Origin of the sequence: Polynucleobacter sp. AP-RePozz3-80-G7 (assembly GCF_018882145.1) — a bacterium.
Taxonomy (GTDB): Bacteria; Pseudomonadota; Gammaproteobacteria; order Burkholderiales; family Burkholderiaceae; genus Polynucleobacter.
Genome location: NZ_JACVPC010000004.1, coordinates 1 through 57,671, shown reverse-complemented (window position 1 = coordinate 57,671; position 57,671 = coordinate 1). Strand labels below are relative to the sequence as shown.

Here is a 57,671-nt window from a genome sequence, read left to right as displayed (position 1 = left end):
TTAGCTGCAGTCTTTTTCCTCTGGCATAACGGCCTGCATCTCTCCATCGAATTTACTGGTGGAACGGTGATGGAAGTCAGCTATCCACAAACTGCACCCTTGGACTCTATTCGTACCAAGGTTGAGAAGTTGGGCTATGCAGATACTCAAATTCAGAACTTTGGTAGCTCACGCGATGTCATGATTCGCCTACCATTACAAAAAGATGCTGAAGGCAAATTGATTTCTTCTGCTGATCAGAGCACGGCAGTAATGCAAGCGCTTGAACCAGCAACGACTGGCGTGAAATTGCAGCGCGTTGAGTTTGTTGGCCCACAGGTGGGTCAAGAGTTGGCTATTGACGGCTTAAAAGCACTCATCTTTGTAATCATTGGCATCGTGGTGTATCTATCCTTCCGTTTTGAGTGGAAGTTTGCGCTTGCCGGCATCATTGCAAACTTGCATGACGTTGTCATCATCTTGGGTTTCTTTGCCTTCTTCCAGTGGGAGTTCTCCCTCTCAGTATTGGCAGCCGTTCTTGCGGTTCTTGGCTATTCAGTAAACGAATCCGTCGTGATCTTTGACCGTATTCGCGAGAACTTCCGCAAATATCGCAAGATGAATACCCGTGAAATCATTGATAACGCGATTACGAGCACCATTAGCCGTACTGTTATTACCCACGGCAGTACTGAGATGATGGTCCTGGCAATGCTGGTCTTTGGAGGCCCAACACTCTTCTACTTTGCATTAGCACTGACCATTGGTATTTTGTTTGGTATCTACTCTTCAGTCTTCGTGGCTGCAGCATTAGCCATGTGGCTCGGTGTTACACGTGAAGATTTGGTGAAGGGCGATAAAAAGCCAGATGATGATGCCCGCAAAGATGATCCGAACTACGGAGCGCGGGTCTAACTCAGTCTTTTTAGTTCAGCGACAGTTTTGTTGATCAAGGGCAGCTAAAATTCTGTTAGTTGCACCTTGGTGTTCAGTTGAATAAGCCTGAGCAGCGGCACCCATCTGTGCCAATTCATGAGTATTTAGAAGCAATTCTTTCAATGCATCCATTAAGGCTATTGGCTCTGTTAAAAGCAATTCACCATGAATGCGTTTAGCAGCGCCACTATCAATCGCATCTAAGGCAGCTTGTTGAAAGTTATAGGTATGCTCGCCCAAGAGAACAGGGCAGCCGGCTGCACAAGCCTCAATCAAGTTTTGACCTCCAAAGGGCAGCAAGCTTCCACCCATAAGTACTAAGTCAGAGGCGCTGTAATACATCGGCATCTCGCCCATGGAGTCGCCCAGAACAACATCCAATCCGGCACACTCACTCGGAATCCCGGCCCACTCGCTACGACGGCGAAACTTGAAACTAGCATTGTTAATTTGATCTGCTACCTCTGCGAAGCGCTCGGGATGGCGCGGGACCAAACAAAGTAATGGAGGAGTTTCAAATGCATTACTTAAGAGCAAATCTTTCCAAGCCTTCAGAATGATGGCCTCTTCTCCATCGCGCGTGCTGGCTGCACACACCATCAAGCGATTTCCTGCATGTAGCTCCCTCTGCCATTCTTTACCCTCAGCAAGCAGTTTTGGATCGAGTGGAACATCAAATTTCAGATTGCCAGTAATAACGACATTTTTAACACCTAGGCTACGGTAACGCCCAGCATCAAACTCAGTCTGTGCCAGGATTCCTGTAAAGGCCTGAAATAATGCGCGCCCCGCTTCACCAAATCGATTAACACGTCGGGCACTTCTCTCGGAAAGGCGAGCATTCACTAGAAATAGGGGTAAGCCAATTTCTTTGCAACGAAAGACCGCAGTTGGCCACGCCTCGGTTTCCATGAAAAGGCCCAGCTTTGGTTTAAAGGTCTGCAAGAAATGCTCCACAGCCCAACATATGTCATAAGGCAAATAGACTTGTCGAATTTGCCTAGCAGCAATCTCTTTAACAAATAACTGCTTGCCAGTACGGCGGCCATTCAAAGTCATGTGGGTGAGCAAAATAGATTCGCCCTTAGCTAAATAAGCCTCAATCAATGGTTGAGCCGCACGCGTCTCGCCTACCGATACCGCATGAATCCAAATAGAGCCTTGAGAAATAGGTTTGCTGTAGCCAAAGCCCAATCGCTCAGGAATGTGATGAAGGTAGGGGAAGGCGTGACGTGCACGCCAAGCTAGACGAATGAACGCTAAAGGCAATAAGAGATGCCATAGCAATTGATAAGCAGCAAACCAGATCCGGGGACGTGCCCCGTATTCTGAATTGGGAGTCAAACTCACTTTTTGAGACGTTCGGTCAACTCGACCGCCTTACCTAAGTAAGAAGATGGTGTCATCTCCAACAAACGTGCTTTTGCATCCTCAGGAATCTTCAAACCACGAATAAAGGTTTGCAGGTCTGCTTGATTAATCCCTTTGCCGCGAGTCAATTCTTTTAACTGCTCATAGGGATTCTCAATGCCGTAACGACGCATCACCGTTTGCACTGGCTCAGCCAACACTTCCCAGCATGCGTCTAAGTCAGCAGCAATGGCAGCGTGATTTACCTCTAACTTACCAAGGCCGCGCAAGGCGCTGTCATAAGCAAGTACGCTGTGGCCAAAAGCAGGGCCTAGATTGCGCAAAACAGTGGAGTCAGTCAAGTCGCGTTGCCAACGAGAGATTGGTAATTTTTCAGCAAGGTGACGCAGCAACGCATTGGCCACGCCCAAGTTACCTTCGGAGTTTTCAAAATCAATCGGGTTGACTTTATGCGGCATCGTCGATGAACCGATCTCGCCTGCTTTAGTGCGCTGCTTAAAGTAACCAACGGAGATGTAGGCCCAGAAGTCGCGATCCATATCCAAAAGAATCGTATTAGCGCGAGCAATCGCATCAAAGAGCTGAGCCATACCGTCGTGTGGCTCAATTTGAATGGTGTAAGGATTGAACGTTAAACCTAGACGCTTTTCAACCACACTCTTGGAAAAATTTTCCCAATCAAAATCAGGATAGGCTGACATGTGAGCATTGTAATTACCCACTGCGCCATTCATCTTGCCCAGCAAAGGAGCGGCGGCGATAGACTCGATCGCACGTTCTAAACGCTTGGCAATATTGGCAATCTCTTTACCCAAAGTGCTTGGTGAAGCTGGCTGGCCATGAGTGCGAGAGAGCAATGGCACTTTAGCGTTCTCAATCGCGAGATCAGTCAACACTGAAAGTACTTTTCTGAGTTGGGGCAAGAGCACCTCATCGCGGGCACCACGCAACATTAAACCGTGAGAGGTATTGTTGATGTCTTCCGATGTGCAGGCAAAGTGAATAAACTCACTTGCTTTCAATAAATCTGGTCGTCCAGCAACTTTTTCTTTCAAGAAGTATTCAACTGCCTTTACGTCGTGGTTCGTTACTGCTTCGATATCTTTGATGCGCTGAGCATCTGCATCAGAAAAGTTTTCTGGGAGCGAAAGGAGAAAGGCTTCGTCAGCAGCATTAATTTTTGGGACATCAGGCAAGCCTGCAGCAGCCAAAGCCAAGAGCCAATGAATTTCCACAAAAACACGTTGGCGCATAAAAGCGGCTTCGGAAAGCCAGGGACGCAAGGCATCCAGTTTTCCGGCATAACGGCCATCTAGGGGGGAAAGGGCATTAAGGGTTGAAAGCGGCTGACTCACGAATATTGCCTTTGCATTGAATATGTCAATAAAAGCTGATTTTAATGCGTTCTGGAGTACAGCAAAGCCCAAATAGGATGGCTATACTTGAGCCCATGAAACTTATCGGATCCCTAACCAGCCCCTATGTACGTAAAGTACGCATTGTTTTTAACGAGAAAAAGGTCGATGTTGACCTCGAATTAGAGAATGTTTGGGCTGCAGACACCAAAATAGCCCTTAACAACCCCCTAGGGAAGGTTCCTTGCCTTATGGCTGACGATGGCGAGGCCATTTATGACTCCCGCGTCATTGCCGAATATGCCGACGGCCTCAGTCCAGTAAGCAAGCTTATTCCTACTGATAACCGTGAACGTGCTGCCGTGAAAACCTGGGAAGCACTAGCAGATGGAATTGTCGACGCGAGTATTTTGGCTCGTCTAGAACTTACATGGCGCCCAACTGAACAACAAAGCCAGGCATGGGTTGATCGTCAGATGAGCAAAATTGATGTGGGGCTGCGTCACATGTCCGAGCAACTGGGTGGAAATGCCTGGTGTCATGGCAATCAACTTACATTGGCAGATATCGCCGTAGGTTGCGCAATCGGATATTTATTATTTCGCTTTCCGGAAGTGAAATGGCAAACCCAGTATCCAAATTTAGATCGCCTGTATCAAAAATTATTACAGCGACCTTCCTTTATTGAAACTGAACCACCGGCCGCCTAATTCACTTACCGCTTAATTAAAAAATGCCAATCAAAACTGATTGGCATTTTTGTATCCGCTGCTTGCTGATTAAAATTATGAAGAAATAATTCCACCACCTAAACAAACGTCTCCGTCATAAAGAACAGCGGATTGTCCAGGTGTAACAGCCCACTGCGCTTCTGGAAAACTCAAGTCAAAACTCAGCGCTTCATTACCAGAACTCAATATACAAGCAGAATCTGCTTGCCGATAACGAGTCTTAGCAGAATAACTTCCAGGTGTTGGTACCACACCAGAAACCCAACTGGCATCCATGGCAGCAAGCTGATTAGCCAATAGCCACGGGTGTTCGTGGCCTTGGGCCACATACAAAGTGTTATTAGGAACGTCCTTGCGCGCCACATACCAAGCGTCACCATTGCCGTCTTGACTGCCACCCAAACCAATGCCCTTGCGCTGACCTAAGGTAAAGAAGGCTAAGCCCATATGCTCACCAACCGTCTTACCTTCGGGAGTTTTAATCGGGCCAGGTACGCGCGGTAAATAACGATTTAAGAATTCTCTAAAAGGACGTTCACCAATAAAGCAAATACCGGTGGAGTCTTTCTTTTTAGCGTTGTGCAAACCAATTTGCTCTGCAATTTTTCTGACTTCCGTTTTGGGAATTTCTCCAAGCGGGAACATCACTTTTGCTAATTGTTGCTGCGTTAAACGATGCAAGAAATAACTTTGATCTTTACTGGCATCGACAGCTTTTAACAACTGCACCCTGCCACCTTCATGCCGCACGCGCGCATAGTGGCCAGTAGCAATCGCATCCGCACCCAAACTCATGGCGTGATCTAAAAAAGCCTTGAACTTAATTTCGGCGTTACATAAAACATCGGGATTGGGTGTTCGCCCTGCGGCGTACTCACGCAAGAAATCAGCAAATACACGCTCACGGTATTCGGCAGCAAAATTGACTGCTTCGACGTCTATTCCGATCATATCGGCGACCGAGACCACATCGAGCCAGTCTTGACGAGCAGAACAGTACTCATCGTTATCGTCATCTTCCCAATTTTTCATAAAAAGGCCAATAACTTCAAAGCCTTGCTCTTTTAGCATCCAGGCAGCAACTGACGAATCTACCCCTCCAGACATGCCAATAACGACTTTCTTGGGCTGTGAGGGCGGGATTGAGGAAGAATTGAGCGGGATCATCAAAAAATGCGAGAATTCAATATAAGCTTACAGACCATATTGTAGAAGTCTTAGCCTGATTACACAGAATTTCGGGCAAAAACCAAGCAAAAGGACTTAGGGGTGAGTAAATAGGCGCAACAAGCCCTATTTAACTAAAATAGATTTTTTATAAATTTTTGCTTTTGGAGACATGCCATGCGCATAGGAGTGCCACTGGAAACAAGGCCCGGGGAAACTCGAGTAGCCGCCACACCAGAAACCGTTAAAAAATTAATTGGTCAAGGTCATACCGTCGTGATTCAAAAAGACGCCGGGGTAAAAGCCAGTCAACCTGACTCTGCATTCGAGGCTGTCGGCGCAACCATTGGCAGCGCTGCAGATGCATTCGGTGCTGAGATTGTGCTCAAAGTACGTGCGCCTGAGGCGGCTGAACTCAAGCACATTAAATCCGGTGCCGTGCTCTTAGGCATGCTCGATCCGTTTGATAACGACATGATTGCAGCCATGGCTGCGCAAGGCGTTACTGCATTCTCTTTAGAGGCTGCACCACGCACAACGCGCGCACAAAGCATGGACGTTTTATCTTCACAGGCAAATATTGCTGGTTATAAAGCAGTATTGGTTGCCGCAAATGAATACCAACGCTTCATGCCAATGCTGATGACTGCTGCAGGAACTGTTAAAGCAGCTCGCATACTAATCTTGGGCGCTGGTGTTGCAGGCTTACAAGCAATCGCTACAGCAAAACGTCTTGGCGCTGTGATTGAAGCATCTGATGTTCGTCCAGCCGCTAAAGAACAAATTGAATCATTGGGCGCCAAGTTTGTTGACGTTCCTTACGAAACTGATGAAGAGCGTGAGATTGCAAAAGGCGTTGGTGGCTATGCCCGCCCAATGCCTGAGGCCTGGATGAAGCGTCAAGCGGCCTTGGTTGCAGAGCGTGCGCAACAAGCTGACATCGTGATCACAACCGCATTGATTCCTGGACGTAAACCTCCAGTCCTATTACATAGCGACACTGTTGCCAATATGAAGCCAGGCTCGATCGTGATTGATTTGGCCGCTGGCAAAGGTGATAACGGTTCAGGTAACTGCCCGTTAACGCAAGCAGACAAAGTAATTGATGTAAATGGCGTGAAAATTGTTGGCTACACCAACTTAGCTAGCATGGTTGCCGCAGATGCTTCTGCACTGTACTCACGTAACTTGCTCGATTTCATGAAACTCATTGTGGATAAAGAAGCCAATTTAGTTATCCCAAGTGATGATGACATCGTTACTGCTTGCTTAATGTGTCGTGATGGCCAAGCCGTCCGCAAAAACTAATAGTAAAAAATACTAAGGAAATACTATGGATCTCGCTGCCTTTCAAAGCATCCTCACCGTTCAAAACATTACCGTGTTTGTATTGGCCATCTTTGTTGGCTATCACGTCGTTTGGAATGTTACGCCAGCATTGCATACGCCTTTAATGGCGGTGACCAATGCCATCTCCGGCATCATCATTGTTGGCGCATTGCTCCAAACTGAAGTTATCGGAGGCGATGAAATCACCCTCACCAGCATTATTGGTGCAGTAGCGGTATTCCTCGCGTCTATCAATATTTTTGGTGGCTTTATGGTCACCCGTCGCATGCTTGAAATGTTCAAGAAAAAAGCTCCCAAAGCTGATGCGGCTGGAACCAAATAAACCTAGAACAAGACCTATATAGAGACCAAAACTATGTCAAACATAACCGCTATTTCTTATCTCATTTCATCGGTGTTGTTCATCCTCGCTTTGCGTGGCTTGTCTTCACCAACCACTTCACGTCAAGGCAACACCTTCGGCATGATTGGTATGTTGTTAGCAGTCATCACCACTTTCTTCATTCCTGATTTCAAACCAGTCATCTCTTTGATCGGCGTTGCCATTGTTGGTGGCGCGATTATTGGAACCATTGCCGCTAAGCGCGTGCAAATGACTAAGATGCCTGAGTTGGTTGCTTTGATGCACTCCTTCGTAGGTTTGTCAGCTGTGTTAATTGCGATCGCTGCTGTATTTAATCCAGCGCATGACCATACTGGTGCACAGAAGATTGAGCTCTTCATCGGCGCATTCATTGGTGCTATTACCTTCACTGCATCCGTGATTGCATTCGGCAAGCTATCTGGCAAGGTCAGTGGTAAGCCAGTGACTTTTGCTGGTCAACATTTGCTGAACTTGATTTTGGCTATTTCGATGGTTGGTGCCGGCGTTGCTTATTACATGGGTGACAGCCACGCAGCCTTCTTGGCAATGTGTGCCATTGCCTTGATATTGGGCGTAACCTTAATCATCCCTATCGGCGGTGCTGATATGCCGGTGGTTGTATCCATGCTGAACAGCTATTCAGGTTGGGCAGCGGCCGGTATTGGCTTCACCTTAAACAACCCAGTATTGATTATTGCGGGTGCTTGCGTAGGCTCATCTGGTGCGATTCTGTCTTACATCATGTGTAAGGCGATGAACCGCTCCATCCTGGCTGTATTGCTTGGCGGCTTTGGTGCTGAAGCTGCTGCAGGCGGTGGCGATGATGGCGGCCCTAAGAACTACAAAACAGGATCGCCTGAAGATGCGGCTTTCCTCATGGAAAATGCTGACACTGTGATCATTGTTCCAGGTTATGGCTTGGCAGTGGCTCGCGCTCAACATGCATTGAAAGAATTGACTGAAAAGTTGACTCATCATGGTGTGACAGTGAAGTATGCGATTCACCCAGTAGCAGGTCGTATGCCTGGTCATATGAATGTACTCTTGGCCGAAGCTGAAGTTCCATACGACCAAGTATTTGAGATGGAAGATATCAATAGCGACTTTGGTCAGGCTGATGTTGTATTGGTGCTTGGTGCAAATGACGTGGTAAACCCTGCTGCACGTACGCCAGGTAGCCCAATTTTTGGTATGCCAATCTTGGAAGCATTTAAAGCTAAAACCATCATCGTGAACAAACGTTCGATGGCGGCTGGATATGCCGGCCTAGATAATGAACTCTTCTACATGGATAAAACCATGATGGTCTTCGGTGATGCGAAGAAGGTAGTTGAAGAGATGGTTAAGGCTGTTGAGTAAGTCAACCCTTCAGGTCATTAAATAATTAACCGCCTTCGGGCGGTTTTTTATTACACTAAACAAACTTATCAATATAGCCACACCACCTTACGAGAGCTTGGTATGAATTATTTTCTTGGGAATCACCTCGGCATTGTTAAATATGCGCCCCTCATATTTTTTTCATCCATCCTGACATTCTTATTGATAGGTTGGCTATATGGCAGATATCGGGCTCGCACTTCCGAACATGTTATTGTCCGCGATTCATTGGCAACAGCAATTTTTGGGCTTTCAGCGCTAGTGCTTGGCTTTACTTTCTCAAATGCTGCCGATCACTTTGATACTCGAATGCGTGTCATACGTGATCAGGCAAATAGTGCGAAGCAAGTTTACCAATCTAGCAGTTACCTAAACCCTAAAGATCAGGCTATTGTTAAAGATACATTACAGCAAATGATTACCTTGAGAATTTCTGTATACGAAGACATCAAAACATTTGATGATCTCGACGGCAAGCTCGATGCCATGGGAAAACTATTAAACAAGTTAAATAAAGAAATTAATGAGTCAATACCTCGCGCACCAGCTAGTACCAAGGATTTAGCCAATACCGTTTTAAGACCCCAGCTCACTCACCTTTTAGACATTTACCAAGAGGGGATACTCAATGCAAAACACCATCCCCCTGCAATTATTGAACGCTTTTTATTTGCTCTACTCTCAATAGGGGCCTTGCTAAGCGGCTACTCGATGGCAGTTAAGAAAGAGGAGGACTGGTTCCTGACGGCCCTGTACTTAGGTTTGATGGGATTTGCACTGTACGTGATTTTTTCTTTGGAATTTCCACATCAACTACAGAGCTCGGAATACATTAATGCCGACTTTTTGAGACTTCAAAAGGCTTGGCAGTAACATCACAACACTACCTTCTCTGGTAGCTATTGGATAAATTGTCCTGCAGTACATAGGCAATGCCATTGGCTACCAAAGAAAGCTCTTGATCGAGTACTCGGCTGCGGTAAGTCCAACCAGCAGGTAATTTCAACTGCTCGCCCAATACTGGAAGATCTTTCATATTGAGAGCAGGATTAACGATTTGTGAATAAGATTGCATCACATACACGTCACCTCCAGGGGAGGTGAGTTCATATACAGCGCTACCAACTCTATAAATGAAATTAGTAGTACGAGAAATTTCATTGGGGGTGTATTGTTTGCTACCCATCAATTGCTTGAGCAAGCTCAACTGGATAGTTGCCCGTAAATTCATCTCTATACCATCAAAGGATTCTTTGACGTCATTGACAGTGCTGCCTGCCGCCTGTATTTCATCCATCGTCCAATAACGAGGACCATTTAACAGGACAAAGGACGCATCAAATTTTTTAGAAATAGAGTCTTTAGTTAACTCTTTCCACTGGGCTTCAGGGCAAAGATTAAGTCCTTGCGTATTAAATACCTTTACTTCCAAATTGAGCCAAGCTCGCTTGCCCACCAGAACTTCGCAATAACGCTGATTACGGAGATTTGAGACACTTTTCTGAAATACCAGCTGAGAGTCAGCGGATTGAGCAATTACACCCCCACAAAGAAGGATAGAACTCAGAAAGAGTGAGCCCATTGAAATGAGGAGACTTGCTTGAGTGCGACCGGTCATCTTGAAGCCCGTTCCAGTGGTAATGTTGGGTAAAGCTTACTCCTATAAAGAAAAAGCGCCTGGTCTTTTGAACCAGGCGCTCTTATTTCTACAGCCAGAAAGCTGTGGAAAGTAACAGCTATTACATCATGCCGCCCATTCCACCCATTCCACCCATTCCACCCATATCAGGCATACCACCAGCAGATTCATCTTTTGGTGCTTCGGAGATTGCGCAATCAGTTGTCAACAACAAGCCAGCAACAGAAGCAGCATTTACTAATGCAGTTTTTGTTACCTTAGTTGGGTCGATAACACCTTGTGCAACGAGGTCGCCGTATTCACCAGTAGCTGCGTTGTAGCCGTTATTGCCTGTACTTGCTTGTACTGCATTAACAACCACACCAGCATCTTCACCAGCATTGCTAACGATCGTACGCAATGGCTCTTGCATAGCGCGTAATACGATGCTGATACCAGCGTCTTGATCAGCGTTATCGCCTTTCAAGCCCTTAATACCTTGCATTGCACGAATCAACGCTACGCCACCGCCAGGAACAATGCCTTCTTCAACTGCTGCACGAGTTGCGTGCAATGCGTCGTCAACACGAGCCTTCTTCTCTTTCATTTCCACTTCAGTAGCAGCACCAACACGAATCACCGCAACACCGCCAGCCAATTTGGCTACGCGCTCTTGCAATTTCTCTTTGTCGTAGTCGCTAGTTGCTTCTTCGATCTGAACACGAATATTCTTCACACGAGCTTCAATCGCTTTAGCATCGCCAGCGCCATCGATGATGATGGTGTTCTCTTTGCCTACTTCGATACGCTTTGCTTGACCTAAGTGCTCAAGAGTTGTTTTTTCGAGTGTAAGGCCGATTTCTTCAGCGATTACTGTGCCGCCAGTCAAAATCGCGATGTCTTCCAACATGGCTTTACGACGGTCACCGAAACCAGGAGCCTTAACAGCGCAAGTCTTGATGATGCCGCGGATGTTGTTCACCACCAAAGTTGCCAAGGCCTCGCCTTCAACATCTTCTGCAATGATCAACAATGGACGGCCAGACTTTGCTACTTGCTCGAGTACTGGGAGCAAATCACGGATGTTAGCGATCTTCTTGTCAAACAAGAGTACGTATGGGCTTTCCAATACGGCAACTTGTTTTTCTGGTTGATTGATGAAGTATGGAGAGAGGTAACCGCGGTCAAACTGCATACCTTCAACTACTTCAAGCTCGTCTTCTAATGACTTGCCATCTTCAACAGTGATAACGCCTTCTTTACCTACTTTTTCCATGGCTTCTGCAATGCGCTGACCAATGCTGTGGTCGCTGTTTGCAGAAATAGAGCCTACTTGAGCGATTTCTTTAGTAGTGGTGCAAGGCTTGCTGATTTTTGCGAGTTCTTGAATAGCAGCTGCAACAGCCTTATCAATACCACGCTTCAGGTCCATTGGGTTATGGCCCGAAACAACATACTTCATGCCTTCGCGAACGATAGACTGCGCCAATACAGTAGCGGTAGTTGTACCGTCACCAGCGATGTCAGCAGTTTTGGAAGCAACTTCCTTAACCATCTGCGCGCCCATGTTCTGGAGCTTGTCTTTGAGTTCGATTTCTTTTGCTACGGATACACCATCTTTAGTGATCGTTGGTCCACCGAATGAACGCTCGATTACTACATTGCGACCTTTTGGTCCCAAAGTTGTTTTCACTGCATTAGCAAGAATGTTGACGCCTTCGACCATCTTGGTGCGGGCGTTATCTCCAAATACAACGTCTTTTGCTGCCATGATTAAATTCCTCTCTTAAATACCGAAATTACTTCTGTACAACAGCCATGATGTCGTCTTCACGCATCACGATGAGTTCTTCGCTGTCAACTTTTACTGTTTGACCTGCATATTTGCCAAACAACACGCGATCGCCTACTTTGACGTCAGGTGCGTTTAATTTGCCGCTGTCATCGCGCTTGCCCGGTCCTACTGCCAAAACTTCACCTTGATCAGGCTTTTCTGCAGCAGCGTCAGGAATAATGATTCCGGAAGCAGTTTTTGATTCTTGATCTAAACGCTTGATGATTACGCGATCATGTAAGGGACGCAAATTCATCTCTTCTCCTATGTTAGTAAGTGTTAACTATTTAAATAAACTATATAAATCAATGCTTTGTAATCTCTCACACGCAAACTAAGGCTAATTTATCTAAAAACCAGCTGTTTTAGCACTCGCGTGTAGGGAGTGCTGATTATATAGGTCTCATTCCTGGGATTTCAAGGGCGGATCACCATAAATTCTTTAAGGATTTTGACGATATTCACCAATCTTGAAACTTTCGTCATTTATCTTGAAAACTTATAGCGCTACAACTCATTGAAAAAATTAATAAATTTCCAGAATTACTCGTAAATGAGTAAAAGCGATAGGTTTCTATGCTGGAAAAAGAGTTTATTCATCAAAAAATAAACGGTAATTTCGAAAATAAACTTGTCTAAATTTCACAAAATTTACGCTTAATTTTCTGAGAAATTCGCGATTCAGGGTTAGGAAAGATTTATGCCGCCCCCTTTTAGAACTTTTATCTCATATCTTGAAAATTACGTTATTTGAATTTGGTCAGGGCTGGGAATTTCTAAATTTAGCCAAAGAGAGTATCAAGTCACCAAAGTTATATATGAGGCGATCTAACTCCCATCCCGTAAGGCCACATTCTTTTGCAAAACGAATGAGATTTTCCTCAAGGGCTCTAGATTTAATATCAAAGCCGAGTTTCTTTGCAAAATTTTTTACTCTTGAATCCAAGGCGATAGCATTCACAAAATCAGGGTCGCAAATATTCATCCATATATCGTTGGAATATTTTTCACCAACACCATTGAATTGCCTAATCCAAAGTTGCTTTTCTGATTTCCCCTTTAGACTCAACATAATTTTTGTTGCCTTCCTTGGACCTCCAAGCGATTTTACTTTTACGTAATTTTCAGAAAGATAATGGGCTTTTTGCGCCCGCATGCGTGGAACCCCAGCTTCATACAATTCTTTTAAGATGGCTTTCTCTCTCGCCCTCCTTGTTTTTGGTAATAAATCAAATCTAAGCGCTTTGTCATATCGACTCATAAATGACTCTGCATTTAAAGAGGAGCCTGAAGTGGCGGTAACGCTACATAGACTGCGCCATAGAAGATCTAAATTTTTAGATTGGCAAATTGATTTTTTTCTTATTAACAAGAGCTCATCATGCAGGTTAATCGTCATTCCCTGCGCTATAAATTTTTGGATTTTTGTCTTCATAGTTTGACTATAAGCTCATACCCCATCGAGCCAAGAAAGTCATAATCCCTAAAAACGCTCAACAATCTTCCCTCAAATTGCCCCAGTTTAGGAATTTCTTTTTAAGAACCGCAATATCTCATAAGACCTACAATTAAGAAGGCCTCAAGAAATATCCACACTCGTCGTAGAGCTCTCTCAAATAAGATCCGAGAGCTTCTCTAATGCTTTCCTCACTTGCATCGCATTGACTACCCAAAATAACCATAATAGTTTTATCAATTTCCCTGGCTGGGCAGAAATGCTCTCTCACCCAAGTAACCCCATATTTATCAATTAACTTAAGTAGCAATATCTCAACGCAAATAAACCTATTTTTAAGGAGCTCAATATTTGAAGTTTTAGGAATTTTTGACAAAGCCCGTAGGGCTCTTTTATCACCGGTTAGAACACATGCTTCTGAGTGCTGCGCAACAGTAGAAAATATAATTGCTTCGCCTGCGTCAATTCCAACCACATCAGATAACTCCTGAAAAATATCCATTTCAGAATTGAAATCTAAATTCATCTTATCAATCACAGAGCTAGCCAATTTGGCCGCTTCAACCGTCTTAAATATTTTTCCATCCGGCGCACTTTGAGCTTTTAGTGCCCGATATTTAAGACTAGATAGAGTTGCGGCCTCCGCCCATTCAAACCCCAATAATTCTGGTAAAGAATCTAATACATCCCAGTGAGCACATTTACATAGCGCATCAACATCAAAGAAAATATGCATGATGGCTTGAATGCCTAAGACTCTAGGGGAGAATATCCCGTGATTCTGAAAATCAAGTCCTGAACATCATTTGATAAATCATCAAATGCAATTCCAGATGCCATAGATCTAATGATTTCCTTTTGGGCATCAAAATCTTCTCTTAAAAATTTTAAGGCGCTTGCCGCATCAGACCAACGTTTTGTTCGAAAGGCATATCTCAGAATCAAATGCCCAGCAGAACAGCCCAGCAAATTTGCCGCCGCTCTAGCATTAGTGGCTAAGGTAATTGCGGAATCAAAATCACCCCAGCGCTCTTGCGTTTCCTGCGCCAATGGGCCGCCCAAAATATTTAGCGCAAACTTATCGGCCTCCAACTCCATGCTGTCACCAGTATTATCAGAATCAAAAGTGCTTTCCTGTTGCAGAGCTATGTCCACAATAGAAGAATTTTTTTCCAAATGCCCTAGTGCAATATGTCCTAATTCATGCGCAAGAATGAAGCTAAGCCACGACTTCGAATTATTTTTTTTCGCTAAAATGATGACAGGTCTGTCTCCAACCTTCAATGCCGCTCCATCCATTTTCTTAAGACCAAATGGCAGGTTGGACAATGAAATTACTGGTACACCCTTCCTCCAGCAATAATTTAGAAGGGCATCAAAATCTACCGAACCTTTACCAATAGCTCGAATTTCTTTATTTAACTCCCAAACGTTTTTTGGTAACGCTTGATAAGGCACCTTAATGCTAGAAATGATTGCGTTAGAAATTGAAGATGCAATTAAAGTACTTGCCTGAAAATCTTGCGGATTAACAAGCGCATTGCGTTTATAAGATATATTGGCAACCGCACCCTTGGGAAATAGCTCCCCTTTAGATAGGGCAGCAGCATCCAAGCTCAAGGATTTCGCTATTCCGAGCACCAATTCCCACATTCCATCAGGTGAGCTTGCTATTTGATCATCCCACCAACTCGGTAGCAATGATGAGATCTGTGCTTTATTGAGTCCAAGCTCTTTTAGAGTTGAATAAAGCTGCTTAATCGTAAGTATGTTTTTGATCCCCTTGAGTATTTGCTAAGTTTACAGCTTGTATTTGGCGCACGATTGGGCCAATAGCCTCAACCAAGATACCTAATACTTTGGCTGAGCTTGCTTCGCCATCCCAAACCTTGTCAATTGTTCGATATAGATTATCTCTATCTACTTCAGTATTCTTGGCATAATTTAATGGTATTTTGGCATAGATGCATAATTTTTGAACGTCTTCTGTAATACTTTTTGTTCTACCTTTAAGAATTCTATTTAGTTGATATTGTTTTACACCAGACTCATTTGCTAATTGAGTTTGTGACATTAATTTAGATTTTAAAAATTTTAAAAGCTCGCTTGATATTCGCAAAATATCGGGGCTTATCACTATTTTTGTTCTTGACATATTTGGCATTATAAGGCATAATTAAAAAAGTAAAATTGCTAAACAAATGAAACCAATTGCCGAAACTGAAATTCGAAAAGCGCTGCTAGATCTGCTTGGTGACACAAAAGCAGAGGATTCGCTGTTAATTGAAGAATTAACCCTGGAGAGTGGTGGCGCACGTGTTGATATCGCCCTCATTTCAGACAAACTACTTGGATTCGAAATTAAGAGTGACTTTGACACTCTTGATCGACTCTCAAATCAGATACATAGTTACAACAGAGTCTTTGATGAGATCACCTTGGTAGCGGGCAAGACATTTATCGATATTGCTCTAAAGATACTTCCGTCTTGGTGGGGGCTATTAGAGGCCTCAAGGGATGAAATGGGCTTTGTTAACCTCAAACAGGTAAGGCTCACAAAATTAAATGCCCAGCAAAACTCCCAAAGCATAGCTTCCTTGCTTTGGAAAGAAGAGGCGATAAACCTGCTTAAACAAGAGGGCCAGAAAGGCGCTCCCTTAAGACTAAATAAATTAAAGCTTTATGAATTAATCGCGCAATCGGTTAGCAAGGAAGATGTCAGGGAGTGGGTCACCAGCACGCTTAGATCCCGAACAATGTGGCGCAATTCCGAACTGTTAAAGCCAAGTGGTGACTTGTTGCATCACGTCGCCACGTCGATAAATTACCAGTAGGGCTCCCAGCCTGCGCATGATAGCAGTATCGATCATCACCAAAACTAAATCCCTGCCCAGAGTAGTCTGGATCCGATATCAATATTTGGCATAACTGGTTGTACTGGTTAAAGCCCGATGTTCTAGTGCCCCCTGCCTTTAATAGCATCCAATCATCATTTAGCGCGTATCTAATAGCGGCAGAAGGATTGATTTTTGTTGGGTCAATATCTCCTAATATTTCTGGGTTAGTAACACTATAGTCTCCGAAATACACATGATGATCCTTAAACTTCTTTATTGTCTTTAGCCATGTAAGCCACTCTATACGAGGCAATAAAGTTGCACCTTTTGGAATGCCAGTCAAATTAAATGGAAACGATCCGCCAGCCAAGGTAATTGTAGATGCCTTATTTGTAACAATAGCTTCATCAATATATGGAAATGCATTAATAGAAAGGCTGGAAGGATCCGCGTCTACAACACTACCAAGATCAATAAGAACATGAAGCTTAAATGATTTTCGGTGTAGCAATCTATAGGCATTAGAGATGATTTCATTAACTTGCGAATGAAGATACATTGGAGTTTTGATTCGCAAAATAATGTCATTAAATTTGCTTAATGGGTCTGATTTACCTGAAACTAAAGGCAACATCGATGGATAGATTACTGGAATAACCTGAAATCCATTTTGATAAAGGGGTGTACATACACTGCTTACTGTTTGTACCTGCTTTGAGGGATCTTGCATATATGAGCTCGCATCAATTGCAACGGGATAGGCTTGACCTTTCATCTGCGTAAGAATTTTTAACAGCTTAGTTGCATCTGACTTAATGACTTCAGCTCGTGTGGAGGAACCTCGAATTACCATAGGCTGCAATTCTATAAGTGGGACCAGATGTTTCCGATCGTGATCATCTACTTTAATTAGGGCCCCCTGCTCACCCTGCTTCCATTTCAAAATAGGCATATATAAAAATTGGTTTTGATTGTTCATATTAATTTCCATTGAAAGAATATTGGGTAATTGCTGAATAAATCTGATCAAATGAGCTTATTAGAAGGTCGCAATTTATGGTGGATAATGGGCGATCAGATGAATAGCCATAAGAAACTCCTATTGCCCTTGATCCAGCCGCACGCGCAGCGGCAATATCACTTATCGAATCACCGATATGAGTATTCATACTTGCCTTTGATTTAATCTTACGACAGGCAAAAAGTATGGGTATGGGGCTAGGCTTTAAAGCCGCTGTACTACCCCCGGAAACCACAGCATCAAAGTAATTTATAAGCCCAAGGTTTTCTAACAATGGATGGCAGAATCGGGTGGGCTTATTAGTAACGACTGCTAGCTTATATCCATCCCGAGTCAATGCCTGCAAGACCTCACGCACCCCTGGGTAGACTACTGCTGTAGACCCATTCAATCTAGAGTAAATGTCAACATATAGCTTTGACCCCCTATCAAAAAGCTCATCTACTTTTTGCTCCGATTGAGCAGCAGCAAGTATGCATCGGGCAATAAAGTTATCAGCGCCTTTTCCAATAAATTTTTTAATGAGTGAAAATGATAGCAAGGGAAGACCCAACTCCAACAACATTTCATTGGCTGTTAAATACAGATCTTGGGCGGTATCAACTAAAGTTCCATCTAGATCAAAGGTTACAGATTTGATATTGTTATGCATAGCAATTCTTAATCCAATCTCAAGCTGATCCTATTCGAGCGCATGATAAAAATAATCCCCAGGGCCAATAAAATAATTGGAATGCTTGCGTAAATATTAATAGCTTCCCAACCAAAATTATTTACTAGTCTTGCTGAAAAGAAAGTAGCAATTGTTACGCTTAAGAATACTAAGGTATCGTTAAACGATTGAACTAGTGATTTCTCAGTTGGGCGATATGTCTCAGTCAGCAATGTAGTTGAACCTATATACAAGAAATTCCAACCTACACCTAAAAATATTAAGGCCAATTCAAAATAAACCAGCTCATCACCATTAATGGCAACAACAACTCCCAATAATATAGCCATGCACCCTAAAAGCATGACAACATAGACTCCAATTTTTCTTATCAATATCCCCGTAAATAGTGATGGTGCAAACATTGCAACAATGTGCCACTGAATGACGGTCGCAGTTTGAGAAAAATCTAAATGCGCACAAAGCATTGCTAGAGGCGTTGCGCACATTAATAAATTCATAATTGAATAGCCGATAACACCACCAGAAACAGCAAGAAGGAACCTGGGGTTTCTAGCTAGCTCATATAGGGATCTTTTCGAGCCAGCATCATCTTCTTTTGAGACTCTTGCTAGAGTCATCCTGCTTGCAAAAAAAGCGCCAAGTAATGCAACGACAATCAAACTAATAAAACTTGCTAAAAAAGTAGGTTGTAATATATTTTTCGTATATCTTGCCAATATTGGTCCGGCAATGGCGGCAAGTATTCCACCAGTAAGAGTAAGGGATATCGCAATACTCTTTGAGTTTCCTGGAACGGCTTCTGCAGCTGCAAACCGATAATACTGTCCAACTGCATTAAAGATTCCAATAAGAAATCCAGCCAAAGCAAACAACATGAAACTACCAAAATTAATTCCAATTGCTGCTATAGATAGGCCAATAGCCCCGAACAATGCCCCCATTAGAAAGATTAATTTTCTACCGTACCGCTCCATTAACCTAGCAATCGGATAGAGCAAAATCATAGTTGCCAAATATTGAACCGCTAGAGGCAGCGTTGCTAAATCAGGCGAGGAAAGCTGCAAGCCAATTAGTGCCGAAGAGGACAAAACTAAGCTAATTACTGTCATCATTGATGCTTGCGATAACGCCAGCAGTGCAATATTTAAATTCATTGCAAAGGCCTAGTAATTTCATAGTACTGAATGACCCCATCAGTATCAACGACTTTTGTATAGCGTGGATTACCCACTACACTTATTTCATGAACAATCTCCATGCGCTCACCCCCATCTTTCACACTTTCGGTCACCAATGCAATTCCGTGATAGGGAAGCAAGCGTGAACTTAACTTATATTTTGGATATAAACGCAACCCCAAAACAGGAATCTTTTTAGTATGAATGGTGGCTCGGATTGCGTTCGGGAAGTAAATATTCTCCCAATTTGTATCTGCAGCAGCTGATTTAAGCGCCCTATATTCAGCAAGTGAAACCTTTGCCAAATCATCTAAATGTGCCAAAGGTTGATTTGAGTGAACACCAAATAATCCCATTAACTCCTTATAACTAAAGCCCATTCTTCTAGAATTAAGGCTGCACTTCATACTCGATAACCAACCCTTGTACTCCTCTTGCGATAAATCGTTCGAGACGGGAGAGGCAAGAAAATGTTGCCTCCAAAATTCGAATCTATCCTGAAAATACAAATTATGATTAGAAAGATAGTCGGTAATATCTAAAATCTTTACTGAATTCTCAATACCAAGATGGAATGTACGGTTTCTAAGTTTTAGCAAGTAATTATGGGCCTCTACAGAGGTATTACCAAAGGGTAGCGCATAGAAAGTACTATCACTAATGACCTGGAACGTTGCTCCAGGTGGATAAAAAGAGCTTATATGACTAGAAATATTGTGAAGGTGCAATAAAGACACGTCTTCAGCAAGGGTCACATCGGTTGGCTGAATGCGTTTGGTTGGATTGCTAATAACGCAAAAAGCCAAAATAAGAATGTCTATAGGTTTTCCATGCTTACAGCATTCCTCAATTCTTTTTCTCCACTCCACGCACTCTCTAAATCTTTTTTTGGAATTAAATTGAAAAGCATTGTGGTTTATTAACTCAATAATTTTTGATGTCACATCTAATTCTTTAGTTTTTTCCAGGAAGGCATCAAGGCTGAAATGTGGTGATTGACTGAGCAATTTAGCTTTTGAGTAATCACCACTTTCTATTATTCGTGTTGGCTGCCATTCCGATCTAGGATCTAATGCTGGCCATATAAAGCCACTTTCAATTTCTGATTGCGAGATTATTTCACCACTTAGGCCAACAGCTATGCCTGCCGGATGATTTTGATTGCTCGATAAGGCTAAGTCATGCAAATACATGGTCAGTCTCCTTGGTTACCTCAATTCGTCCAGAGATACTGCCCTGCTACACTTATGGCGTAAATGACAACTTTATTACTTTTTCTGCCATGCCTAAATTAATTGAATTTTTTATATTTCCAGACTTTCAGTTACTGGACATTTCTGGGCCCATAGCAGCTCTTGAAATGGCAAATAGACTAAATTCAAAAAGCTACTCAATTAAATTAGTCAGTAAAAATGGTGGCCTAGTAAAAAGCTCTTCGGGTGTAGCGCTCGATACCCTCAAGCTAAACAACAGAAGCTCAACGGATACATTAATTATTGCCGGTGGAAATGGGGTCTTTGTTCAAGTTAATGACCCTCAAATTATTAAGTTCATTCAGAAGGGGCACATGAAATGTAGAAGAATCGCAAGCGTTTGTACTGGCGCGTACTTACTTGCAACTGCGGGAATTTTAAAGAATAAAAAAGCCACTACCCACTGGAAAAATGGAGCTGATTTTATTACCAAGTTTCCAGATACTTTTATGAATCCAGACAAAATCTTTATTAAGGATGGTAATGTTTGGACATCTGCAGGCATTAGCGCGGGCATTGATTTAACGCTAGCACTAATCGATGAAGATCTTGGCGAACAAATAGCTAGAGCCGTAGCTCAACAATTGGTTGTATATTATCGTAGACCCGGAGGTCAATCTCAGTACTCCGCATTACTTGAATTAAGCGGTGGCATATTTTCTGAGCTACTGGACTATATTCGAAAAAATATCGACAAATCCCTAAGCGTCAATCATTTGTCAGATATTGCATGCATGAGCCCAAGGCATTTTGCGAGAGTTTTTAGCGCTGAAATTGGTGTTACCCCCGCTAAGGCTGTAGAACAAATACGAATTGAGACAGCAAGCGCAATTTTAGAAAGCGGAAGAGGATCAATGCAGGTGATCGCAAAGCAATGCGGTTTTATTAGCGCAGAAAGAATGAGGAGGGCTTTTGTACGTAACAAAGGTCTATCTGCCCTAGCCCTTAAACAAAGTAGTTTTTAAATTAGATAAATCTCAATTAATGTAATTGGCATGAAAAAATCAAAAGTAAAAAAAATTATTTTGACTAAATTAAATTTATCCGATCAAAAAATGCATCGGAATATTAAACAATATCTTCACAAAAAATTATCCAATTATTCCAACAGCTTAAATTTAGAAGAGCTAAATACCCTAACTCTAGAAACCGAGAAGAAATATCTTTTCGGTATTATTAAGAAATCATCAGTCAATTAATGTATGACCTTTTAACAATGAGCCGCGGCTTTCCAGCAATCATTGATGGCATCACTAAGAACGTATTAGCGAGTCTAGAAATGCTTCAGGATCATTTTGGAGCATACACCAACTCTAATGTGTCAATTTTTTAATAAAAACACAAGGGCAATCGAAAATAAAGTGCGCACCCTTCTAACCTCCAACCCGAGATGGGGTTAATCATTAAAAAAATATTCTCTAATTAAATTTAAGCTATCAGTTTTGCCCATCGCCCCTCTCACTTTTAGAAAAATCTCATTCTGCGGTGCAGAAATCCGAAGAAATCTCAAGTTATATTGCGGGTTTGACCAAAATAGCCATTGCGAGATTTTTTCTAACCCACTGATTTATATAAAATAGTAGATTTCGACTTCAATTGCCGACTACATTTGTCACGCATCTTGGAAATTATTCTAAATATAACCCCATGAATATATTAAGAATTTTTAAATATCCTTTAAAAAAATATCACCCCCACCGGGAAAATCGTTTGCCAAAGAAAATCGCTCACCAAATCCCATGCGTTTGCAAATAATAAACAAAAGACTTTTACTTATACCGCTAGAGGGATAATCTTAAGGATTGGGCGGTCAACTTATAAACATTAATGGCAAAGAAGGCAATGAGTAAAAAAGATGATTTTGAGAGTAATTTTTCCGAGTCTTATGCACCGACAAGACAACCACCAGCCGATATAGTGGTATTTAATGAATTAAGGTCCTGCGCTGATTTACTGAGAATGCACGAAAAGGGGCACTTAAATATCAGACCTTTTTTTCAAAGGGAGAATGTTTGGACCGGCTCAGAGCAGACAAGATTTATTGACTCCCTAGTTAAGCAATTGCCCATACCAAGCATGTGCATAGCCTTTGATTACAACACAAGGAAATGGATAGTTATTGATGGCCTTCAAAGAATGACGGCCATCATCAGGTTTCTTGATGGAAGCAAATCCTGGACACTGTCAAAACTTGAGGATGTGGATCCAAATTTATCTGGCGCTTTATCAAGCGAACTTCACGACGAATCCTCCCAGCTGCATACCTACATTGAACGCGTGGAGAATTTGACTTTACCCATTACAGTTTTACGCTGCAACTTTGATGATGAATCGCACATGGAATATCTATTTAAGATATTCCATCGACTGAATTCGGGAGGGGTAAAACTAAACAATCAAGAAATTCGAAACTGCATTTACTCTGGCAATTTAAATGAAAAATTAATCGCAATTGAGAAGCAAGCAGATTGGCGAGGAATATACCGATTCATAAACGGCAAAAAAGATCGATTTAGAGCTGTCGAATTAATTCTTCGAATCATGGCATTTTCGGAGTCAAGAGAAAGCTATGGAGGCAACCTGGCAGCCTTTTTGAATGATTTTATGTACAAAAATCGAAACGCTGAAAAAAGCAAACTAGATGCCTTTGAGGCTAACTTAATTAAAGTAAGTCAAATTATTGTGAATAAAGTCATCCCGATTATGGAAAATAAAAAACTGGGTTTCACCCAATTAGAGGCATTAGCTGTTGGGATACTGTCCAATATTTCAACCGTAGAAAAATTCGATGCTAATCAACTACTAGAATGCGTCAAGAGTTTTGAGGGAATTGAATTGCTACACGGCAAAGCGCTGAGCGAGAGCACATCCAGAGTAGATAAGGTGAAGGGCAGAATAGTTTCCTCGATAACAGCATTTGCGCATTGAGTCCATGCTCCAAAATTCCGAATTACTTGAGTCACTTGAGCTTCTTGAACGGCTCTATACGGATGCCCCTACAAAAGCTTCTTTGTTACACTCAAAACATGCCCTCCTAGAGCTTTGCGGCTGGATTGAAGAGGCTCAAGACGCAATCGTTAAAGGCTGCGCCCAGAAATTACTAGATGACGAAGAAATAGAGTGGATTGCCCAAAAAATTGAAGATAACCACCATTTTAAGGTGGGTAACTTTAAAAATTTAATTTCTCTAGTTATTGGACTCAATAAATATAAGGAAGTTCACAGCAACCTCTCATCGACCGGATTGAAATACTTACCAATGATTGCAGCGATCAATTCCCTTGTAAAACCTAGAAATAGTCATGCCCATACTCACTTTGAAGAGGCTAGACCTATGAGTAAAACACTGCAATCGCCAAGCGTTCTTAGGCAAGAGGCTTTAAAGATATATGAAGGTTTCTGCGAACTCGAGGAAGCTTTACGCAGTAATGAATTAATTTAAAGAAGCTCCCGAGGTGCCTGTTACTTTTATTTGGTTATGAACACAGGGCTCCATAAAGCAATCGAGAAAAACTTCATTTACAGCCGCCCCCGAAAGATTCCGCCTTTTACATAAGCTATATAACTCCTCCACCCCTGAATAGGAGAAGAATTTAGTATTTAAGGATTGGAATTGGGCGGCGCTAGCCTTGCGAATTACATCGTCGCGATCTTCATCGGCGGCGACAATAACCCACCTAATATCGGCAAGACGTGGGGCCAAATCTTGAAATTTCTTCATTCTCGTTAGGCCCGATGTAACACCAGTGCTGTGCTCAACCTCCATTACCGCCGGCATCAATCTTCCATTCTTGAACCAAATACAGTCTATTAAGTTTGCAGCCGACCTTGCATCGTCATAGGCTGCCAAAACCTTTTCATCCGATAGACTAGAAATCACCCCCTCTAACTCACCAACACGTTTTTTTCCATAGAGAAAACCTTTATCATTGTGGGCAATCCATGTTCTAAATCCTAACTGAACACCAATCTCAATCAAAGCAATTTGAATTTGCAGATGTCTACGCTTTACATCAATATCCATTTCTGCAGGCAGACACTGCCTGGTAATTGCAAGGGAATCATAAGTAACAGTCTGAGTAGGTATTTCTGAGATAGCTTGATCGCTCCCCACGCTGCTCTCAACTAAAACTCCATTTTCATGCGGCGTATTCGGCATCCAAATAATATGCTTATGCCCCTTCTTAATTTCAGATGAATTGTTAATAAGCTCAATTCTTCCAGGAGTGCACCAATAGAATTCTGGAGTATGCGCCAGGAGCGCTTCCAGTAAGGATCTAGTGTTATAGCTACCAGCCAATACACGGTCAAAATTTATTGGGATATTGGGTGCATATGCATTTGCAATCCTCCAAATCATTGCCGACGATAGCGTTGCCCTTGTTGGGTGTGCCCCAGTAGTTGGATTTCTTCTTTCTACAATGATTGGACCCTCAGGCCCAGCACTCGAAACAACCCTGACTTGAGTACGCGTTGTGCTGCTTATGTACTCATACCATTGATCTTTAGGCAACCCCATAATAGCTTTGACAATATTCGCGGCTGTTATTTTCATTTTTTAATTTCCATTAAGAAATCTAAAATTGTTTGGGCCAATCCTTTGGCCGCTAAAAATGGCACCCCATTACCAATGGTCTTAAACATATTACTTAACGTCATATCTGGCGGAAGCTCAAATTCTTTAGGCAAAGATTGAATAGCCAATGCCTCTGCAACAGATATTCTACGAGGCAAATATGGATGTATGTGAACTTCATTATTCCCATAAGCAGCAGTTGGAGAGTATCGCCAGCGATGGAGTCGTTTATATGACTTCTTACTCACATCACCTTCATCCAAAATTTCAAATTTTGCCAATCCCGCCCTAGGCTTAAATTGGTGGCCTGCATTTGCATGTTTTGTTACTTCATTTTTATCAAACCAATATTGCAAAGTAAGTTGTTCCGGAACATTGGCGGGCTTTTTTCTAGTTTTTGCAATAGATTGAGCCTCGGGCCAATTATATTTCTGCAAGTCTTCAGCGTCATATTTCGTAGACTTTAACCAGTCAAACTTTTCAATATCACCATTTTTACAATTCAAGACGCCAAACAGAATTATTCGCTCACGATCTTGTGGCGCACCATATTCAATTGAATTAATTAATCGTTCCGTGCACGTGTAGCCCGCTTTTTTAAGCTGTGCTTTTAAAGAATCAAAAAACTCACGATGTCGAATGGTTCTGTATAGCCCCTTAACATTTTCAAATACAAAAAAATCTGGCTTTTGCTTGCAAATTAAATCAATGTAAGTTTTGGATAGCTTGCCATTTTCACCATACTGACCTCTATTTTTTCCGCCCACTGAAAAATCAGGGCATGGTGGACCACCAATGAAACCAACAAGCCTCCCACTTTCTTTTGCATTCAACACAAAAGTAGACAAATCATTAAGCCGAGACCCGGACAAGCATTCCGTAATGCTTCCATCAAAGTATCCATAGGATGGTGATTTGATACCCATCACCTGTCTTGCATGCTTGTATGCCTGAAGGAATGGGCCATGAAATTCATTCACATATCCAATTTCAAAACCGACCTCCTCAAAACCTAAATCAAGAAATCCAGCCCCAGCAAAGAATGAAAAAATAATTGGTGGATTCTTCTTTAGATCATGTTTTTCATTTTTGACTCGAGAGCCCCTTACCTTCACGATTTTGCGCACTAGCGACTTTAAACTCAGGACTGTCTCCTGCTTTTTAATCATTATTTATACCACTCTCATAATTAGCAACTTTCTACCTACACCCACACCTGAGGTGTGGCCTGAGATCTTAAGACCTCAAACATTGCAAATTTTTCCTCGGATGAAATATTTTCCCGGCCCAGTCGAGCAACATAATCCTCCATTGCCTTAAACGCCTTAAGGGCTGCCACTCTAGACTCAATTAATGTTTTTTGAGATCCCCGCTCAATTTCCTCACCAAACAAAATAAAGCGCATATTCAACTCTAACCTGTCCAACTGATTTAAGTAGCCCAATCGGGGCTCAAACTCTTCCCGCTCGTATTGCTGATAGGTAACCACGCTCACCCCAGAGAGCTTGGCTATTTCCGCCTGGGTGTATGCAAGACGCTTTCTCTCCCGCCTTAAGCGCACCCCCCAACCTTCTTGAATCAAGAATTCAGGTTTTTTAGGGGTAGTGGCGTCAGTTTTCACGTTAAAATAATAATATTTTTTACTAAATATAGCTATTTAAAGCACTATTTGTTGCTAACTGTATAAGATTAACAAATTATTTTTATATTGTAAAGAAATGTCTTATAGCCTTTATTTACATACTGTTGAGGGGCAATTTCGTTATTGCGAAATTAAAGCCTATTGATTTTTTGAATGCAAAAGGGCGAATGCCCAACAAGAAAGGAAGCCTATAGAAGCAAAAAAACCGCACCACTTTTAACAGTAGCACGGCCTCTTTGCCCCACTTTCGTGAGGAACTTAGTTTGTAAGCTCGACACTTCGAATTATCTCCAAACAAAAAAGTGAAGTCAAGAATAGGGATTGCTTTGCCTAAATTTTAGGCAACTAAGGCGATCTGGCCGTGCTTTGCCTAATTTTTAAGGAGAAATTTAATGATTGTCAATTCTACGCGCCAGGTTATTACGCGCTCACCCCACAGAACAGTGGGAATGATTAATAGCCCCTATTTTCAGTCCAAGCCGATTGTTTATGAATCCCAGCTAGAGCGAGCCTTTGTTCAGCTGTGCCTACTTTGCCCAGGAGTCAGGCGCATTGTTGCCCAACCTTTTAAGGTCAATTTAGATCCAACCAAGAAAAGGCACTACACACCGGATTACTTAATTGAGCTAGAGGATGGAAGCTTCGTGGTGATTGAAATCAAGATCCTCGAGCGAATCGGAAAACTGGAGAGGCGCTTTAACCAAATTAATGAAATCTTAAGTAATCGTAATTTTTCATTCATGACTGCCGATGAAACGCAGCTGTATTCAGACGAAAAAGAAAAGCACGTCAAAGAAATTCTTCGCTACGTCAATTGGCAAGTTGATCCGCAATTTCAAAAAACGATTTTGAACAAGCTACAAGAAATTGAGGGCAATGCAATTTCATTTACCCATCTCCAGACTCAAGCGCAATGCTCAACTGAAGATCTTTTGCATCTCATAGCTACTCGAAAAATCTTTGTTACTGCGGTAACACCTATCTCAGAACTTTTTATTACAAAACCTATTTCAGGAGTCACACATGGACTTAATTACTTTTCAACTTGGTTTAACTTTGCGCTATGGGGATCGGATCTACCAGTTTCTCAGGCAGCTTGATGGTGGACAGGTTCAATTTGAAGACCAGATTACCCGGCACACCAAGACCCTGACGATTGCTCAAGCGGTTCATGATGTGCAAGAAGGAAAAGCGCTGGTTCTACGACCAGGTTTTGATCCAAAGTTGCCAGCATCAGTTACGCCGCCAATGAGCTTATCGGATCTTCCTATGCATTACCAAGATGATTTAGGTAGAAAAATGGACTATCTAGGCTGGATGAGGCGTCTTGGCATTAATCGCGGGGAGAAAAAACGAATTGCTGAGCAAATTCCTGTGGTTGCTGAAAGAATTAAAGATACCTCGCCACCCGCTCCCAATACGGTGATGACCTGGATGCGAATCTTTGAGTTAAATGATTTAAATCCAGCAGCTTTAGTCTCCAGATACCTTTATCGCGCGAAGACTCGCTTCACGCATCCACTAGTTGAAGAGTTTATTTACAAATGTTTGCATAAACACTACTTCACTCGCGCGCGAAACTCTCTTGAGAATGTCGGCTCCATCATTCGCTTAGAGCTTAAAAAACTCGTAGCGCAAGGCAAGCTCACCGAGGAAGAATCCAAGGTCAGCGCATCGACGATTAACCGACGCTCAAAAGAAGTGGAGCCCTATTTTGCAACTAAGGCTAGGTATGGAGATCTATATGCGCGTGTGAAATTTAGAACTCCCTTTGGGGAAAATCCCATTTGCCGCGCAATGCAGCGCTATGAAATCGATCACACCACTCTCAATTGGGTGCTGATCTGCGATCGCACGGGATTGCCGCTTGGAAGGCCCACCCTCACTTTGGTGGTTGATCGTTACTCGAGCTATATCGTTGGACTCCATGTCAGCTTTGATGGACCTAGCCTTAGCTCCACTCTAAAAGCTCTAAAGGTCGCAATTCAACCCAAAGAGATGTACACCCAACATGCGGCCTACCTTACCAATCCTTGGTTGGGCTGCGGCATCCCTGAAGAAGTTGCAGTGGACAACGGACTAGAGTTTCATTCACCACAATTTCGACAGGTCGCTTGGGAGTTGCAACTCATTCTGGAATATTGCCGCGTACGAACACCCTGGTCAAAAGCTGGAGTCGAAAGAGTCTTTCGTGATTTAGATTTTTTGCATCTTCCATCAGGACGTGTAAACAAGCCTATTCCCAACGTTCGCTTTCCAGACCCCAAAAAGGATGCTGGCATTCCTTTTAGTATTTTTTGCGAAACGATCCTCAAATGGGCAGTGGACATCCACCCCTTTCATATCAATAAACATAAGTTAAGTCGCTCTTTTGATTTATTTGGGGAAAGCTTAGAGCAAATTCCACCACCTAGGTTTCTAGGAAGTCTAGAGGTGCTCAATCGCATTGCTGCTATGTCTAGATACTTGACGGTCAATAGCGGCGGAATTGAATTAATGGGGCTTTCGTACTCCTGTCCTGAACTCTTTCAAATGAAAAAAGAGGTGGGTCCTAAATTTAAGACGCTAGTTAAATGGGATCCGGATGACCTGCATATGCTCTATGTGCAGCATCCTTTAGATCACGCTAATTGGGTTCTAGTGCCCTCACGCACTCCTCATTACGCCAATCAATTGTCGTATGTGCAGCATAGAAACATTCGCGCATTTGCTAGGGAACATTTCAAAGAAATTCGTGGTCAGGAACAGCTTGATATGGCTCGAGCAGAAATGCAAGAGATGTGGCAAAGCCGGCTGATTAAAGACCACAAGAAGCTCGACTATAAAAAGGCCGTGCAAAACCAAGGGCTGTCGTCTAGCAAGATTTGGATGCCTGATCAGGAAATCATTACTGATGTCCAGTACAAGCCGGCCCAACCTACCCTGATCATTCCTGAAGCCAAAGTCACTCTCGAGGAAATTCCCGATTTTGACGGATTCACCCTCTACTAATCAAATAAATAATCATGAAAAAACATTTACTAACCACAACTGAAAACGAGATTGAACAAACCGAAAAACGTGAGCTACAAAGACGTATCTTCATGTATTCAAAGGCAGCACTAAAAATTGGCATAACCATTGATCACATCATGGTGAACCATACTCGGTTTGCTCAAGGGATCCAAGCATTAGATCGCATCTATCAATTGGCTCATGAGCTAAATTTGCCGCAAGGCATTCGGATTATTGGGCCCACTGGGTCAGGCAAAACATCGCTAGTCAATTACTTTGCCAGGACCCTACCTAAGACCACTCTCTTCAAAGAGGGTCTAGGCATTGTTATGACGCGCTTAGATGCCTCCCCCACCAGGCACCAGCTTGTTCGCAATTTATTAGTTGCCTATAACTACCCCTTTGCCACGACCTCAATTAAAGCGATTGATATTAAGACGCAAGTCTTATGCGACATTATTCGCCAAAAGGGAACGCGCATCCTCGCAATTGATGAAAGCCACCACATGGCATTCTCCAAATCCAAACGCTATGCCAAAAATAGTCAGAACGATGTCACCGATTTATTGCACCACATCATGGATGTCACTGGAGTAGGACTCTTTTTAATGGGTACCGAAGAGTTAGATGATCTTGAGAGGCTAGATCCACACTTAGCCTCTCGTGTGAGCACTCGTATTGAACTCTCAAACTACGAGACGCTCACACCGGAGTGGTATGGCTTACTCAAGGCCTTTGTTAATCAATCCAAGCAGTTTGATCTGGGGATCATTCTTACTGAGAATTATGGCGCGCTTATTCATGCGGCAACAGGTGGCAATCTTCGCAATCTAAAACGACTCATTACCGAAGTAGTCCTCATTAGTGTCGATAGTCAAGATCAGGTGATCATGAAATCGACCTTTCATCTGGCTCATGAGCGTATTTATGGGGAGGGTAATGAGTATGCCAATCCATTTACACAGTGAACTCACACCGCCCCCAATACAAATTGAATGTCTTGAAGATGAATCGGGGCTTGGCTATCTCTTGAGATGGCTTGGCACCAATCATTTGCCATTTCGATGGCTAAAAAAGGTGCTGGGCATTCGAGGGCCACGATTACCTGATACGCGAGATGCCATCGTGCTTTCTTACCTCACGGGGTTAGAGCACGAGCAGCTCAAGCCGATACTCATGCAAACGTTTGGCAATGCCAAGGAAGGAGGAATGCTGGTGTATGGCCAACAACTCCTCTTTCGAGATCTCTACCGATTTCGAAGTCCTCAAATTTGCCCAAGCTGTATTCATCAAAAAGGTTACATCTCTAGATGCTGGGAATTTGGACCAATTCCCATTTGCATTGAGCATGGGGTATATCTAATTGATCATTGCGAACATTGCAAAAAGCCTATTCGATGGGATCGGCCTACGATTGATATTTGCCAATGTGGCAGGATTTTTTCAAGCCCAGCAAATGCATCAGATAGGCCTAGCCAGGCAGAGCTCAATCTTGCAAGTTGGGCATTAAAACCCTTGATGATCAATAGATTGCCAGAGCTTAGCCAAGCCCCACCTTGGATGAGGCATCTTTCAATGGATGGAGCACTTCGAATCATCAAAGCATTTGGTATTTGCCAGACTTCGCATGAAGCCATCTCTTCTAGCTATCCATGGGGGAAATGTACAAGCCAATTTTGGCGCGATTTACTTAAACGCGCTGCTTTACGAATTGAGGGCTTCTTAGATCCCCCCATCCTTTCGGAGCTAAGTACCTTGGTTTATCAACCCTTTTTAGAGAGGTTGGCTTTTTATCCGCTCACCACTGCCGATAAGGAAAGTGCGCTTTATTTACTAAAGCAACTTTATGCCTATGAACCCCTGACGCATTTTGATAGTGCCAAAGGCCATCTTTCACAACAACGATTATTTGACTAACTGCCATGAAAAATTACTCAGCCCTATGCAATGTGCCGCCCCCTCTTCCAAGGGAATCTATTTGCTCTTGGTTAAGTCGGACAAGCCTAAGTCAAGGCGTTTCGATTACAGCGATGCTGGAATTTTTAGAATTAAAACTGCATTTTGATTTTGATTTTCGATTTTGGAGATTGGATATCGATTCAATTGCAAAGAAAGTAAACTTATTAGCTTCTGACTTCAGGAATCAACGAACCATTTCTAGGTCATTACGAATGTATGATTTCTGTGCAAAATTTTATGTAATGCGCTATGGAAGAAAAAGAAGGTCTCGATTTTGCCCATTATGTTTACAGGAAGATGAAATACCCTACTTTCGAATGGAATGGCGCCTCAAGCTCTGTGTTAGCTGCCCAATTCATAAGTGCCTACTAGAGGACGATTGCAACCACTGCAGAAGCCCCATCATTCTTCCCGTAAACTTATTTGCAAAGGCATCAGATGAAAGGCCCCTTGAATCCCTGGCGAATTGCCCATCATGTGGAACGCAGTTGTCAAAAGTTAGTCCCGCGTTTTTTCAGGGCGTCCTATATGAAGCAATGGATAAAAAGAGTAAGTACTTCATAGAGACCAGTGAATTAGTAGTTGCCGCATTCTACAAAAGAAATGTTTGGTTTAATAAAAAGATTCAAGGCCTTGAGCCCCTCTTCTATAAACAGGCTAGAAGCCGAAAAAAAGAATTCAAATGGACTGCGCGTACCTGGAGGTTAAAAATTAAGCGTCATCTGAAAAGCCATCCAATGATCAGGGATGTTAATCCCCCCCTTGAACCCAATTATTTCTTGGATATTGGTAGATCAGTAAGGCAACTGAAGTAATTTAAAATACCTACTTGCCTTGATTCAGAATATCCTCCAAGATGCTTTTCAAGTCTGGTGCTGTTTCAAAATTTTCCGGGATGGTAAATCTATCAAGCAACTTATCGCTAAAATTATTTTCTTTAGCAACTACCTTGAGTGCTTTATGTAGAGTTTTTCCAAGAACGGTATTTTTAGAAGTCTCGCCGTTACCCATCCAAAGCTCATCCGTTGCTGGACTACCTCCATTCTCATACAACATCCTGTTTATGACTTTGCGCTTATCGTAAAAAGTATTTTTAGCATCCTTTATGCACCGCGACACCCCATCCTTAATCCAGGCGACTGCTATTTCTTCGGTAATCCCGTATAGGGCGGCCAAGTATTTAGGTTGACAAAAATAACCCTCTACATCCACATACTCGGTTATCCAGGCAGTCGTTCTTTCTGCTTTATATCGCCCCCTCCACATCTTGCACTCAGCATCGATCATAAAATCTCGATCTCTATGTATCAATGCATTAATTCCGAACGCATTATCACCAATCAACCCATCTAATAGCGCATTACGCGGTAAATTATCTACGCCAAAACATCGACAAATGGCTATTTGTCTGTATAAGTGAGGCCATTGGCGCAAAATTGCTCGGATGGGTTGATCATCCTCATCCTCTACAAAAAATAAAATTCTTTTATCAAGCCCACCCCAACCCAGGAGCGCTCTAATTGCATCATCCTCATGCTCAACAATTTGACCATCTTTAACCCAAACTAAGTTCGCATTTGGAGAGGCGGCCCGAACAATGTGTGGACTATGCGTGGTTAAAACTGCCTGCACATTAAATTCGGCTGCAGCTTGCTCAAGCGCTTCTATAAGACGCTCTTGCTTATCTGGGTGTAAGTGGGCATCCGGCTCATCAATAAGAAGTAATTTTGGGCGAAATAATATAAGGTACGCAAAAATTTGAATTACCTGTAGAACACCTGTAGCAGCAGTCTCCAATGGACGCTTCAAACCAGAAAGAAGCTTGTCCTCAAAAAGTGCGCGAATATTGATATCTTCACGATCATCAAAACCTACCTCAAGGCGTACATTTGGATGAATAATTTGTACCAATTCATTTAATCTTTTAACGCGTGCCTTTGCTGGTTCACTATCCAATTCACCCGGCTGTTGACTGGCAATATTAAAAAGAACATTTCTTAAAACACCGCCTGCATCACCACTGGCAGCTTGACGCCTAAGAAGTGGTTGCACCAAGATAGTTTCTCGCTCTGACAAGCCAGCAAGCCCAGGGATATAGGCGGTAATAACATCATCACGCTGTTTAAATGGGCTTACAGCTACACCGCCATCTATATGAACAGCAATTCCCCCGCGATTGCGAGCCGCCCAGATCTTAATATTTGCTGCTAGTGGTGTGCCATCCTCAGGCAACAGGTGATTAAAAGTCACGACAGTAGGGGCCGTCCCCCTGTCAGATGACAATTCTTTTTTATGTGCCATTTTTAATGGATCACTTGATGGGGAGTAATCCAATCTTTCAAAGTTGATAACCTCTGATTGCTTCCTTGGGGGAATATAACTTGCTGCACGCGCTGCCCAATGTATAGCTTGCAATACTGAAGATTTCCCAGAGCCATTTGGCCCTACCAATATTGTGACATCTGAAAGTGGGAGATCAATAGAGTCAATCGCTTTGAAATTTTTAATTTCAATTGAACGAAGCTTTGTCCAACGTATAGTCTTGCTCGATTTGGAGGCGATCTGAGGACTTAGATTTGCAACTGATAAATTTGTCACTCGTACCTCAGCAAACCCCTCTTGAGAAGAGGATGGGGGGCCTACTTGCATTTTCTCGGAAGGCTTTTGATCATTCATTAGTTTTTATACTTTAAATGTTGATTATGATAAAACTCTATATACATCACCGGCTATCAATCTTTCATATAAAAATTTAGTGTAGCTTTTCTATAAGACTGATAATTATTTAGTTGGTCAGCATCAATACATGAGATAACTTTACTCTTCATAATTTTCGGCATCCCCGAGAGAATCTGAAATATTTCTTTCAGCATCTTTATTTATTAAGCTGTAAAGACGGTAGGCTGGAGAAAATTGAGGTAAGTTTTCCAGCATCTGCTTGGAAAGATCTCTAACCTCAACATCCCTTTCGAATGGGACTCCTGCTATACCCTGCTTTAATCCACTCACGGCCGCACAGTACAGTTCATTTGTTATTTGATCCAAAACCTTCTTTCCAAAAGATTTAGCTGCCGTTAACAAATCCACAATAAAGCTGTAATTAACTATTGAAAAGTTTGAAGGCGCATCCCTTAAAAATTTTCCAATGAGCTGAATATCGAGTTCGTCTCCATTTAATTTTTCCCTTAAAAAGGAAACTACAGAATCATCAATCGGCGAGAAAATTGGCAAGAATACATGTGAAGAAAAATATTGAAACTTTGCATCTTTTTCATAATTCTCACGAGACCATCTCCATAGTGTCCGCATTAAATAATCGCACTCTTCAGACATTCTGAATTTAAGAGGTGTGTGAATATATGGTCCATAGTTACATGGTCGAAATGAATAGTCCCCTGTTGACTGAGCATACTCAACCCGACGCATAAAAAAGCCTAATGTTTCTCTGGGATACTTTTCCGAACAAGCAGAAAGGAAGTATTCAAGCCAAAATTCACTTACGTTTGGAAGGATGAGAATTTTTTCAAGAAACTTCATTACAAATACTTCATCCAGCCTATCGGCAGGCAAGCTACCATTTTCGTGAAATAAACTACAAACTTCGTCAGCAATTTTCACTGAATTGTTTAAATTCACACTCAAAATTAAACTTTTTGCTTCCACTGCATTGACTTGTGCAACTTGCCGAATGGCCCTTAATGAGATCAACACCTCATACTGATCTGCAGAGGCAAGCAGTTTATGCAAAATATCCAATTCTTCCGGCGGGAGATCATGATTATTTAAAATTTCTCCTATTGCACTTGCAACACCCCGCCTCAAATTTTCGTGAGTTGAATTAAATAACTTCAACAACAAAGATCTGCCGTCATTTACATCTACCTTATAGGCCTGGATTAACGCTATATGAATAAATGCCGCTGTTTTTTGGGTGGGGTCTTTCAGCCCGGATTCAATAATTATTAAACCCAATTTTGGCATCCCAGCTATACACTCAGAAATTAGATGGTAAGGGGCTACAGCTTGATTAGGCTTATTTTCATTAATTTCTTTTAGTTTTTTTTCAATCTGTAAATGAAGCTGCTCGGCTTCTGGGTACAAAGAAATTAATTCGTTACTTACAGATTTAACCGTCTTCTGAACTAATTCCTCGTATTTTTCAACGTCGTACTCCTCCAGCATTCGACCATATCCATCCATCAGTGAACGCGTTAGGCGATAGTCAATAGACGATGGCACTAATTCCATTATTTTTTTAGCCACTAACTTGGTTTTTGTTTGGGAATACCTAGAGTGCCAAGAAATAGCATTTTGAAGCTCAAGCCATACAAGAGAATTAATCTCAGAATTCGCAACCTTATCTTTGATGTTTTTAAGAGTATCAACAAATTCTTTAGTCCACTGCCCATACTCTTCATCAGAGACCTGCGATCCAAACTGTCCCATTGGATAGCGAAGCGCATGATGCAGGGCGGCCGCAGAGTGAATGGCTATTTTTATATTTGAATGATTTAGTCTAAATATTGCTGCACCAATCACCAACTGCCTTAGCTCTTTAACCGCTACTTGCTTGACCTGAAAGGGGCCAAATGAAATCTCTCTTCCATTCGAACTCGTAGTATGACCTTCAGTTTGAAGTATTCCCTGAAGCACATCATACGGGGTATAAGAACCCGCCCATGCATTTGGATTATCCAATAACGAAATAGAAAAATTAACTATTTTTTGGTTGTAATCAACTGGCTTATTAGGTTCTACCGAACATAATTCTTTAAGAATTCGAATCGAATGTTGCGGATGTTGATTAATTTTTCGAGGATCCTTCGAGCCCAACTCCCACAAACATGCACATGCGCGCTCTACAAATTCGAAATTGTAGGCGGCATACTTAATCAACTCAGGTAAATCTCTAATTTCACGACCATCACGAATACATTCTTCAGCAAACCTTAGCGCTCTTTCTGGCTGGTAATAAGCTACAGATATCATGGCTCTCAAATGCAGATCGCCATATTCGCCTGTTGGATCGAGCATTCTCCACATATCGTCAAGCAATCCACTATTGCTCGTATCGCCACTTGTTCTTCGCCAATCAAGCTTTCCTAAATTCATCAAGATATGCTCAATGAGAGCAACCGGTGCCTCTGAAAATACTTTTTCAGCATAGCCCGTAGAATCTCCGTTGACCTTTACGCAGCTCTGTTCAATGATGTAGTCAGCCAAAAGATCGGGGGCCAGTCGATATTTTTGTCCACGCTTAAAAAGAATTCCTCCTTTTATAAGCATGCCGATATATTTATTGCTATCGGCAATGGATATATCTTCAATTTTTTCAATCAATTCGAGTAATTGTGAATCGCTTGGATTAAATGGTTGCACTAAAGCCAATATCCTAAGAATGCAATCGAGCCTATCTTTATCTCTGCCGCTTTCGTTAGCCAGGCCATATGTAATTACATCTTGAAATTTGGCAAGTATCGTTGTTCTAAATGTAGATTCAATATTCAGAAACTCTGGTTTTATTTTTTCCCTGGAAACGATTTGCGCTCCCAATACCGTAGCCAAGGGGCAATCTAAAGTGAATTTAGCAATTTGCTCTGCTGTCTCGATTGGCCCAGAGCTTCCATGAAGAACTTCTTGAGCAAGTAAAACTGATTCCTTAAGAGTAAGCGACTTAAGATCAATCCGAATAGCGTGGGGAGGCTGAAGAGATACATTGGCCGCATGCAAACTTATACGCTCATATCCATAGGATCTTAACGATAAAACTAACTTTGCCTGATTTTTTGGATTAGCTACATATTTAAACAAAATAGGTAAATCTTCGCGATCATGTGCATCATCGACAACTAGAAGCTTTCTTCCTACACCTAAACTCTCTAAATGCTTGCTTGTTAACTCTTCACCTATCGACAAAACCTTTGTCATAACATCTTGTTTTTTTTCTAGAAAGGCGCTTAAAGCCTGATACAGCAGACGTGACTTGCCTGAACCACCAGACCCGGTGATTAAAATTGCTTTAATACTTTCATCCATCAAGCAAGAGTCAAGGCTTGCAAGTTCCTGCTCTCGTCCGATCAGTTGCCACTTATGATTGAAAATGCTGTCATCAGCCAAAAATGGCTCAAAGAAATCATCGACATTTACCCAAGGCCCCGCCTCCGTCTCCCCAAGTAGCGCCTGCCGCTGGCCCGGGAAGAATATATCTACAAGACGAATTTGCTCAACCTTGGCTAGTTGACGAATTCTTAATGAAATATCTTCCTTATCCCATAACTCCCAACCAACATACTTCTTTATTTCATCTCGGGATTTTGGGCTAGCAATTCGAGTAAGTAAGAGTATATTTTTTTGAGCTTCACGATTGTGCTCTTCTACCGCTTTTTTAACTTGTGCCGGGCCGAACTCTTCGCGCCTTTTGCATTGATAGGTATAGGTCTCATCCCCCAAGAGAACCTCAAGGTCAATTCCATCCTGCTTGTGCCCTGTTGCACCAAATCTATAAACTGATTTTGCTGTTGGATGCAGGAGATATAAAAAATGATGGCAGAATCTCTCAAAAATATCAGGTGGTAGCAAATCAATCGGAAATGGTTGATCAAAACTAGTATTGGCAATTGGCCTGCTTGAATAACCCGCCAATACTTTTAATTCATTTACATCAGCCTCAATAGCCATCGCTAATAATTCCAAATCTCCCTGCCTTGGTCGTGATGCCCCCTTTTCCCATCGGCTGATGCTTTGTTGCTTTACAGTTTTAAGCAATGCGGCCAACTCTCCTTGGGAATTTAGTCCTCGCGCAAGTCTAAGTTCTTGGATCCGGCTACCCAATTGGTGATAAGGAGTTTTATTAGTCATACTCGTTTAATGTGTTTTTATTAGTGATACACATTTTATGTGTATCACTATGAAACGTCAAGCTGCAATATTTCCAAGATATTTGACGAATTCAGGGGTAATTCCCAAGATTCTTGAAGAATCATTCTCGAGATAGCTGGCTAAAAATTTGTAACTTATTGATTTATATAGTCATTGATTTCTGAGATAAATGGATATCGTCAGATTTAGCCTATTTTTATAATGGGGACAGGCTGGTAGGCCGATTCCTACAGATAAATCAGCCTAAAGCCCTTACCGCTCCAATCCGTCCTGCCTAGACTGGATAGCCACCGACTGGAGAATGCTGATGAGCCCGAAATCCCGGCTGTACACGCTTGTAAAGGCATGGAAGAACAAACCCTTCCAAGAAGTACGAGACGCCTGTGGCGACCCCTGGCTTGGACTTAGTAACCAAGCCCTTGAAGAACACCAATCCTGGTCTAAACGACAAGCGATTAGTTATGAACCCATTTTTAACTGCAAGGGAACCAAACTGACAGGATCTTTATTTAGACCATTACTGACTGCCTCTGACATGCAATTGCTGCGCCTTTTTATGGAAGGCTTAGACACCATCGCATATTGGTATCGCAGTGGTCGCTTTATTCCTGGCATTTTGCCAATACCAACACATGCCATAGCCTCAAGCCGCTACGTGGATGCAATGAGTGAACTCATTCTGAACTCACGCCTACCAGTGGGCTTGGTAAGTATTGGCATTCAAACAATTCCTGAGCCTGACATCGCCGATGCTTGTAAAGAAGGGTTACTGCGTTTACGACGGCTTGGCATCTTGCTACATTTTCTGAAATTCACCGGAAGCATTGAAGAGTTGCAGTGGATCACGGAAATGCAATTAGAGGGCGTTCATATCGATATGAGTCAAATACGTGAACGCGAGCTGGCAAGCAATGTGCTTTCTCAACTCAGACAATCGCCCTACTCACCAACACAATTTTATGCCAGCAATATTGGGTTAGTAAAGGATTTAGAAAACGCTTCCATTCTGATTGTCGACCATTCCTATGGTGGTCTCATGATGTCGCCTGTAAGTCGCCATCAGATGCTGCAGATTAACGATAGTCGTATCGCTAAAGCCATTTTTTCGCTGCACCCTCATCCACACCCAAACCAAAACGGAGACAAGTAATGAGAAAACGCGTGATGTTGGTAGATGACCATCCGGCAATGCTGATGGCTCTTAAAAGTATGTTGCAGGACCAGTTGCTTTTTGAGATCGCAGGGCAAGCCCAGAATGGTGAGGAGTGCCTTAGGTCCATGAAGGAGGTGAACCCCAATATGGTGATCCTGGATCTCGATATGCCCAAGACGGATGGCTTTGATGTCATACGCCGTATCGGATTAATGTATCCCGAGGTTCGAATGCTTGTTCTTTCCAGCATGGACGAGGCTGTTTATGGCGGGAGAGTACGCTCATTAGGCGGGCATGGTTTTGTAAACAAAACTGCAGGTGCAGATGTCATCCTAGCTGCTTGCGTTGCCATATCCCAAGGCTATAACTTTTTCACTCATGGCAAAAATGGCAATAGCTCATTAAGTGACAACGATAAGCTTGCGCTAATTTCTGATCGTGAGTTACAGGTTATGAAATATCTGGGCAAAGGTAACTCCAATCAGCAGATCTCTGAAATGCTGCATATCAGCAATAAGACAGTAGCTACTTATAAGACCAGAGTCTTTGACAAACTAGGCATTAACAATATTGCAGACTTGATTTTGTTCTGTCGCATGAACAATATTATCGAAAGCTAATTGAGCATGCGTCGGTCCATCACCCGTATTGCCCTTTTTATCCTATTAAATGGGATATTAAACAATACCTATGCGAACTTACTGAATTCAGCAGAGCAAAGATGGATCGATGCTCATCCCATAGTACGTTTTAGTATTCATGAAAAATATGCGCCTTACTTAGATGTGAATGGAAAGGGTGAGTCTGGAGTTTTTCATAGCCTTCTAAAAAAGCTCAGCGAATTTACCCAACAGGAGTTTTTACCGACGTGGCGAAAGAGTGATCAGGAGGGGCTTGAGCAACTAGCCAATGGAGAGGTAGATTTCATCATTGATCCGCCCGCTATAGATAATGAGTATCTGATGTTTGGGTCCTTATCAGAAGCAATCTTTTGGGGGCATGACGCTATTCTGACTAAACGGTCAAAAAACGATACGCCTATTGAGCCAATTAATATTGCCTACTTTGACCGTGGCTTTGAAAACCCGCCAATACCCAATCACCCCCAAGCTAGCGTATCCGGTCATGCAGAAAAATTAGTATTTGATCTTCTCAAAAATGATATTGAGGCGCTTGTCATACCGCTTCGTCTTGCGCAACAACTGATTCAGAAATTTAACGTAGATAAGTTACAAATTGATGGGCTTTACAGAAGAGAGCCCTTCAAATACCGTTGGCTTATCTCCAATCAAGATGAAGCTTTGCATGGAGTGCTTGAGCATTTTCTCAATAATCTAGATCCAATCGCATCACGAGGTCTTTTTAACATCAACGCATCTACTTTTGAAAGAGTCCACCCATCTGCACCCAACCATTTACCTTGGCTCTCCACTTTGGCAATCCTAGTGATAGGCTCTACCTTGCTTTGGCGCATGCATCAGAAACAATCACTTCAAAAGGAAGAGGCTCAAGAACTCATTTCATCGAAAGAGCAGGCAGAAAATGCAAACGCCGCAAAGTCTGCCTTCCTTGCCACCATGAGCCATGAAATTCGCACGCCCATGAATGCCATTTTAGGGGTGCAGGAGTTATTGCTTAGCAGCCCCCTACCTACAAATGAAAAAACTTTACTCAAGAGCGCGCACTCTTCAGCAGAATCTCTTCTAGGAATCCTAAACCAGGTTTTGGATCTATCAAAGATAGAGGCAGGCAAGCTTACGCTCAATATTGAGCCCTGCAATCTCAATGCTTTGATTGATGACATCGGTTCGGCATTCTCGACCGTGGCCCATAGACAGAGTCTCAAGCTACATACCTCAAAAGATCCACGCATTGCAGAAGTCTTGTTGTTAGATTCTTTACGTCTACGCCAAATACTGCAGAACCTGATTAGTAACGCCATTAAGTTCACCGATCATGGCGAAATCTACTTCTCTATCAGCGTGCTTGCAGATGATCATGCGGGGCAACTGATTGAATTCAGAGTCATTGATACCGGTGTTGGCATGTGTACAGAAGAAATTACCCTAGCACTGCAAGCTTTTGAGCAAATTCCGGGTAATAACGAACAAGTGAATGGCACTGGGCTTGGCCTAACCATTACCAATCACTTAGTTACCTCCATGAACAGCCAACTCTACTTTGAGAGCGCGCCTGGCTTTGGTAGCAATATTCATTTTTGCGTTGCATTCCCACGTACCAGCATTGCTGCAACCAGAGCCTCTAGACCTGAACATTGCAATATATCCAGAAAGCTTGTCTCCAAGTGTGCTCAAAATAATGAGCGTCCATTACAAGCATTAGTTGTTGAAGATCATGCCGCAAGCCGCCAAATTATCTTTCTTCAACTTCAGGCGCTGGGTATTGAAGTATCAGTTTGCGATAACGCCACCACAGCCCTGGATCTCATCAGTCAAAAGTATTTTGATCTTCTGCTAACCGATCAGTCTATTCCAGGCATGCAGGGTTCAGAGCTTGCCAAGCACATACGCAATACAGGCAATCAAGATCTCATCATCATCGGCATTACGGCAGATATCTATGCACTAGATTCGCGTCATCAATTCTTGGAGGCTGGCATGAATGGTGTTCTGATCAAACCATTAAGCCTCATGACTTTAGAGAATGAGCTTACTCGCTATTTCCAAGTCGAAGAATTAACTGGACCTCCAACTCAAACCAGAGGTCTGGAGGAGTATTCATTTGACGCCTTCGGAAATCTCCTCAGAAATAGCCCAGAGTACATTCTGGTCATTCTGGAAGAAATTAAAAAGGTGCATGATGAGACCCTTCTTTCACTGAGAAATGAAGCCGTAGATGAAGACGCCTTCAGAAGTATGATTCATAAAGTCAAAGGAGGGGCACAGCTCCTCAATGCCGAATACTTTACTAGAGCATGCGAAGCCCTAGAGCAAGAGAAGAATTTAGATACTCGAATTACCACCTTCATTCAATTACTGGAGGACCAAAATCTAATTATTACTAGGTATCAATCTCAATATGCAAAGCTTTAATCTTTGATGCGGTGGGTTTATCCTATGGGGGATGCGTTTTTCTCTTCTTCGCCCATCCGCTTTTATCGCAATCCTCCTTTGGACGGCTAGTTCTTTAGCCTTTGCCGGCGAGACTGCATCCCCAGTAATTCCACCATCCGTAGCGAGTAGCCTCGAGCGCAATCAAATACCTCTTGATGCCGTAAGCATTTCAGTTGTCGAGATCGAGCCTGCTCGCCCCGGAAAGAATGTAGCTAAGAAAGTTTTAGATTGGCGCGGTGGCGATCCAATGAACCCCGCTTCAACGATGAAGTTATTAACAACGCTTTCTGGTTTAGATGTCCTGGGTCCGCAATATCGTTGGCGCACTAATGTCTATACAGATGGAGTGATTCGTCAGGGGGTATTGAAAGGCAATCTCTATTTACAAGGTACGGGTGATCCAAAACTCGTTCCGGAAGAGCTAGCCAAGATGATGAAAGACCTTCAGGGTCTTGGTATTCAGAAGATTGATGGCAATCTATTCTTTGATCGTAGTGCTTATGCAGCTAGTGTCATGGAGCACAACACTATTGATGGCGAAGCTCTACGTGCATACAACGTTCCGCCAGATCCTCTGCTCTATGCATTTAGAACCCTGTCGTTTCAACTAGGTAAGTCACGCACCGCGGATTTTATTGACATTAGTTACACCCCTCCCCTCTCCCAGCTAAAGGTATCTAACCAAATGCAGTTGGTTGATCGCTCATGCGATAACTGGAAAAGCAATATCCGCTTTAATTTAGATCCGGAAGGTGTCACCAATACTGATCAGCCTTTAACTGCACAGTTCTCTGGGGCGTTCCCAAGCTCCTGTAAGGGAGTGAACTTTAACGTTGTTGCGCTTGATGCCAACACCTTTCTAACGCAAGGATTTGCTGCTGCCTGGGAATTAGCTGGTGGCAGCTGGGCACAAGCTCCTATCGGCAAAGATGGCTCAGTTCCTTTAGCCGCTCGACTTCTATTGCAATTTGAAGGCAGCAAACTTGCCGATGATGTTGTAGACATCAACAAGTACTCCAATAACGTCATGGCTCGCCAAGTTCTTTTGACTATGGCTCTAGATAAGATGGGCAAACCTGCAACCACTGCCAATGGTGAGTTAGTCATTCAGAGCTGGCTCAAACAAAATGGTTTGGACTTTGAGGGCCTGGTGATCGAGAATGGTTCTGGCTTATCTCGCAATGAAGCAATCTCTGCAAGTCAGATGAATCAGCTCTTGCTCACTGCTCGCAATTTACCGGTAGGTGATATTTTTTATAGCAGTTTACCAATTGCTGGCACTGATGGCACGATGCGCAATCGACTGATGGTTCAACTGCGCAAGTTTTTACATCTCAAGAAAAAACCAGAAGCCAGAATTAAAACGGGCTCTCTTGCAGATGTGCGAGCGATCTCAGGCTATGTAATGAGTAAATCCGGAAAGATGTATGCAGTGACTTCATTCATCAACCACCCCAATGCCTGGAGGGGTCTAGAGGCGCACGATCAGTTGCTGTCGTGGCTGCTTGAAGATGGGCCAGAACCAAAGCATGCGCGCTGAAGACGATCTCTAACACCATCCCACTCCTCGCCCGCTGGCGGCTCAGGGAACAAAATCAAATCCCAGCCTTGCTGATCTAAATCACGCAAGGTGCGATATAGCTTGCTAGCAAATGCGGTTGGATCGCTAGACACAATCACCTCTTCAACATCTGTTGAAGGATGGTCCTCTAAAACCAAAGAAGACTCAGAATCCCATACCGCTACAGCGACGCGCGATTTAATATCCGGATATTCACTCAAGGCATCCAAGACACGACCTGGTGCATATAGGCGCAAAGGGGTAGTTGGTGCGTAATGGGCTTTGAGACTTCCAGATACCCTTGGTACATCTGCCGCCGCTTCATTGGCCGCTTCATTCCCTTTTACTTCTCCAGGCTGATAAACCTTCACACCTGTCTTAGCAAAGATTTCACTTGGAGTGATCGCGCCGGGTCTGAGTAGAACAGCCTTATCGCCAGATGACAAATCAATAATGGTTGACTCGATCCCGACTTCACAATCGCCACCATCTAGGACCATTAAATCCAACATACCCTCGAACTCATTACGGACGTCTGCAGCACTCGTAGGAGACACCTTACCAAAGCGGTTGGCTGATGGCGCAACAACTCCGCCTTTAAATTTACGTAATAACTCTTGAGCAACAGGATGAGAAGGAGCCCGAATCGCTACCGTATCTTGGCCGCCAGTCAGCTCATTTAAAACACTTTTATCTTTCTTGAAGACCAAGGTTAATGGTCCCGGCCAAAAAACATTAATGAGCTTTAAAGATTCCTCGGATAAATCTCTTACCCACGGCGCCAAGAGCGCAACCCAGTCAACTTGAGTTTGATCAAATTTATCTGGCGCAGCTACGTGAACAATTAAAGGGTGATTTGATGGACGACCCTTAGCGGTAAAGATTTTCTTAATCGCTTCAGGATTTTTAGCATCCGCGCCCAAGCCATAAACAGTCTCAGTAGGAAAGGCAACCAACCCACCGTCACGCAAGCTTTGTACTGCCTCATTAATCACTACAGTAGATTGCAAGTGGTTACTGTCTGCGGACATTTCTAGGGCTCGATCCCTAATTCAGTAGCAACAGCTGCGCAATTTTGGCGAGCTTCATTGAGGGCTTCACCTAAGCAGTTAATGTGACCCATTTTTCTACCAATGCGTGGCGCAGACTTGCCATATAGATGCAGCTTTGCATCGGGGTGAGCGAGTACTTTATTCCAAGCAGGCTCTTTTGGTTGGTCTTCACTACCTTCAAACCAAAGATCGCCCAATAAGTTCAACATGGATACGGGCGCTAACTGACGGGTATCACCCAATGGCAGCCTAGCCATGGCTCTCACCTGCTGCTCAAACTGGCTGCTCACACAAGCATCCATGGTGTAGTGGCCTGAGTTATGTGGGCGTGGCGCGATTTCATTAGCGACGATGTCGCCGTTCTTCAGTACAAAGAATTCCACACAAAGAACACCAACGTAATCGATCTTCCGAATGAGCGCCTTTGCTGCATCAATGATTTTCTTTTCTTGAGCAGGCTTCAGTGAAGGGGCTGGCACAGTCGAGGTATGCAAAATACCATCGCGATGGATGTTTTGGGCTACCGGATAAGCCACCACAGCATCATCATAACCACGCACTACCAAAGCCGACACTTCAAAATCCAATTCCATGCGCTTTTCTAAAACGCAAGGTACGCGCCCGAACGCATTCCATGCAGTAGTTAACTCTTCTGCGCTATACACAGTCGCCTGACCTTTACCGTCATAGCCCATGCGCGCAGTCTTTAAGATTCCGGGAAAGAGCTCCTTTGGAGTATGGGCAATATCAGCCTCATGCTCAATCACAAAGTTAGGAGCCGGACCAATATTGGTTTCTGACTTCCAAGTGGCTAAGAAATTTTTCTCAGCAATGCGATTTTGGGCAAGAGAAACACAGCTACTGCGTGGCGCCACAAATACACCCAAGGATTCCAACTCATCCAAGGCTTGTGCTGGAACATTTTCAAATTCAGTGCTCACTGATGAACACAATGCAGCCATCTCTTTTAAAGCGGCGCTGTCAGTGTATTGCGCTTGAATAAATTTTTCGGCAATGGAGCCTGCGGGACTATCAGAACCAGGGTCGAGCACGCAAACCTTGTAGCCCATTGCTTGAGCGGCCTGAGTAAACATCCGCCCCAATTGACCGCCACCTAAAATTCCTAAATACGAACCCGGCAAAATGGGTTCCATACGATCTGCCATGTAATTAATATCCCGGCAAATTCATTGAACGCGCGGTATCAGACTGCTTGGCACGGAAATCTTCTAAGCGCTTTGCTAAATCAGCATCATGCAAAGCTAAACCAGCAATCACATGCAAGGCAGCATTCGCTGCACCAGCTTCACCAATCGCAAAAGTAGCAACCGGAATACCTTTAGGCATCTGCACAATAGAGAAGAGAGAATCTTCACCACGCAAATATTTACTGGCAACAGGTACGCCATAAACAGGAACAATCGTTTTTGATGCGAGCATGCCTGGTAAATGGGCCGCACCACCTGCTCCAGCAATGATTGCCTGCAAGCCATTAGCTTGGGCTTTTTCTGCATACTGAAACATATCATCTGGCATGCGATGTGCGGAGAGTACTTTTGCCTCATGCGCAATACCAAATAGCTCAAGCATTTGAGCAGCGTGCTGCATGGTGTCCCAATCTGAATTGGATCCCATCACTATTCCGACGATTGGCTTCTTGCTCATTTACCTCTCCAAATGCCTTATAACCATTAAGGGCTCTATTATCCCTGACTCAAGAAGTCTCAGTAAGACGGGTAAGCGCTTCACGATACTTCTGGGCAGTCTTTTCAATCACATCCGCTGGCAATTGCGGCGCAGGAGCGGTTTTAGGCCATAACTTACCATTCACCATAGCAGTTTCAAGCCAATCGCGCACAAACTGCTTGTCATAAGAAGGTGGGTTTGAACCTACATAGTAGGTCTCCGCAGGCCAAAAACGTGAAGAGTCAGCCGTCAGGATCTCATCCATCAATACCAATTGTCCATTGGCATCAAGTCCAAATTCAAACTTGGTATCGGCAATGATGATTCCACGAGTAGCAGCGTACTCAGAAGCCTCTTTGTACAAACGAATACTGACTTCACGAATTTGATTGGCTAACTTTTCACCAATGAGTTCGATGACTTTTTCAAATGAGATATTTTCATCATGCTGACCAAACTCCGCTTTAGCTGCAGGAGTAAAAATAGGCTCAGGTAATTTCTGGGCATTCTCCATGCCTTCCGGCAAAGCAATACCGCAGACCTTGCCAGTTTCTTTGTAGTCTTTCCAGCCACTACCAGCTAAATAACCACGAACTACTGCCTCAACCAAAATTGGCTTTAAGCGTTTAGCAACTACCGCACGACCTTTGACTTGGCTAATCTCATCCACTGCCACTACAGTAGCTGGATCAATACCAGTTAAATGATTGGGAATCACAGCAGCCAATTTATCGAACCAAAAATTAGCCATATGATTGAGAACTACGCCCTTCTCTGGAATGGGCTCGCCCATCACCACATCAAACGCAGAAAGACGGTCAGTAGTAATCATCAGCAACTTGTCGTCATCTAATGCATAAACATCGCGCACTTTGCCTTTAGACAACAAAGGTAATGACTTAATAGAGGTAGCGTACAAAGCAGGCATATTTAAATCACTTCACAATTTGGGTTAATTTGCCGCTCTTATATAGCTCAGCCATCTTCTCCAAAGAAATTGGTTTAATTTTGGAGGCTTGACCAGCAGAACCAAAAGCCTGGAAACGCGCAATACAGACCTTCTTAGCGGCTTCACGGGCTGGCTTCAAATAATCGCGTGGGTCAAACTTGCTTGGATTTTCAATCAAATAACGACGAATTGCACCAGTCATTGCTAAGCGGATATCCGTATCGATATTGATCTTGCGCACTCCATTCTTGATGCCCTCTTGAATCTCTTCAACAGGTACGCCATAGGTCTCTTTCATATCACCACCAAATTCTCGGATCTCAGCGAGCAACTCTTGCGGAACACTAGAAGAACCATGCATTACCAAATGTGTATTGGGAATACGCGCATGAATTTCTTTAATGCGATCGATTGCCAAAATATCACCTGTTGGCTTTTTGGTGAACTTGTATGCCCCATGGCTAGTACCAATCGCAATAGCTAAAGCATCGCACTGAGTGGCCTTCACAAAATCAGCAGCCTGCTCAACGTCAGTCAGTAATTGCTCACGAGTCATCTTGCCGTCAGCGCCATGACCGTCTTCTTTGTCACCTTGCATAGTCTCTAGCGAGCCCAATACACCTAATTCAGCCTCAACCGTAACTCCAATAGAGTGAGAGAACTTCACCACTTCTTTGGATACGTCTACGTTGTACTCGTAGCTAGCAACACTTTTACCATCGGCCTCTAAGGAACCATCCATCATCACACTGGTAAAGCCACTCTTAATCGCAGCCATACACACTGCCGGGCTTTGGCCATGGTCTTGATGCATCACAACCGGAATATGCGGGTACGCCTCAACCGCAGCAGAAATCAGGTGGCGCAAGAACGCCTCACCAGCATATTTACGTGCGCCTGCTGAAGCTTGCATGATGACTGGGGAGTCTGCTTCATTTGCTGCTTCCATAATCGCCGTTACTTGCTCTAAGTTGTTCACGTTAAATGCTGGTAGGCCGTAACCGTTTTCAGCAGCATGATCCAAGAGTTGTCTTAAAGATACTAAAGCCATGATGTTCTCTTAATAAATAGTAATGAAGTTAAAAATAAATCTGTTTTGAATCTTTTTCAATGTGAATTACTTCACATGAATAATTTTGAGCGTATTGGTACCACCGGGCTCACCCATGGGCTCACCTGAAGTGAGCACAACGGTATCGCCCTTTTTGACTGCGCCCGATTTTTGCAAGCAGGCCTCGACCTCTTGCAAAGCAGTGTCACGATCCTTGGTGTAATCCAAACCGATCGGAGTGACGTTGCGATAAGTGCTTAACGCCCTCTGTGTGGCGATCTTGGAGGTCAATGCAAAAATCGGGACGTGAATATTGTGACGACTCATCCAAATGGCTGTTGAACCAGAGTCAGTTAAAGCTGCGATAGCATCGGCATTTAAATGATGGGCAGTAAACAGGGCTCCCAGGGCAATCGTTTGATCGATGCGAGTAAAGGTCTGATCCAAGAAGTCGGTGTCGAGTTTCACGCGATCTGACTTTTCTGCTTCAACACAGATCTCTGCCATCGCTTTAATAGTTTGCACTGGATACATGCCAGCAGCAGACTCAGCAGACAACATGACTGCATCAGTGCCGTCCAATACTGCATTAGCAACGTCGCTAACTTCAGCACGTGTTGGTACTGGCGCATTAATCATCGACTCCATCATTTGCGTAGCGGTAATCGTAAATTTGTCCGCCTCACGCGCCCAAGCAATCATGCGCTTTTGTAATGCAGGCACTGCTGCATTACCCACTTCAATAGCGAGATCCCCACGAGCAACCATGATGCCGTCACTCTCAGCAATAATGCTTTTAAGGGCTTCAGGCTCAATCGCTTCAGCGCGCTCTACCTTGGCAATGGTTCTGACTTTACCAACACCATACTTAGCGCTAGCGGCATCAGCCAACTTACGAGCATAGGCCATATCAGCGCCATCCTTAGGAAAGCTGATTGCTAAGAAATCTACGCCCATTGAAATTGCGGCATCTAAGTCAGCAATATCTTTTTCGGTAAGCGCAGGTGCAGTCAAACCACCACCAGCACGATTAATACCTTTGTTATTGGAGAGTGGTCCACCCTGCTCAACGAGAGTAAATATCTCACCACCCTTAACGCTCTCAACTGTCAGCACCACTAAACCATCATTTAACAAAAGACGGTCGCCCGGCTTTACATCGCCTGGTAACTCCTTGTAGTCAAGACCAACGCACCCTTGGCTACCCATCTCGCAATTAACATCGAGAGTAAATTTGTCCCCTTCTTTCAGAAGGATTTTGCTATCCGCAAATTTACCCACACGAATTTTGGGGCCCTGTAAGTCGGCCATGATGCCAACCTCTTTGCCCACTTCAGCGGAGATAGCTCGCACCAAGTCATGACGAGCTTTATGGTCAGCAACGGTACCGTGAGAGAAATTCATGCGCACTACATCTACACCCGCACGAATCATGTCACGCAACACTTCAGGCCTCTCAGAAGCAGGTCCTAAGGTTGCAATAATCTTGGTTGCTCTCAACATATTTAGTCTTTCGCTCTTTCGGCAAGTACTGCAAAGGCTGGCAAAGTTTTACCTTCCAAGAATTCTAAGAAGGCGCCGCCACCAGTAGAGATGTAATCCACTTGATTCTCGATACCGTACTTCGCAATTGCCGCCAAAGTATCGCCGCCACCAGCAATCGAAAATGCAGGTGAGTGCGCAATCGCAGCAGCTAACATCTTGGTGCCACCGCCAAATTGATCAATTTCAAATACACCCAATGGGCCATTCCAAACAATCGTGCCAGCATGAGCGAGCATGATGGATAAACGTGCAGCTGTCTTTGGGCCAATGTCCAAGATCATGTCATCTTCTGCAACCTGATCCGCAGGTACGCGGTTTGCACGGGCTAACGGAGACAATTCATTTGCAACCACAACATCCTCCGGAATCGGCACATGAGCGCCACGCTTTTCCATGATCTCCATAATCTCTCTCGCTTCATCAACTAAATCAGGCTCAGCGAGGGATTTACCAATAGGCAAACCTTTGGCCAGCATGAAGGTGTTCGCAATGCCGCCACCAACGATGAGCTCATCCACTTTCTCAGACAAGGCCTTCAAAATAGTAAGCTTGGATGAAACTTTAGACCCAGCAACAATGGCAACTAGAGGACGTTTTGGGCTGGCTAATGCGCGACTCAGCGCATCTAATTCGGCAGCCATCAAAGGGCCGGCACACGCTACTGGCGCAAACTTTGCTACACCGTAGGTAGTAGCCTCAGCACGATGTGCAGTACCAAATGCATCGTTGACATACACATCACACAATGCAGCAATTTTTTTGGCCAGCTCGTCACTATTTTTTTTCTCACCGACATTCAATCGGCAGTTTTCCAGTAGGACTACCTCGCCTGGATTGACTTCAAAGCCACCATTTACCCAATCACTAATTAATGGAACTTTGCGATTCAGCAAAGCGGCAATACGATCGGCCACAGGCGCCAAACTATCTTCGGGTTTAAATTCTCCTTCGGTTGGACGACCTAAATGCGAAGTCACCATCACTGCCGCTCCAGCATCCAAACACATCTGCACAGCAGGCATCGATGCCCGAATACGCGTGTCTTCTGTAATGTTGCCTGCCTCATCTTGCGGAACGTTCAAATCGGCACGGATAAATACCCGCTTACCCTTTAATTGACCTGATTGGGCTAATTCACTTAAACGCTTAACTTTAAATAAGGATTCCGGCATGAGTTTTGGTAAATAAGTGGTTTATGGGGAATGTTCCATTCTAAAGGCTGTGGCCCATCCACACCCGAGGATCCAAGCCGACAGACTCCCCTGCCTGCTCTACAATAAGGACTTAAATGCATTCTGGGCCGGAAGACCAAAAACTGCCAGCCTAGTGCTCTGCTTAAACCGCTTTTACAGATACTTAATAGACACAAAAGGTAAAGAAAATGTCGATGTCCGACCGCGATGGCTTTATTTGGACTGATGGGAAGCTAATTCCTTGGCGCGAGGCCAATATTCACGTGTTAACCCATAGCCTGCACTATGGAATGGGCGTATTTGAGGGTATTCGAGCCTATAAAACCCCCCAGGGAACTGCGATTTTCCGCCTCCCAGAGCATGTAAAGCGCCTTTTTAACGGCACTAAGATCTTCCAAATGAACATGCCTTATAGCCCAGAAGAGATCACCAAAGGCATTATTGACGTGGTCAACAGCAATAAGCTCGAAGCCTGCTATATCCGCCCAATTATCTTTATCGGCTCCCAAAAACTGGGAATCTCCCCTAAAGGCAACAGCATCCACACCTCAATCGCCGCTTGGGAATGGGGTGCCTATTTGGGTGAAGATGGCCTAAATAAGGGTATTCGGGTTAAAACCTCCTCATTTACACGTCATTTCGTCAATTCTTCACTAGTTCGTGCCAAGGCATCGGGCTACTACATCAACTCCATTTTGGCCAACCAAGAGGTGACAGCCAATGGATATGACGAGGCTTTATTGCTTGATACCGAAGGTTACGTATCTGAAGGCTCCGGTGAAAACCTCTTTATGGTTCGCAACGGAGTTGTTTACACACCAGATTTAGCCTCATGCTTAGATGGCATCACACGTGACTCCGTTATCCAGATCGCCAAAGATCTTGGCTATGAAATTCGTGAAAAACGTCTGACTCGCGACGAAGTCTATTCTGCTGATGAGGCTTTCTTCACTGGTACTGCTGCTGAAGTAACTCCTATTCGCGAATTAGACGACCGCACCATTGGTGATGGCAAGCGTGGTCCTATCACTGAGAAAATTCAGAAGACGTATTTCGATGCGGTGTACGGCAGAAATGACCAATACAAATCTTGGCTCACTTACGTTAAATAATTTCAGCAATTAGGAAACAGCACATGACTCAAGCTCAAGTGGTTATGGTGGATGGCAAAGATTTACCTTTACATTGCCCCACCAATAAAACCCCAGCATGGAACTCACATCCACGCGTTTTTCTAGATATCACTGAGACCGGTGAAGCCAAGTGCCCATACTGTGGCACTGAGTACAAGCTCATCCCCGGCACTGAGCCGCACGGTCACTAAGCCTTATCAGCACCTCTTCTTGAGGTGCTGAGTCGGGATACATCACATGCACGGTATTCTGATCATTGCCCCAAACTGGATTGGGGATGCTGTGATGACTCAGCCATTATTGGCATCCCTCAAAGAACAATATCCAGAAGCCAACATTGATGTACTAGCCAGCACTTGGGTTGCTCCAATTTATCGTGCCTGCTCTGAAGTACATGAAGTTATCGAAGCTAAGTTTGAACACAAACAGCTACAGTGGAACTTACGCAAACAACTAGCAAAAGAGTTGGCGACAAAAAAATATCAAGCCTGCTTTGTTTTACCTAATAGCCTTAAGTCAGCACTCATCCCCTGGCTTGCTAATATTCCTTTTCGGGTTGGCTATCGCGGTGAATTACGCTTTGGCTTAATTAATTTATCACTAGATAACCCAAGTAAGGTAAATCGCCCACCTATGGTGGAGCACTATCTTGCATTAAGCCAACTTCTCAATGAAGGGCAGATTGCATCAACAGTCAGCAATTTTGTACCCAAGTTAAATGTATCCGCTACCGCCGATCAATCGGTACAGACCAAATTACTCAATGCCAAAGTTGATCCAACTAACCTCTACTTGATGTGCCCAGGCGCTGAATACGGCCCAACTAAACGCTGGCCCACAAGTCACTTTGCACAATTGGCGCAAAAACTCATTGCAAGCAATCCTCGTAGTCAAATCATTCTTTTGGGTAGCAAAGGTGACCACGCACTTGCCCAAGAAATTCAGTACGAGACAAAGCAAGATAGTCACATTCATAACTGGTGCGGGGATACTTCGCTTGATGAGGCGATTGCCCTGATTTGCATGAGTAAGGCGATTATCAGTAATGACTCCGGCTTAATGCATATTGCGGCAGCCCTCAGAACCCCTCAAGTTGCCATTTTTGGATCAAGCGACCCAGCCCATACCCCACCCTTGTCAGACAAAGCTAAGGTAATTTGGTTAAACCTCCCTTGTAGTCCCTGCCATAAAAGAGAATGTCCACTGGGTCACTTAAAGTGTCTAAACGACATCTTGCCGGAACAAGTATTCGCTACACTCAATACATCGCAGCAATAACTCAGGAACAGTAAGCCATGACCAAACTTGCCAGACTCTTTCATAGTGCGGATGATGTTGTTGAGGCATGGCGAGATGCCTTACGTCATCGTGATATTCAAGGTGCTTTGGATATTTGGTTGGATGATGACTCCATTACCTGCGTTCTACCGGAAGGTCATCGCCTAACAGGTCATGCAGAAATTCGTGAAGGCCTAGAGAGACTATTAGCCAAGCAACCTTTATTCTTAGAGCCTATTGCCTGTATTAGCCATTCCGTTTTAGGTGCTGCGGTATACGACACTACTGAAGCAGTTCATCTGAGAGCTGATCAAGTGGAAGCAGAATTTTTTCTGAATATCACTCTCGTGCTTTTACAAGACAGTCAAGGCTGGCGTATCGCGCATTTACATGCCAGTCACTCCACAGAAGATACCTTTGACGCGCCGTCTACACCACACGGTTTGCATTAAACATCATGGATGATCAAGTGCTTCGGTCACTCATAAAGTGGCCTAATGTACCTGATTGCTATGGTTGGCTTGCTTTAGATCGCCGCGGTCAATGGCGCATGCGGGATGAGTTCACGCAACAAAATTATCTTCCTGGGCAAGTGATTCAACATGCTAGCCTCAATGAATTCATTATTCGAAACTATGCTTGCGATGAGATTGGCAGATACTTCTTCCAGAATGGCCCGCAACGCGTTTTTATTACCCTAGATGCAACCCCTTGGATAGCTCGAATCATCCCAAGTGAAACCGGTCAGCATCTGATAAATCAATGCCATCAAACCATGGAGCCTGCTGCTGCACTAAGCGATGAAAAAGGCAATATTTATATTGTTGGCACAGTAGATCAAACGATTTATGGCAACAATAAAAGCATTAGCAATAACAATCAATTTATTAGAAGAGATAGCCAAACGGTCGCCTTATTGCATGACCATGATTTAGAGCATTTTTCTGAGCTAGCTAAGTTACGCGAAGAGGCTTGTAGCTTTGGCGGCTCTTGGAATTGGCAAGGAAAACAACTGCCTCTAGACCCCATTCATTCTGATGAACTCGCCTCTCGCTTTAACTATATAGCGCAGCCACGGCCTTAGCCAGGCATCTGCTTGCCTTGCTCCTTGAGCTCATCTTGATACTGGCGCTGCATTTCTCGTAAACGGGCATCAATGCTCGAGCCTTGATAAAAATCGGCGCCACCTGCTGATCTAGCAATACGGAGTTGTTCAATTGCCGAAGGCCAAGCGCCCTCAAGAGCGTATTTTTCTCCGAGCGCGTAATGACGCATGGGAATATTGCCGGCTTGATCATAGGATTGAGATAGTAGATTCCACCACACTACTTCGTTAGGCTGAGCTCTCGTGCGCGCCTTTAACCAAGTAATCGCATCATTGGTGCGGCCGAGTTTTAAATCCGCATTAATCATGGCGGCACCAGCAGCGTATGACTGGGGGTAAGCACGCAAAGTCGCTTGGGCTATTTGCAATGCCTCCTCCCCTTTGCCTTTTGCCAGGGCAAGCTCAGAGGCAGTGATATCCAGAGATAGACTCTGTCTTTGAATAGGTGATCCTGGTGCACTTGCCTTCTGAGCTAGATTGCGGGCTTGCTGCAAATCAGCCTCTGCTTGGTCTATTTTTCCTTGGCGCTGCGCTATCAAGGCTAGTCCATAAAAACCCTCTAACTGCTTACCAATCGGCTGCTGTTTACTCAAACTCTCAAAGGTATTTTTTAAGTCGTACATTCCACTAGATGTTCCAGCCTGCTCCATGCGCGCACGAGCCTTAATGAAATAGAACTCGACCGACGTAGGCACATTACGCGTTGCAACTGTGCGCGCCCTATCTTGCATATCCGCAATACGGTCGGTTGTTAGGGGATGGGTACGGACGTAAGCGGGGACGCCCTTATCCATAATGCCGGTGGCTTTTTGTAAGCGTTGAAAAAATCCTGGCGCGCCATTGACATCATATCCACTGGCATCTAATATCTGAAAGCCAACACGATCAGCCTCGCGCTCGGCGTCTCTCGAATAAGAGAGTTGATTATTCACTGCCACTGCTTGCCCACCTTGCATCAAGCCAGCTCCGGCCTGCGGGTTGCGAGACATTGCCAATGCACCGAGCACCATACCGGCAATGGCAATCATGGTATTGGTTGTTTGCTTATCCATCTGACGTGCCAAATGGCGCTGCAAAACGTGGCCAGTTTCATGACCCATTACAGAGGCGACTTCAGAATCCGATTCGGCACTCACAATCAAACCCGTATGAAATCCAATAAATCCACCAGGTAATGCAAACGCATTTATGCTGCTGTCTTTAACAGCAAATACCTCAAAGTTATAGGCGCCACTTCCCTGCTCATTAGCGCCACCAAGTTGTAACTTTTTAGCGGCTTGTAATAAGCGATGCTCCATCTGATTTAAAAAATCGTAGAGCGGCAAATCATTTGAATAATCGGGATCTGGACGAATCTGGCGCATGATCATCTCGCCATACTTACGCTCGTCCACTCGACTTAAGGCATCGCCACCTGGATCACCCATATCTGGCAAAACAATAGTGGGCTGACTTTGAATCGTGCTACGCGTCAGCGCATTAGTAGGGCGAGCGTCTGGTGATTGCATTGCCCTACCGATATTCTGAATAGCGGCTGAATTACCCTCTACTGATACATCACCAGCAGGGGTAGCTGCATATGCAGGGAACCCAGAGCAAGCCAATCCCAGCATCAGCTGAATAGCCAAAGCGCGGTACAAAAAAGAGGTTTTTGGAACTGACTTCATGTCTTGCATCTCTATATGGTAAAACTTATCCCATGAACAAACTAACTCATTTTGATGCCAGCGGGCAAGCCCACATGGTAAACGTTGGCGATAAACCGAATACCCACCGCATAGCCATTGCCACCGGCAAGATCACCATGTTTCCCGAAACCTTCAAGATGGTAGAGGCTGGCACCCACAAAAAGGGTGATGTTTTAGGAATCGCCAGAATTGCAGGTATTCAGGCATCCAAGAGAACATCAGACCTCATTCCTTTATGCCATCCGCTTGCGCTAACTCACGTTAGCCTGGAGTTCCAAACCAATCCAAGTGAAAACAGCATCAGCTGCCAAGTCAGAACAGAAACCACCGGGCCAACCGGCGTAGAAATGGAAGCGCTCACTGCAGTCCAAGTCGCCCTTCTCACAATCTACGATATGTGCAAAGCAGTAGACCGAGGGATGGTCATGGGTGATGTCAAACTACTTGAGAAAAGTGGCGGCAAGAGCGGGGAATGGAAGGCTGCTTGAATTCTCCAATTCAACAATAAAAAGCCGCTCATGTGAACTGACCCCCAGTAGTTGGACAGTTTAGTTAGGTTAGCACGAGGGATTGAGTTCGGTATTGCACCGGGCTCAATCCCTTTAGTTTTTGTTTGATTCGATCATGGTTGTAGTAGTGGATGTATT

Annotated in this window: 53 protein-coding genes (1 of these 53 running past the window's edge); 25 read left to right on the top strand and 28 right to left on the bottom strand. The window is 43.7% G+C overall.

The features are described 5' to 3' along the window. On the top strand, nt 1-894 hold the 3' portion of the coding sequence (gene secF / locus ICE90_RS08810) for a protein translocase subunit SecF (protein WP_072582798.1). It extends 81 nt beyond the left edge of the window; 894 of the gene's 975 nt are visible here — the last part of the coding sequence; its start codon lies beyond the left edge, outside the window; its stop codon occupies nt 892-894. Nucleotides 895-909: 15 nt separating this feature from the next. Here the strand turns inward: secF and ICE90_RS08805 are convergent, their stop codons facing one another. After that, on the bottom strand, nt 910-2,265 hold the full coding sequence (locus ICE90_RS08805) for a 3-deoxy-D-manno-octulosonic acid transferase (protein WP_216192076.1): 1,356 nt from the start codon (nt 2,263-2,265) through the stop codon (nt 910-912). Beyond that, entirely contained in the window at nt 2,262-3,641 is a 1,380-nt protein-coding gene (gene purB, locus ICE90_RS08800) for an adenylosuccinate lyase (protein ID WP_215320961.1), read from the bottom strand. The genes ICE90_RS08805 and purB overlap by 4 nt, the downstream gene beginning before the upstream one ends. A gap of 95 nt (nt 3,642-3,736) precedes the next feature. Here purB and ICE90_RS08795 point away from each other — a divergent pair, with 95 nt between their 5' ends. After that, a complete protein-coding gene (locus ICE90_RS08795) occupies nt 3,737-4,351 on the top strand; it encodes a glutathione S-transferase N-terminal domain-containing protein (protein ID WP_216155164.1) in 615 nt (204 codons plus the stop codon). A gap of 75 nt (nt 4,352-4,426) precedes the next feature. Here ICE90_RS08795 and mnmA read toward each other — a convergent pair whose 3' ends face one another. Further along, a complete protein-coding gene (gene mnmA, locus ICE90_RS08790; RefSeq protein ID WP_216192075.1) occupies nt 4,427-5,539 on the bottom strand; it encodes a tRNA 2-thiouridine(34) synthase MnmA in 1,113 nt (370 codons plus the stop codon). 177 nt (nt 5,540-5,716) lie between these two features. Here mnmA and ICE90_RS08785 point away from each other — a divergent pair, with 177 nt between their 5' ends. The 4 genes from ICE90_RS08785 (at nt 5,717) to ICE90_RS08770 (ending at nt 9,506) form a co-directional block, all read left to right on the top strand. Further along, nucleotides 5,717-6,847, top strand: a complete 1,131-nt coding sequence (locus ICE90_RS08785; RefSeq protein ID WP_216192074.1) for a Re/Si-specific NAD(P)(+) transhydrogenase subunit alpha — start codon at nt 5,717-5,719, stop codon at nt 6,845-6,847. 25 nt (nt 6,848-6,872) lie between these two features. After that, a complete protein-coding gene (locus ICE90_RS08780) occupies nt 6,873-7,211 on the top strand; it encodes a proton-translocating transhydrogenase family protein (RefSeq protein ID WP_011903634.1) in 339 nt (112 codons plus the stop codon). A gap of 33 nt (nt 7,212-7,244) precedes the next feature. Continuing rightward, nucleotides 7,245-8,612, top strand: coding sequence for an NAD(P)(+) transhydrogenase (Re/Si-specific) subunit beta (locus tag ICE90_RS08775; protein ID WP_215320968.1), 1,368 nt, complete (start codon nt 7,245-7,247; stop codon nt 8,610-8,612). 102 nt (nt 8,613-8,714) lie between these two features. Next, nucleotides 8,715-9,506: a hypothetical protein gene (locus tag ICE90_RS08770; protein WP_216192072.1), complete on the top strand. Its 792-nt coding sequence runs from the start codon at nt 8,715-8,717 to the stop codon at nt 9,504-9,506. Between the two features lie 10 nt (nt 9,507-9,516). Here ICE90_RS08770 and ICE90_RS08765 read toward each other — a convergent pair whose 3' ends face one another. The 7 genes from ICE90_RS08765 to ICE90_RS08735 form a co-directional block, all read right to left on the bottom strand. Continuing rightward, nucleotides 9,517-10,251 (bottom strand): hypothetical protein, encoded by a 735-nt coding sequence (locus ICE90_RS08765; RefSeq protein WP_216155170.1) that lies wholly within the window; start codon nt 10,249-10,251, stop codon nt 9,517-9,519. A 121-nt stretch (nt 10,252-10,372) separates the two neighbouring features. Beyond that, the gene (gene groL / locus ICE90_RS08760) at nt 10,373-12,022 is read right to left on the bottom strand and encodes a chaperonin GroEL (protein ID WP_215320974.1); all 1,650 of its coding nucleotides are present in this window, start codon (nt 12,020-12,022) and stop codon (nt 10,373-10,375) included. A 28-nt stretch (nt 12,023-12,050) separates the two neighbouring features. Then, on the bottom strand, nt 12,051-12,341 hold the full coding sequence (locus ICE90_RS08755; RefSeq protein WP_072582790.1) for a co-chaperone GroES: 291 nt from the start codon (nt 12,339-12,341) through the stop codon (nt 12,051-12,053). Between the two features lie 504 nt (nt 12,342-12,845). After that, complete coding sequence (locus tag ICE90_RS08750; protein WP_215301660.1) at nt 12,846-13,520, bottom strand: hypothetical protein; 675 nt, start codon at nt 13,518-13,520, stop codon at nt 12,846-12,848. A gap of 133 nt (nt 13,521-13,653) precedes the next feature. Continuing rightward, the gene (locus ICE90_RS08745) at nt 13,654-14,277 is read right to left on the bottom strand and encodes a hypothetical protein (protein ID WP_215301662.1); all 624 of its coding nucleotides are present in this window, start codon (nt 14,275-14,277) and stop codon (nt 13,654-13,656) included. A 14-nt stretch (nt 14,278-14,291) separates the two neighbouring features. Then, nucleotides 14,292-15,242: an ImmA/IrrE family metallo-endopeptidase gene (locus tag ICE90_RS08740; protein ID WP_216192070.1), complete on the bottom strand. Its 951-nt coding sequence runs from the start codon at nt 15,240-15,242 to the stop codon at nt 14,292-14,294. 55 nt (nt 15,243-15,297) lie between these two features. Continuing rightward, entirely contained in the window at nt 15,298-15,696 is a 399-nt protein-coding gene (locus ICE90_RS08735; protein WP_216192068.1) for a helix-turn-helix transcriptional regulator, read from the bottom strand. Between the two features lie 46 nt (nt 15,697-15,742). On the opposite strand from ICE90_RS08735, the gene ICE90_RS08730 reads away from it, so the two are divergent. Beyond that, the gene (locus ICE90_RS08730; protein ID WP_216192066.1) at nt 15,743-16,375 is read left to right on the top strand and encodes a sce7726 family protein; all 633 of its coding nucleotides are present in this window, start codon (nt 15,743-15,745) and stop codon (nt 16,373-16,375) included. On the opposite strand, the gene ICE90_RS08725 is transcribed toward ICE90_RS08730, so the two are convergent. Genes ICE90_RS08725 through ICE90_RS08710 form a run of 4 tightly spaced genes read right to left on the bottom strand, consistent with a single transcriptional unit; the run spans nt 16,284 to nt 20,446 of the window. Further along, entirely contained in the window at nt 16,284-17,357 is a 1,074-nt protein-coding gene (locus ICE90_RS08725) for a beta family protein (RefSeq protein WP_216192064.1), read from the bottom strand. The two genes, ICE90_RS08730 and ICE90_RS08725, sit on opposite strands and share 92 nt — an antisense overlap. Before the next feature lies 1 nt (nt 17,358). Then, the gene (gene gph / locus ICE90_RS08720) at nt 17,359-18,051 is read right to left on the bottom strand and encodes a phosphoglycolate phosphatase (RefSeq protein WP_216192062.1); all 693 of its coding nucleotides are present in this window, start codon (nt 18,049-18,051) and stop codon (nt 17,359-17,361) included. Nucleotides 18,052-18,059: 8 nt separating this feature from the next. Beyond that, the gene (locus tag ICE90_RS08715; RefSeq protein ID WP_216192061.1) at nt 18,060-19,229 is read right to left on the bottom strand and encodes an MFS transporter; all 1,170 of its coding nucleotides are present in this window, start codon (nt 19,227-19,229) and stop codon (nt 18,060-18,062) included. Continuing rightward, the gene (locus tag ICE90_RS08710) at nt 19,226-20,446 is read right to left on the bottom strand and encodes an L-tyrosine/L-tryptophan isonitrile synthase family protein (protein WP_216192059.1); all 1,221 of its coding nucleotides are present in this window, start codon (nt 20,444-20,446) and stop codon (nt 19,226-19,228) included. Before ICE90_RS08710 ends, ICE90_RS08715 begins: the two co-directional genes overlap by 4 nt. An 89-nt stretch (nt 20,447-20,535) precedes the next feature. Here ICE90_RS08710 and ICE90_RS08705 point away from each other — a divergent pair, with 89 nt between their 5' ends. From ICE90_RS08705 to ICE90_RS08695, 3 genes are all read left to right on the top strand, one after another. Further along, complete coding sequence (locus ICE90_RS08705; protein ID WP_216192057.1) at nt 20,536-21,471, top strand: GlxA family transcriptional regulator; 936 nt, start codon at nt 20,536-20,538, stop codon at nt 21,469-21,471. An 877-nt stretch (nt 21,472-22,348) separates the two neighbouring features. Then, complete coding sequence (locus ICE90_RS08700; RefSeq protein WP_216192055.1) at nt 22,349-23,434, top strand: DUF262 domain-containing protein; 1,086 nt, start codon at nt 22,349-22,351, stop codon at nt 23,432-23,434. Nucleotides 23,435-23,438: 4 nt separating this feature from the next. Beyond that, nucleotides 23,439-23,948 carry a hypothetical protein gene (locus tag ICE90_RS08695; protein WP_216192054.1) on the top strand — a complete coding sequence of 170 codons (510 nt, stop codon included), beginning with the start codon at nt 23,439-23,441 and terminating at the stop codon, nt 23,946-23,948. On the opposite strand, the gene ICE90_RS08690 is transcribed toward ICE90_RS08695, so the two are convergent. From ICE90_RS08690 to ICE90_RS08680, 3 genes are read right to left on the bottom strand one after another with little or no spacing between them, the layout of a single operon-like run. Beyond that, nucleotides 23,940-25,061, bottom strand: coding sequence for a hypothetical protein (locus ICE90_RS08690; protein ID WP_216192052.1), 1,122 nt, complete (start codon nt 25,059-25,061; stop codon nt 23,940-23,942). The genes ICE90_RS08695 and ICE90_RS08690 overlap by 9 nt on opposite strands. Further along, on the bottom strand, nt 25,058-26,251 hold the full coding sequence (locus ICE90_RS08685; RefSeq protein WP_216192050.1) for a DNA cytosine methyltransferase: 1,194 nt from the start codon (nt 26,249-26,251) through the stop codon (nt 25,058-25,060). The genes ICE90_RS08690 and ICE90_RS08685 overlap by 4 nt, the downstream gene beginning before the upstream one ends. Nucleotides 26,252-26,286: 35 nt before the next feature. Then, nucleotides 26,287-26,703: a helix-turn-helix domain-containing protein gene (locus ICE90_RS08680; protein WP_216192048.1), complete on the bottom strand. Its 417-nt coding sequence runs from the start codon at nt 26,701-26,703 to the stop codon at nt 26,287-26,289. 413 nt (nt 26,704-27,116) lie between these two features. Between ICE90_RS08680 and ICE90_RS08675 the strand changes: the two genes are divergently transcribed. From ICE90_RS08675 to ICE90_RS08655, 5 genes are read left to right on the top strand one after another with little or no spacing between them, the layout of a single operon-like run. Then, nucleotides 27,117-27,824 carry a hypothetical protein gene (locus tag ICE90_RS08675; RefSeq protein WP_216192046.1) on the top strand — a complete coding sequence of 236 codons (708 nt, stop codon included), beginning with the start codon at nt 27,117-27,119 and terminating at the stop codon, nt 27,822-27,824. Beyond that, the gene (locus tag ICE90_RS08670; protein ID WP_216192044.1) at nt 27,748-29,715 is read left to right on the top strand and encodes a Mu transposase C-terminal domain-containing protein; all 1,968 of its coding nucleotides are present in this window, start codon (nt 27,748-27,750) and stop codon (nt 29,713-29,715) included. The genes ICE90_RS08675 and ICE90_RS08670 overlap by 77 nt, the downstream gene beginning before the upstream one ends. Before the next feature lie 14 nt (nt 29,716-29,729). Continuing rightward, the gene (locus ICE90_RS08665) at nt 29,730-30,686 is read left to right on the top strand and encodes a TniB family NTP-binding protein (protein WP_216192041.1); all 957 of its coding nucleotides are present in this window, start codon (nt 29,730-29,732) and stop codon (nt 30,684-30,686) included. Next, nucleotides 30,658-31,635, top strand: coding sequence for a TniQ family protein (locus tag ICE90_RS08660; protein WP_216192039.1), 978 nt, complete (start codon nt 30,658-30,660; stop codon nt 31,633-31,635). Before ICE90_RS08665 ends, ICE90_RS08660 begins: the two co-directional genes overlap by 29 nt. A 5-nt stretch (nt 31,636-31,640) precedes the next feature. After that, complete coding sequence (locus ICE90_RS08655) at nt 31,641-32,492, top strand: TniQ family protein (RefSeq protein WP_216192037.1); 852 nt, start codon at nt 31,641-31,643, stop codon at nt 32,490-32,492. Between the two features lie 10 nt (nt 32,493-32,502). Here the strand turns inward: ICE90_RS08655 and ICE90_RS08650 are convergent, their stop codons facing one another. Together ICE90_RS08650 and ICE90_RS08645 are read right to left on the bottom strand one after the other, a co-directional pair. Then, nucleotides 32,503-34,353, bottom strand: coding sequence for an ATP-dependent endonuclease (locus ICE90_RS08650; protein ID WP_216192034.1), 1,851 nt, complete (start codon nt 34,351-34,353; stop codon nt 32,503-32,505). A gap of 141 nt (nt 34,354-34,494) precedes the next feature. After that, a complete protein-coding gene (locus ICE90_RS08645) occupies nt 34,495-38,535 on the bottom strand; it encodes a helix-turn-helix domain-containing protein (RefSeq protein ID WP_216192032.1) in 4,041 nt (1,346 codons plus the stop codon). 328 nt (nt 38,536-38,863) lie between these two features. On the opposite strand from ICE90_RS08645, the gene ICE90_RS08640 reads away from it, so the two are divergent. From ICE90_RS08640 to dacB, 4 genes are read left to right on the top strand one after another with little or no spacing between them, the layout of a single operon-like run. Continuing rightward, nucleotides 38,864-39,706: a diguanylate phosphodiesterase gene (locus ICE90_RS08640; protein ID WP_216192029.1), complete on the top strand. Its 843-nt coding sequence runs from the start codon at nt 38,864-38,866 to the stop codon at nt 39,704-39,706. Further along, entirely contained in the window at nt 39,706-40,329 is a 624-nt protein-coding gene (locus ICE90_RS08635; RefSeq protein ID WP_072582788.1) for a response regulator transcription factor, read from the top strand. The genes ICE90_RS08640 and ICE90_RS08635 overlap by 1 nt, the downstream gene beginning before the upstream one ends. 6 nt (nt 40,330-40,335) lie before the next feature. After that, complete coding sequence (locus ICE90_RS08630; RefSeq protein WP_215320977.1) at nt 40,336-42,762, top strand: ATP-binding protein; 2,427 nt, start codon at nt 40,336-40,338, stop codon at nt 42,760-42,762. A 31-nt stretch (nt 42,763-42,793) separates the two neighbouring features. Next, nucleotides 42,794-44,323, top strand: a complete 1,530-nt coding sequence (gene dacB / locus ICE90_RS08625) for a D-alanyl-D-alanine carboxypeptidase/D-alanyl-D-alanine-endopeptidase (RefSeq protein WP_215320979.1) — start codon at nt 42,794-42,796, stop codon at nt 44,321-44,323. Here dacB and ICE90_RS08620 read toward each other — a convergent pair. From ICE90_RS08620 to ICE90_RS08590, 7 genes are all read right to left on the bottom strand, one after another. Next, nucleotides 44,269-45,375, bottom strand: a complete 1,107-nt coding sequence (locus ICE90_RS08620; RefSeq protein ID WP_216155178.1) for an L-threonylcarbamoyladenylate synthase — start codon at nt 45,373-45,375, stop codon at nt 44,269-44,271. The two genes, dacB and ICE90_RS08620, sit on opposite strands and share 55 nt — an antisense overlap. Before the next feature lie 2 nt (nt 45,376-45,377). Beyond that, nucleotides 45,378-46,562: a 5-(carboxyamino)imidazole ribonucleotide synthase gene (locus tag ICE90_RS08615; RefSeq protein WP_215320983.1), complete on the bottom strand. Its 1,185-nt coding sequence runs from the start codon at nt 46,560-46,562 to the stop codon at nt 45,378-45,380. A 4-nt stretch (nt 46,563-46,566) separates the two neighbouring features. Continuing rightward, nucleotides 46,567-47,061 (bottom strand): 5-(carboxyamino)imidazole ribonucleotide mutase, encoded by a 495-nt coding sequence (gene purE, locus ICE90_RS08610; protein WP_215320985.1) that lies wholly within the window; start codon nt 47,059-47,061, stop codon nt 46,567-46,569. A 49-nt stretch (nt 47,062-47,110) separates the two neighbouring features. After that, a complete protein-coding gene (locus ICE90_RS08605; protein ID WP_216192027.1) occupies nt 47,111-48,010 on the bottom strand; it encodes a phosphoribosylaminoimidazolesuccinocarboxamide synthase in 900 nt (299 codons plus the stop codon). A gap of 7 nt (nt 48,011-48,017) precedes the next feature. Beyond that, on the bottom strand, nt 48,018-49,082 hold the full coding sequence (fba, locus tag ICE90_RS08600; RefSeq protein ID WP_215320989.1) for a class II fructose-bisphosphate aldolase: 1,065 nt from the start codon (nt 49,080-49,082) through the stop codon (nt 48,018-48,020). A 66-nt stretch (nt 49,083-49,148) separates the two neighbouring features. Next, complete coding sequence (gene pyk / locus ICE90_RS08595) at nt 49,149-50,585, bottom strand: pyruvate kinase (protein WP_215320990.1); 1,437 nt, start codon at nt 50,583-50,585, stop codon at nt 49,149-49,151. Between the two features lie 2 nt (nt 50,586-50,587). Then, nucleotides 50,588-51,799, bottom strand: coding sequence for a phosphoglycerate kinase (locus tag ICE90_RS08590; protein ID WP_215320992.1), 1,212 nt, complete (start codon nt 51,797-51,799; stop codon nt 50,588-50,590). A gap of 209 nt (nt 51,800-52,008) precedes the next feature. Here ICE90_RS08590 and ICE90_RS08585 point away from each other — a divergent pair, with 209 nt between their 5' ends. The 5 genes from ICE90_RS08585 to ICE90_RS08565 are packed head-to-tail and all read left to right on the top strand — an operon-like array spanning nt 52,009 to nt 55,315. After that, nucleotides 52,009-52,932: a branched-chain amino acid transaminase gene (locus ICE90_RS08585; RefSeq protein ID WP_215320994.1), complete on the top strand. Its 924-nt coding sequence runs from the start codon at nt 52,009-52,011 to the stop codon at nt 52,930-52,932. Between the two features lie 23 nt (nt 52,933-52,955). Beyond that, nucleotides 52,956-53,144, top strand: coding sequence for a zinc-finger domain-containing protein (locus ICE90_RS08580; protein ID WP_072582777.1), 189 nt, complete (start codon nt 52,956-52,958; stop codon nt 53,142-53,144). 46 nt (nt 53,145-53,190) lie between these two features. Further along, a complete protein-coding gene (waaF, locus tag ICE90_RS08575) occupies nt 53,191-54,231 on the top strand; it encodes a lipopolysaccharide heptosyltransferase II (protein ID WP_216192025.1) in 1,041 nt (346 codons plus the stop codon). A gap of 17 nt (nt 54,232-54,248) precedes the next feature. Then, nucleotides 54,249-54,683 carry a nuclear transport factor 2 family protein gene (locus tag ICE90_RS08570; RefSeq protein WP_216155191.1) on the top strand — a complete coding sequence of 145 codons (435 nt, stop codon included), beginning with the start codon at nt 54,249-54,251 and terminating at the stop codon, nt 54,681-54,683. Nucleotides 54,684-54,700: 17 nt separating this feature from the next. Beyond that, a complete protein-coding gene (locus ICE90_RS08565) occupies nt 54,701-55,315 on the top strand; it encodes a DUF2946 family protein (RefSeq protein ID WP_370624661.1) in 615 nt (204 codons plus the stop codon). Here the strand turns inward: ICE90_RS08565 and ICE90_RS08560 are convergent. Beyond that, complete coding sequence (locus tag ICE90_RS08560) at nt 55,312-57,003, bottom strand: M48 family metalloprotease (RefSeq protein ID WP_255533345.1); 1,692 nt, start codon at nt 57,001-57,003, stop codon at nt 55,312-55,314. The genes ICE90_RS08565 and ICE90_RS08560 overlap by 4 nt on opposite strands. A gap of 32 nt (nt 57,004-57,035) precedes the next feature. On the opposite strand from ICE90_RS08560, the gene moaC reads away from it, so the two are divergent. Next, the gene (gene moaC / locus ICE90_RS08555; RefSeq protein WP_215321003.1) at nt 57,036-57,512 is read left to right on the top strand and encodes a cyclic pyranopterin monophosphate synthase MoaC; all 477 of its coding nucleotides are present in this window, start codon (nt 57,036-57,038) and stop codon (nt 57,510-57,512) included. A 64-nt stretch (nt 57,513-57,576) separates the two neighbouring features. Here the strand turns inward: moaC and ICE90_RS08550 are convergent. Next, a partial coding sequence (locus ICE90_RS08550) for an IS3 family transposase (RefSeq protein ID WP_216176193.1) occupies nt 57,577-57,671 on the bottom strand: 95 nt, incomplete at its 5' end.

Coding starts and splice junctions, on each gene's coding strand:
- ICE90_RS08795 (WP_216155164.1), top strand. CDS start 3,737: ATGAAACTTATCGGATCCCTAACCAGCCCCTATGTACGTAAAGTACGC.
- mnmA (WP_216192075.1), bottom strand. CDS start 5,539: ATGATCCCGCTCAATTCTTCCTCAATCCCGCCCTCACAGCCCAAGAAA.
- ICE90_RS08785 (WP_216192074.1), top strand. CDS start 5,717: ATGCGCATAGGAGTGCCACTGGAAACAAGGCCCGGGGAAACTCGAGTA.
- ICE90_RS08780 (WP_011903634.1), top strand. CDS start 6,873: ATGGATCTCGCTGCCTTTCAAAGCATCCTCACCGTTCAAAACATTACC.
- ICE90_RS08775 (WP_215320968.1), top strand. CDS start 7,245: ATGTCAAACATAACCGCTATTTCTTATCTCATTTCATCGGTGTTGTTC.
- ICE90_RS08770 (WP_216192072.1), top strand. CDS start 8,715: ATGAATTATTTTCTTGGGAATCACCTCGGCATTGTTAAATATGCGCCC.
- ICE90_RS08765 (WP_216155170.1), bottom strand. CDS start 10,251: ATGACCGGTCGCACTCAAGCAAGTCTCCTCATTTCAATGGGCTCACTC.
- groL (WP_215320974.1), bottom strand. CDS start 12,022: ATGGCAGCAAAAGACGTTGTATTTGGAGATAACGCCCGCACCAAGATG.
- ICE90_RS08755 (WP_072582790.1), bottom strand. CDS start 12,341: ATGAATTTGCGTCCCTTACATGATCGCGTAATCATCAAGCGTTTAGAT.
- ICE90_RS08750 (WP_215301660.1), bottom strand. CDS start 13,520: ATGAAGACAAAAATCCAAAAATTTATAGCGCAGGGAATGACGATTAAC.
- ICE90_RS08745 (WP_215301662.1), bottom strand. CDS start 14,277: ATGCATATTTTCTTTGATGTTGATGCGCTATGTAAATGTGCTCACTGG.
- ICE90_RS08735 (WP_216192068.1), bottom strand. CDS start 15,696: ATGTCAAGAACAAAAATAGTGATAAGCCCCGATATTTTGCGAATATCA.
- ICE90_RS08730 (WP_216192066.1), top strand. CDS start 15,743: ATGAAACCAATTGCCGAAACTGAAATTCGAAAAGCGCTGCTAGATCTG.
- ICE90_RS08725 (WP_216192064.1), bottom strand. CDS start 17,357: ATGAACAATCAAAACCAATTTTTATATATGCCTATTTTGAAATGGAAG.
- gph (WP_216192062.1), bottom strand. CDS start 18,051: ATGCATAACAATATCAAATCTGTAACCTTTGATCTAGATGGAACTTTA.
- ICE90_RS08715 (WP_216192061.1), bottom strand. CDS start 19,229: ATGAATTTAAATATTGCACTGCTGGCGTTATCGCAAGCATCAATGATG.
- ICE90_RS08710 (WP_216192059.1), bottom strand. CDS start 20,446: ATGTATTTGCATGACTTAGCCTTATCGAGCAATCAAAATCATCCGGCA.
- ICE90_RS08705 (WP_216192057.1), top strand. CDS start 20,536: ATGCCTAAATTAATTGAATTTTTTATATTTCCAGACTTTCAGTTACTG.
- ICE90_RS08700 (WP_216192055.1), top strand. CDS start 22,349: ATGAGTAAAAAAGATGATTTTGAGAGTAATTTTTCCGAGTCTTATGCA.
- ICE90_RS08695 (WP_216192054.1), top strand. CDS start 23,439: ATGCTCCAAAATTCCGAATTACTTGAGTCACTTGAGCTTCTTGAACGG.
- ICE90_RS08690 (WP_216192052.1), bottom strand. CDS start 25,061: ATGAAAATAACAGCCGCGAATATTGTCAAAGCTATTATGGGGTTGCCT.
- ICE90_RS08685 (WP_216192050.1), bottom strand. CDS start 26,251: ATGATTAAAAAGCAGGAGACAGTCCTGAGTTTAAAGTCGCTAGTGCGC.
- ICE90_RS08675 (WP_216192046.1), top strand. CDS start 27,117: ATGATTGTCAATTCTACGCGCCAGGTTATTACGCGCTCACCCCACAGA.
- ICE90_RS08670 (WP_216192044.1), top strand. CDS start 27,748: ATGGACTTAATTACTTTTCAACTTGGTTTAACTTTGCGCTATGGGGAT.
- ICE90_RS08665 (WP_216192041.1), top strand. CDS start 29,730: ATGAAAAAACATTTACTAACCACAACTGAAAACGAGATTGAACAAACC.
- ICE90_RS08660 (WP_216192039.1), top strand. CDS start 30,658: ATGAGTATGCCAATCCATTTACACAGTGAACTCACACCGCCCCCAATA.
- ICE90_RS08655 (WP_216192037.1), top strand. CDS start 31,641: ATGAAAAATTACTCAGCCCTATGCAATGTGCCGCCCCCTCTTCCAAGG.
- ICE90_RS08650 (WP_216192034.1), bottom strand. CDS start 34,353: ATGAATGATCAAAAGCCTTCCGAGAAAATGCAAGTAGGCCCCCCATCC.
- ICE90_RS08645 (WP_216192032.1), bottom strand. CDS start 38,535: ATGACTAATAAAACTCCTTATCACCAATTGGGTAGCCGGATCCAAGAA.
- ICE90_RS08640 (WP_216192029.1), top strand. CDS start 38,864: ATGAGCCCGAAATCCCGGCTGTACACGCTTGTAAAGGCATGGAAGAAC.
- ICE90_RS08635 (WP_072582788.1), top strand. CDS start 39,706: ATGAGAAAACGCGTGATGTTGGTAGATGACCATCCGGCAATGCTGATG.
- ICE90_RS08630 (WP_215320977.1), top strand. CDS start 40,336: ATGCGTCGGTCCATCACCCGTATTGCCCTTTTTATCCTATTAAATGGG.
- dacB (WP_215320979.1), top strand. CDS start 42,794: ATGCGTTTTTCTCTTCTTCGCCCATCCGCTTTTATCGCAATCCTCCTT.
- ICE90_RS08620 (WP_216155178.1), bottom strand. CDS start 45,375: ATGTCCGCAGACAGTAACCACTTGCAATCTACTGTAGTGATTAATGAG.
- ICE90_RS08615 (WP_215320983.1), bottom strand. CDS start 46,562: ATGGCAGATCGTATGGAACCCATTTTGCCGGGTTCGTATTTAGGAATT.
- purE (WP_215320985.1), bottom strand. CDS start 47,061: ATGAGCAAGAAGCCAATCGTCGGAATAGTGATGGGATCCAATTCAGAT.
- ICE90_RS08605 (WP_216192027.1), bottom strand. CDS start 48,010: ATGCCTGCTTTGTACGCTACCTCTATTAAGTCATTACCTTTGTTGTCT.
- fba (WP_215320989.1), bottom strand. CDS start 49,082: ATGGCTTTAGTATCTTTAAGACAACTCTTGGATCATGCTGCTGAAAAC.
- pyk (WP_215320990.1), bottom strand. CDS start 50,585: ATGTTGAGAGCAACCAAGATTATTGCAACCTTAGGACCTGCTTCTGAG.
- ICE90_RS08590 (WP_215320992.1), bottom strand. CDS start 51,799: ATGCCGGAATCCTTATTTAAAGTTAAGCGTTTAAGTGAATTAGCCCAA.
- ICE90_RS08585 (WP_215320994.1), top strand. CDS start 52,009: ATGTCGATGTCCGACCGCGATGGCTTTATTTGGACTGATGGGAAGCTA.
- ICE90_RS08580 (WP_072582777.1), top strand. CDS start 52,956: ATGACTCAAGCTCAAGTGGTTATGGTGGATGGCAAAGATTTACCTTTA.
- waaF (WP_216192025.1), top strand. CDS start 53,191: ATGCACGGTATTCTGATCATTGCCCCAAACTGGATTGGGGATGCTGTG.
- ICE90_RS08570 (WP_216155191.1), top strand. CDS start 54,249: ATGACCAAACTTGCCAGACTCTTTCATAGTGCGGATGATGTTGTTGAG.
- ICE90_RS08560 (WP_255533345.1), bottom strand. CDS start 57,003: ATGAAGTCAGTTCCAAAAACCTCTTTTTTGTACCGCGCTTTGGCTATT.
- moaC (WP_215321003.1), top strand. CDS start 57,036: ATGAACAAACTAACTCATTTTGATGCCAGCGGGCAAGCCCACATGGTA.